At 30.6% G+C, this 57,671-nt stretch carries 59 protein-coding genes and 16 tRNA genes (1 of these 75 running past the window's edge); 22 read left to right on the forward strand and 53 right to left on the reverse strand.

All coding sequences use genetic code 11. The features are described from left to right. Position 1: 1 nt before the first annotated feature. The 7 genes from C7U55_RS09740 to C7U55_RS09770 all read right to left on the reverse strand — a co-directional run bounded on the left by C7U55_RS09740 (position 2) and on the right by C7U55_RS09770 (position 617). Positions 2 to 75, reverse strand: a tRNA-Gly gene (locus C7U55_RS09740). A 6-nt stretch (positions 76 to 81) separates the two neighbouring features. Continuing rightward, a tRNA-Leu gene (locus C7U55_RS09745) sits at positions 82 to 170 on the reverse strand. A gap of 13 nt (positions 171 to 183) precedes the next feature. Next, positions 184 to 259: transfer RNA gene (locus C7U55_RS09750), tRNA-Lys, on the reverse strand. A gap of 10 nt (positions 260 to 269) precedes the next feature. After that, positions 270 to 345: transfer RNA gene (locus C7U55_RS09755), tRNA-Gln, on the reverse strand. Positions 346 to 353: 8 nt separating this feature from the next. Then, positions 354 to 437: transfer RNA gene (locus C7U55_RS09760), tRNA-Tyr, on the reverse strand. Between the two features lie 4 nt (positions 438 to 441). After that, positions 442 to 517, reverse strand: a tRNA-Thr gene (locus C7U55_RS09765). Between the two features lie 24 nt (positions 518 to 541). Further along, positions 542 to 617: transfer RNA gene (locus C7U55_RS09770), tRNA-Val, on the reverse strand. A 121-nt stretch (positions 618 to 738) separates the two neighbouring features. On the opposite strand from C7U55_RS09770, the gene galE reads away from it, so the two are divergent. After that, complete coding sequence (gene galE / locus C7U55_RS09775; RefSeq protein ID WP_106988411.1) at positions 739 to 1,740, forward strand: UDP-glucose 4-epimerase GalE; 1,002 nt, start codon at positions 739 to 741, stop codon at positions 1,738 to 1,740. 75 nt (positions 1,741 to 1,815) lie between these two features. Further along, positions 1,816 to 2,235: a hypothetical protein gene (locus tag C7U55_RS09780; protein ID WP_106988412.1), complete on the forward strand. Its 420-nt coding sequence runs from the start codon at positions 1,816 to 1,818 to the stop codon at positions 2,233 to 2,235. A gap of 30 nt (positions 2,236 to 2,265) precedes the next feature. Here C7U55_RS09780 and alr read toward each other — a convergent pair whose 3' ends face one another. Both alr and C7U55_RS09790 read right to left on the reverse strand, forming a co-directional pair. Further along, complete coding sequence (gene alr / locus C7U55_RS09785; RefSeq protein WP_106988413.1) at positions 2,266 to 3,366, reverse strand: alanine racemase; 1,101 nt, start codon at positions 3,364 to 3,366, stop codon at positions 2,266 to 2,268. 58 nt (positions 3,367 to 3,424) lie between these two features. Continuing rightward, positions 3,425 to 4,399, reverse strand: a complete 975-nt coding sequence (locus C7U55_RS09790) for a LolA family protein (protein ID WP_106988414.1) — start codon at positions 4,397 to 4,399, stop codon at positions 3,425 to 3,427. Positions 4,400 to 4,492: 93 nt separating this feature from the next. Between C7U55_RS09790 and C7U55_RS09795 the strand changes: the two genes are divergently transcribed. Continuing rightward, positions 4,493 to 4,696: a DUF378 domain-containing protein gene (locus C7U55_RS09795; protein WP_106988415.1), complete on the forward strand. Its 204-nt coding sequence runs from the start codon at positions 4,493 to 4,495 to the stop codon at positions 4,694 to 4,696. Positions 4,697 to 4,701: 5 nt separating this feature from the next. On the opposite strand, the gene C7U55_RS09800 is transcribed toward C7U55_RS09795, so the two are convergent. From C7U55_RS09800 to C7U55_RS09815, 4 genes are all read right to left on the reverse strand, one after another. Then, positions 4,702 to 5,322, reverse strand: coding sequence for an HAD family hydrolase (locus C7U55_RS09800; protein ID WP_106988416.1), 621 nt, complete (start codon positions 5,320 to 5,322; stop codon positions 4,702 to 4,704). Next, on the reverse strand, positions 5,323 to 6,021 hold the full coding sequence (deoD, locus tag C7U55_RS09805; RefSeq protein WP_106988417.1) for a purine-nucleoside phosphorylase: 699 nt from the start codon (positions 6,019 to 6,021) through the stop codon (positions 5,323 to 5,325). A gap of 64 nt (positions 6,022 to 6,085) precedes the next feature. Continuing rightward, positions 6,086 to 6,550: a hypothetical protein gene (locus C7U55_RS09810; protein ID WP_106988418.1), complete on the reverse strand. Its 465-nt coding sequence runs from the start codon at positions 6,548 to 6,550 to the stop codon at positions 6,086 to 6,088. Further along, positions 6,547 to 6,990, reverse strand: a complete 444-nt coding sequence (locus tag C7U55_RS09815) for a hypothetical protein (RefSeq protein ID WP_106988419.1) — start codon at positions 6,988 to 6,990, stop codon at positions 6,547 to 6,549. Before C7U55_RS09815 ends, C7U55_RS09810 begins: the two co-directional genes overlap by 4 nt. Positions 6,991 to 7,130: 140 nt before the next feature. On the opposite strand from C7U55_RS09815, the gene C7U55_RS09820 reads away from it, so the two are divergent. From C7U55_RS09820 to asnB, 4 genes are all read left to right on the forward strand, one after another. Beyond that, positions 7,131 to 7,496, forward strand: a complete 366-nt coding sequence (locus C7U55_RS09820) for a hypothetical protein (RefSeq protein ID WP_048925011.1) — start codon at positions 7,131 to 7,133, stop codon at positions 7,494 to 7,496. A 13-nt stretch (positions 7,497 to 7,509) separates the two neighbouring features. Next, on the forward strand, positions 7,510 to 7,938 hold the full coding sequence (locus tag C7U55_RS09825; RefSeq protein WP_227213507.1) for an NfeD family protein: 429 nt from the start codon (positions 7,510 to 7,512) through the stop codon (positions 7,936 to 7,938). Between the two features lie 12 nt (positions 7,939 to 7,950). After that, positions 7,951 to 8,862 (forward strand): SPFH domain-containing protein, encoded by a 912-nt coding sequence (locus C7U55_RS09830; protein WP_106988420.1) that lies wholly within the window; start codon positions 7,951 to 7,953, stop codon positions 8,860 to 8,862. Positions 8,863 to 8,931: 69 nt separating this feature from the next. Beyond that, a complete protein-coding gene (asnB, locus tag C7U55_RS09835; RefSeq protein WP_106988421.1) occupies positions 8,932 to 10,746 on the forward strand; it encodes an asparagine synthase (glutamine-hydrolyzing) in 1,815 nt (604 codons plus the stop codon). On the opposite strand, the gene C7U55_RS09840 is transcribed toward asnB, so the two are convergent. The 12 genes from C7U55_RS09840 to C7U55_RS09895 all read right to left on the reverse strand — a co-directional run bounded on the left by C7U55_RS09840 (position 10,743) and on the right by C7U55_RS09895 (position 21,878). After that, positions 10,743 to 11,117, reverse strand: coding sequence for a hypothetical protein (locus tag C7U55_RS09840; RefSeq protein WP_106988422.1), 375 nt, complete (start codon positions 11,115 to 11,117; stop codon positions 10,743 to 10,745). The two genes, asnB and C7U55_RS09840, sit on opposite strands and share 4 nt — an antisense overlap. A 41-nt stretch (positions 11,118 to 11,158) precedes the next feature. Continuing rightward, the gene (gene aroD, locus C7U55_RS09845; RefSeq protein ID WP_106988423.1) at positions 11,159 to 11,926 is read right to left on the reverse strand and encodes a type I 3-dehydroquinate dehydratase; all 768 of its coding nucleotides are present in this window, start codon (positions 11,924 to 11,926) and stop codon (positions 11,159 to 11,161) included. Positions 11,927 to 12,033: 107 nt separating this feature from the next. Next, positions 12,034 to 12,642, reverse strand: a complete 609-nt coding sequence (locus C7U55_RS09850; protein ID WP_048924885.1) for a V-type ATP synthase subunit D — start codon at positions 12,640 to 12,642, stop codon at positions 12,034 to 12,036. A gap of 2 nt (positions 12,643 to 12,644) precedes the next feature. Then, positions 12,645 to 14,087 (reverse strand): V-type ATP synthase subunit B, encoded by a 1,443-nt coding sequence (locus C7U55_RS09855; protein ID WP_048924886.1) that lies wholly within the window; start codon positions 14,085 to 14,087, stop codon positions 12,645 to 12,647. A 12-nt stretch (positions 14,088 to 14,099) separates the two neighbouring features. Further along, a complete protein-coding gene (locus tag C7U55_RS09860) occupies positions 14,100 to 15,851 on the reverse strand; it encodes a V-type ATP synthase subunit A (RefSeq protein ID WP_022002294.1) in 1,752 nt (583 codons plus the stop codon). 11 nt (positions 15,852 to 15,862) lie between these two features. Further along, positions 15,863 to 16,459: a V-type ATP synthase subunit E gene (locus C7U55_RS09865; RefSeq protein ID WP_106988424.1), complete on the reverse strand. Its 597-nt coding sequence runs from the start codon at positions 16,457 to 16,459 to the stop codon at positions 15,863 to 15,865. Between the two features lie 11 nt (positions 16,460 to 16,470). Then, positions 16,471 to 16,779: a V-type ATP synthase subunit F gene (locus tag C7U55_RS09870; RefSeq protein WP_022002296.1), complete on the reverse strand. Its 309-nt coding sequence runs from the start codon at positions 16,777 to 16,779 to the stop codon at positions 16,471 to 16,473. 18 nt (positions 16,780 to 16,797) lie between these two features. Further along, entirely contained in the window at positions 16,798 to 17,232 is a 435-nt protein-coding gene (locus C7U55_RS09875; protein WP_048924889.1) for an ATP synthase subunit C, read from the reverse strand. A 20-nt stretch (positions 17,233 to 17,252) separates the two neighbouring features. Further along, complete coding sequence (locus tag C7U55_RS09880; protein WP_106988425.1) at positions 17,253 to 19,160, reverse strand: V-type ATP synthase subunit I; 1,908 nt, start codon at positions 19,158 to 19,160, stop codon at positions 17,253 to 17,255. Continuing rightward, a complete protein-coding gene (locus C7U55_RS09885) occupies positions 19,151 to 20,515 on the reverse strand; it encodes a V-type ATP synthase subunit I domain-containing protein (RefSeq protein WP_106988426.1) in 1,365 nt (454 codons plus the stop codon). Before C7U55_RS09885 ends, C7U55_RS09880 begins: the two co-directional genes overlap by 10 nt. Before the next feature lie 11 nt (positions 20,516 to 20,526). Further along, positions 20,527 to 21,558: a V0D/AC39 family V-type ATPase subunit gene (locus C7U55_RS09890; protein WP_048924892.1), complete on the reverse strand. Its 1,032-nt coding sequence runs from the start codon at positions 21,556 to 21,558 to the stop codon at positions 20,527 to 20,529. Between the two features lie 11 nt (positions 21,559 to 21,569). Next, positions 21,570 to 21,878, reverse strand: a complete 309-nt coding sequence (locus C7U55_RS09895) for a hypothetical protein (protein ID WP_022002301.1) — start codon at positions 21,876 to 21,878, stop codon at positions 21,570 to 21,572. Positions 21,879 to 22,297: 419 nt separating this feature from the next. Between C7U55_RS09895 and C7U55_RS09900 the strand changes: the two genes are divergently transcribed. Next, positions 22,298 to 24,040: an aminopeptidase P family protein gene (locus C7U55_RS09900; protein WP_106988427.1), complete on the forward strand. Its 1,743-nt coding sequence runs from the start codon at positions 22,298 to 22,300 to the stop codon at positions 24,038 to 24,040. A 127-nt stretch (positions 24,041 to 24,167) separates the two neighbouring features. Beyond that, the gene (locus C7U55_RS09905) at positions 24,168 to 25,274 is read left to right on the forward strand and encodes a 5-methyltetrahydropteroyltriglutamate--homocysteine S-methyltransferase (RefSeq protein WP_106988428.1); all 1,107 of its coding nucleotides are present in this window, start codon (positions 24,168 to 24,170) and stop codon (positions 25,272 to 25,274) included. 21 nt (positions 25,275 to 25,295) lie between these two features. Here C7U55_RS09905 and C7U55_RS09910 read toward each other — a convergent pair whose 3' ends face one another. Genes C7U55_RS09910 through C7U55_RS09935 form a run of 6 tightly spaced genes read right to left on the reverse strand, consistent with a single transcriptional unit; the run spans position 25,296 to position 31,054 of the window. Continuing rightward, a complete protein-coding gene (locus tag C7U55_RS09910; RefSeq protein ID WP_106988429.1) occupies positions 25,296 to 25,814 on the reverse strand; it encodes an ATP cone domain-containing protein in 519 nt (172 codons plus the stop codon). Positions 25,815 to 25,860: 46 nt separating this feature from the next. After that, positions 25,861 to 27,483 carry a B12-binding domain-containing radical SAM protein gene (locus C7U55_RS09915; protein WP_106988430.1) on the reverse strand — a complete coding sequence of 541 codons (1,623 nt, stop codon included), beginning with the start codon at positions 27,481 to 27,483 and terminating at the stop codon, positions 25,861 to 25,863. Positions 27,484 to 27,520: 37 nt separating this feature from the next. After that, positions 27,521 to 28,780: a M15 family metallopeptidase gene (locus C7U55_RS09920; protein WP_106988431.1), complete on the reverse strand. Its 1,260-nt coding sequence runs from the start codon at positions 28,778 to 28,780 to the stop codon at positions 27,521 to 27,523. 44 nt (positions 28,781 to 28,824) lie between these two features. Then, positions 28,825 to 29,382 carry a Fe-S-containing hydro-lyase gene (locus C7U55_RS09925; protein ID WP_106988432.1) on the reverse strand — a complete coding sequence of 186 codons (558 nt, stop codon included), beginning with the start codon at positions 29,380 to 29,382 and terminating at the stop codon, positions 28,825 to 28,827. Then, positions 29,379 to 30,224, reverse strand: a complete 846-nt coding sequence (locus C7U55_RS09930; protein WP_106988433.1) for a fumarate hydratase — start codon at positions 30,222 to 30,224, stop codon at positions 29,379 to 29,381. Before C7U55_RS09930 ends, C7U55_RS09925 begins: the two co-directional genes overlap by 4 nt. A gap of 11 nt (positions 30,225 to 30,235) precedes the next feature. Continuing rightward, positions 30,236 to 31,054, reverse strand: a complete 819-nt coding sequence (locus C7U55_RS09935; protein WP_106988434.1) for a MurR/RpiR family transcriptional regulator — start codon at positions 31,052 to 31,054, stop codon at positions 30,236 to 30,238. 276 nt (positions 31,055 to 31,330) lie between these two features. Between C7U55_RS09935 and mscL the strand changes: the two genes are divergently transcribed. Beyond that, on the forward strand, positions 31,331 to 31,774 hold the full coding sequence (gene mscL, locus C7U55_RS09940; RefSeq protein WP_164488720.1) for a large conductance mechanosensitive channel protein MscL: 444 nt from the start codon (positions 31,331 to 31,333) through the stop codon (positions 31,772 to 31,774). Positions 31,775 to 32,349: 575 nt separating this feature from the next. On the opposite strand, the gene C7U55_RS09945 is transcribed toward mscL, so the two are convergent. From C7U55_RS09945 to C7U55_RS09970, 6 genes are all read right to left on the reverse strand, one after another. Next, positions 32,350 to 32,433 (reverse strand) — tRNA-Leu (locus C7U55_RS09945). Positions 32,434 to 32,440: 7 nt separating this feature from the next. Continuing rightward, positions 32,441 to 32,516: transfer RNA gene (locus C7U55_RS09950), tRNA-Lys, on the reverse strand. 8 nt (positions 32,517 to 32,524) lie between these two features. Then, positions 32,525 to 32,600, reverse strand: a tRNA-Thr gene (locus C7U55_RS09955). 11 nt (positions 32,601 to 32,611) lie between these two features. Continuing rightward, positions 32,612 to 32,687: transfer RNA gene (locus C7U55_RS09960), tRNA-Val, on the reverse strand. A 4-nt stretch (positions 32,688 to 32,691) separates the two neighbouring features. Further along, positions 32,692 to 32,767: transfer RNA gene (locus C7U55_RS09965), tRNA-Glu, on the reverse strand. 3 nt (positions 32,768 to 32,770) lie between these two features. Continuing rightward, positions 32,771 to 32,846: transfer RNA gene (locus C7U55_RS09970), tRNA-Asn, on the reverse strand. A 173-nt stretch (positions 32,847 to 33,019) separates the two neighbouring features. On the opposite strand from C7U55_RS09970, the gene C7U55_RS09975 reads away from it, so the two are divergent. From C7U55_RS09975 to C7U55_RS09990, 4 genes are all read left to right on the forward strand, one after another. After that, on the forward strand, positions 33,020 to 33,274 hold the full coding sequence (locus C7U55_RS09975; RefSeq protein ID WP_106988436.1) for a hypothetical protein: 255 nt from the start codon (positions 33,020 to 33,022) through the stop codon (positions 33,272 to 33,274). A gap of 10 nt (positions 33,275 to 33,284) precedes the next feature. Then, positions 33,285 to 34,139, forward strand: coding sequence for a DegV family protein (locus C7U55_RS09980; RefSeq protein WP_106988437.1), 855 nt, complete (start codon positions 33,285 to 33,287; stop codon positions 34,137 to 34,139). A 9-nt stretch (positions 34,140 to 34,148) separates the two neighbouring features. Beyond that, positions 34,149 to 35,126, forward strand: a complete 978-nt coding sequence (locus tag C7U55_RS09985) for a dipeptidase (RefSeq protein ID WP_106988438.1) — start codon at positions 34,149 to 34,151, stop codon at positions 35,124 to 35,126. A gap of 99 nt (positions 35,127 to 35,225) precedes the next feature. Next, a complete protein-coding gene (locus C7U55_RS09990; RefSeq protein WP_106988439.1) occupies positions 35,226 to 38,393 on the forward strand; it encodes a DEAD/DEAH box helicase in 3,168 nt (1,055 codons plus the stop codon). Between the two features lie 11 nt (positions 38,394 to 38,404). Here the strand turns inward: C7U55_RS09990 and C7U55_RS09995 are convergent, their stop codons facing one another. The 6 genes from C7U55_RS09995 to C7U55_RS10020 all read right to left on the reverse strand — a co-directional run bounded on the left by C7U55_RS09995 (position 38,405) and on the right by C7U55_RS10020 (position 41,122). Beyond that, the gene (locus tag C7U55_RS09995) at positions 38,405 to 39,412 is read right to left on the reverse strand and encodes a PTS transporter subunit IIC (protein WP_106988440.1); all 1,008 of its coding nucleotides are present in this window, start codon (positions 39,410 to 39,412) and stop codon (positions 38,405 to 38,407) included. 57 nt (positions 39,413 to 39,469) lie between these two features. Next, positions 39,470 to 39,545, reverse strand: a tRNA-Ala gene (locus tag C7U55_RS10000). A 32-nt stretch (positions 39,546 to 39,577) separates the two neighbouring features. Continuing rightward, positions 39,578 to 39,654, reverse strand: a tRNA-Ile gene (locus tag C7U55_RS10005). A gap of 25 nt (positions 39,655 to 39,679) precedes the next feature. Continuing rightward, a tRNA-Ile gene (locus C7U55_RS10010) sits at positions 39,680 to 39,756 on the reverse strand. A gap of 84 nt (positions 39,757 to 39,840) precedes the next feature. Further along, positions 39,841 to 40,527, reverse strand: a complete 687-nt coding sequence (locus C7U55_RS10015) for an N-acetylmuramoyl-L-alanine amidase family protein (protein WP_106988441.1) — start codon at positions 40,525 to 40,527, stop codon at positions 39,841 to 39,843. 37 nt (positions 40,528 to 40,564) lie between these two features. Further along, on the reverse strand, positions 40,565 to 41,122 hold the full coding sequence (locus tag C7U55_RS10020) for an NUDIX hydrolase (protein WP_106988442.1): 558 nt from the start codon (positions 41,120 to 41,122) through the stop codon (positions 40,565 to 40,567). Positions 41,123 to 41,214: 92 nt separating this feature from the next. Between C7U55_RS10020 and map the strand changes: the two genes are divergently transcribed. Next, positions 41,215 to 42,072, forward strand: coding sequence for a type I methionyl aminopeptidase (gene map / locus C7U55_RS10025; protein ID WP_106988443.1), 858 nt, complete (start codon positions 41,215 to 41,217; stop codon positions 42,070 to 42,072). A gap of 348 nt (positions 42,073 to 42,420) precedes the next feature. Next, the gene (locus C7U55_RS10030; RefSeq protein WP_106988444.1) at positions 42,421 to 42,636 is read left to right on the forward strand and encodes a site-specific integrase; all 216 of its coding nucleotides are present in this window, start codon (positions 42,421 to 42,423) and stop codon (positions 42,634 to 42,636) included. Positions 42,637 to 43,364: 728 nt separating this feature from the next. On the opposite strand, the gene tnpA is transcribed toward C7U55_RS10030, so the two are convergent. The 5 genes from tnpA to C7U55_RS10060 form a co-directional block, all read right to left on the reverse strand. Beyond that, on the reverse strand, positions 43,365 to 43,835 hold the full coding sequence (gene tnpA, locus C7U55_RS10040; protein ID WP_106988462.1) for an IS200/IS605 family transposase: 471 nt from the start codon (positions 43,833 to 43,835) through the stop codon (positions 43,365 to 43,367). Positions 43,836 to 44,137: 302 nt separating this feature from the next. Next, positions 44,138 to 45,997, reverse strand: a complete 1,860-nt coding sequence (locus C7U55_RS10045) for a DUF4435 domain-containing protein (protein WP_106988446.1) — start codon at positions 45,995 to 45,997, stop codon at positions 44,138 to 44,140. A 46-nt stretch (positions 45,998 to 46,043) separates the two neighbouring features. Beyond that, the gene (locus tag C7U55_RS10050; protein ID WP_106988447.1) at positions 46,044 to 48,242 is read right to left on the reverse strand and encodes a DEAD/DEAH box helicase; all 2,199 of its coding nucleotides are present in this window, start codon (positions 48,240 to 48,242) and stop codon (positions 46,044 to 46,046) included. Beyond that, positions 48,239 to 49,984, reverse strand: a complete 1,746-nt coding sequence (locus C7U55_RS10055; protein ID WP_106988448.1) for a site-specific DNA-methyltransferase — start codon at positions 49,982 to 49,984, stop codon at positions 48,239 to 48,241. The genes C7U55_RS10050 and C7U55_RS10055 overlap by 4 nt, the downstream gene beginning before the upstream one ends. Before the next feature lie 19 nt (positions 49,985 to 50,003). Further along, positions 50,004 to 50,660: a helix-turn-helix domain-containing protein gene (locus C7U55_RS10060; RefSeq protein WP_106988449.1), complete on the reverse strand. Its 657-nt coding sequence runs from the start codon at positions 50,658 to 50,660 to the stop codon at positions 50,004 to 50,006. Positions 50,661 to 50,979: 319 nt separating this feature from the next. Here C7U55_RS10060 and C7U55_RS10065 point away from each other — a divergent pair, with 319 nt between their 5' ends. The 6 genes from C7U55_RS10065 to C7U55_RS10090 all read left to right on the forward strand — a co-directional run bounded on the left by C7U55_RS10065 (position 50,980) and on the right by C7U55_RS10090 (position 55,101). Beyond that, positions 50,980 to 51,219 carry a hypothetical protein gene (locus C7U55_RS10065; protein ID WP_106988450.1) on the forward strand — a complete coding sequence of 80 codons (240 nt, stop codon included), beginning with the start codon at positions 50,980 to 50,982 and terminating at the stop codon, positions 51,217 to 51,219. Positions 51,220 to 51,221: 2 nt separating this feature from the next. Beyond that, on the forward strand, positions 51,222 to 52,178 hold the full coding sequence (locus C7U55_RS10070; RefSeq protein WP_106988451.1) for an AAA family ATPase: 957 nt from the start codon (positions 51,222 to 51,224) through the stop codon (positions 52,176 to 52,178). A gap of 142 nt (positions 52,179 to 52,320) precedes the next feature. Continuing rightward, positions 52,321 to 53,448: a plasmid recombination protein gene (locus tag C7U55_RS10075; protein WP_239985192.1), complete on the forward strand. Its 1,128-nt coding sequence runs from the start codon at positions 52,321 to 52,323 to the stop codon at positions 53,446 to 53,448. Further along, positions 53,423 to 53,803, forward strand: a complete 381-nt coding sequence (locus C7U55_RS10080; RefSeq protein ID WP_106988452.1) for a TnpV protein — start codon at positions 53,423 to 53,425, stop codon at positions 53,801 to 53,803. The genes C7U55_RS10075 and C7U55_RS10080 overlap by 26 nt, the downstream gene beginning before the upstream one ends. Then, positions 53,775 to 54,623, forward strand: coding sequence for a tyrosine-type recombinase/integrase (locus C7U55_RS10085; protein WP_239985193.1), 849 nt, complete (start codon positions 53,775 to 53,777; stop codon positions 54,621 to 54,623). Before C7U55_RS10080 ends, C7U55_RS10085 begins: the two co-directional genes overlap by 29 nt. Positions 54,624 to 54,864: 241 nt before the next feature. Next, complete coding sequence (locus tag C7U55_RS10090) at positions 54,865 to 55,101, forward strand: hypothetical protein (RefSeq protein WP_106988453.1); 237 nt, start codon at positions 54,865 to 54,867, stop codon at positions 55,099 to 55,101. Positions 55,102 to 55,495: 394 nt separating this feature from the next. On the opposite strand, the gene rpsI is transcribed toward C7U55_RS10090, so the two are convergent. The 5 genes from rpsI to C7U55_RS10115 all read right to left on the reverse strand — a co-directional run. Continuing rightward, entirely contained in the window at positions 55,496 to 55,888 is a 393-nt protein-coding gene (rpsI, locus tag C7U55_RS10095) for a 30S ribosomal protein S9 (RefSeq protein WP_022002675.1), read from the reverse strand. Between the two features lie 11 nt (positions 55,889 to 55,899). Continuing rightward, positions 55,900 to 56,337, reverse strand: a complete 438-nt coding sequence (gene rplM, locus C7U55_RS10100) for a 50S ribosomal protein L13 (protein ID WP_022002676.1) — start codon at positions 56,335 to 56,337, stop codon at positions 55,900 to 55,902. Between the two features lie 140 nt (positions 56,338 to 56,477). Next, complete coding sequence (locus tag C7U55_RS10105) at positions 56,478 to 56,669, reverse strand: PspC domain-containing protein (protein ID WP_106988454.1); 192 nt, start codon at positions 56,667 to 56,669, stop codon at positions 56,478 to 56,480. Between the two features lie 2 nt (positions 56,670 to 56,671). Then, positions 56,672 to 57,430 carry a DUF4097 family beta strand repeat-containing protein gene (locus C7U55_RS10110; RefSeq protein WP_106988455.1) on the reverse strand — a complete coding sequence of 253 codons (759 nt, stop codon included), beginning with the start codon at positions 57,428 to 57,430 and terminating at the stop codon, positions 56,672 to 56,674. A gap of 1 nt (position 57,431) precedes the next feature. Next, positions 57,432 to 57,671, reverse strand: the 3' portion of a protein-coding gene (locus tag C7U55_RS10115; RefSeq protein WP_106988456.1) for a DUF1700 domain-containing protein. It continues 372 nt past the right edge of the window; the window shows 240 of its 612 coding nt (coding positions 373-612); the start codon falls outside the window, past its right edge — the gene reads right to left on this strand; it ends in the stop codon at positions 57,432 to 57,434.

The raw sequence follows: 57,671 nt of genomic DNA on the forward strand, positions 1-57,671 counted from the left end.
ATGGAGCGGGTGATGGGAATCGAACCCACGTAGTCAGCTTGGAAGGCTGAAGTTCTACCATTGAACTACACCCGCATTGAATGGTGCCCAGGGCCGGAGTCGAACCGGCACGGATTTTAAGGTCCGCAGGATTTTAAGTCCTGTGCGTCTACCAATTTCGCCACCTGGGCTTATTCAGTTAAATGGTGACCCGCAGGCGACTCGAACGCCTGACCCTCTGATTAAAAGTCAGATGCTCTACCAACTGAGCTAGCGGGTCATACCTTTTATGGCTGGGGTAGCTGGATTCGAACCAGCGCAATGACAGAGTCAAAGTCTGTTGCCTTACCGCTTGGCTATACCCCATTCTTAGATGGTGGAGAGGAGTGGATTCGAACCACCGAACCAAAAGGAACTGAGTTACAGTCAGCCGCGTTTAGCCACTTCGCTACCTCTCCATCATGGTGCCGGCTAAAGGACTTGAACCCTCAACCTACTGATTACAAGTCAGTTGCTCTACCAATTGAGCTAAGCCGGCATTTCTTTTTGCACTTTATTTAAATGGTGGAGGCTAACGGGCTCGAACCGCTGACCCTCTGCTTGTAAGGCAGATGCTCTCCCAACTGAGCTAAGCCTCCTCGACCAGTGCTCACTTATAATAGCATCTATTTTTACCCTTTTTGTATCTTTTTGTCTTATTGAATCCCCCTCTATATTTGTTATAATAAAGGTGTAAAGAAAAAAGATGGAGGATAAGAAATGAAAGTACTTGTCGCAGGTGGTACTGGTTATATTGGTAGCCACATTTGTGTTGAATTATTACAAGCCAATCATGATGTTGTTGTTATTGATGACTTTTCTAATTCAAAACCTGAAGTTTTAAAATATATTAAAGAAATAACTGGTAAAGATGTTAAGTTCTATGAATTTAATATTTTAGATGAAAAGAAAACTGAAGAAGTTTTTAAAGAAAATGATTTAGATGCCGTTATTCATTGTGCTGCGTTTAAAGCGGTTGGTGAATCTGTAGAAAAACCAATTGAATATTATACAAACAACCTAACAACAACTCTAATCGTTGCCAAGATGATGAAGAAATATCATGTAAACAATATCGTTTTCTCATCAAGTGCAACCGTTTATGGAGATCCAGAAGTTGTCCCATTAACTGAAGATTGTAAATTAGGAGAAACAACAAATCCTTATGGTGCAAGTAAAGCCATGATGGAAAGAATCCTAACAGATGTTCAACATGCTTGCCCTGAAATGTCTGTTACTTTATTACGTTATTTCAATCCTATCGGAGCACATGAATCCGGATTATTAGGAGAAGATCCTAAAGGTATTCCAAATAACCTTATGCCTTATATCATGAAAGTTGCTGCTGGCGAACTTCCATGTCTAGGAGTTTTCGGTGATGATTATGATACACCTGATGGAACAGGTGTCAGAGATTATATCCATGTTGTTGATTTAGCTAAAGGACATGTATTAGCTATTGAAAAATACAACAAACCAGGTTTACATATCTGTAACTTAGGAACTGGTCGTGGATATAGCGTTTTAGAACTTGTTCATGCCTTTGAAAGAGTAAATGGCGTTAAAGTAAAATATGAAATCAAACCTCGTCGTGCTGGTGACATTGCAACATGCTATGCTGATCCAACAAGAGCGAAAGAAGAACTTGGTTGGGTAGCAACAAAAGGTATTGATGATATGTGCAGAGATACTTGGAACTTTGCGAAAACTAGAATGAAATAGCCCTTGGGCTATTTTTTTATTGTTTCCATAGGGGAAATTTGTTATTATAGTAAAGTATAAAAAGGAGGAACTTCTATGGGATTTTTAAAAAAGATTTGGAAGGAAATCAGTGTATTTGGACTTGTTTTTGTCATTTTTATTGCTTTATTTGCCTATAGACAAGCAACACATGTTGAACTTACAACTATTAGTAAAACAAAACTTGTAGAAAAAATAAAAGCTAAAGATAGCTTTGTCGTTGTTGCTGGAAGTGATAGTGATAATACAACTCTTAATTATAAAGATGTATGTTTAAAATATTTGAAAAAAAATCACAGTGATCATATTTATTATGTCAATCTTGCAAGTGAAAAAGATGCAACATCTTATATTCAAAAAACATTTAAAACAGATGATGGAACAGTACCTTCAACATTCGTTATAAAAAATGGTAAAGTAAAAACTCAAAAATCTGGAGCATTATCTTATTACCGAATTGCAGAATTATTTAAATAATAAAAAAACAAACTCGTTGAGTTTGTTTTTTTATAACAGTTCTTTTACTTGTCCATTTTGCACATAAACTCTTGGCACACGTTTAGAAATCAAGCATAACACTTCATAAGATATTGTATCTAAGTCCTTTGCCATACTTTCTAAAGAAATATGTTCTCCAAAGATTTCTACTTGATCGCCAATCTTCACATTTTTATCTACACGTACCATCATTTGATCCATGCACACTCGTCCTACAATTTCATAATATTTACCATTGATGTAAACTTTACGTCCTTGGTTTTTACGAATCAATCCATCTGCATAGCCAATTGGTAAAGTTGCAATATATTCATCTTCTTTAGCGGTATAAGTTAAGCCATAACCCACTTTATCACCGGCAGGTATTTTTTTAATCATTGCTACTTTTGTATAAAGTGACATAACTTGTTTGAATTTTGTTTCTTCTTCACCATTTGGTGAACATCCATACATTGTAATTCCTAATCTACCCATATTTGATTTTTCATCATGATGATACGTCATGGCCGCTGAGTTGCAACAATGAATGTATTTAAACTTACAGTTACCAATCATTTCATAAAAGAGATTTCTTTGTTTTTCAAACGCTTCGTCGTCTCCATCTGCTGTCGCAAAATGCGTAAAAATTCCTTCAACATCAAATTTATTTGGATCAATTAATTCTAGTAATGTTGATAATTCATCTTTAGACATTAAACCAATACGGTGCATACCTGTATCTAATTTAATATGCACTTTTAAAGTTTGTCCTTCATCAATTAAGTTTTCTAAAAGTTTTAAATAATCAACTGAAACCATTGTTAAAGAAATATCATATTTAATTGCTAAATCAATATCTTTTTTACTTGTTGGAATTGCTCCTAAAATCAAAATTCCTTTATCAATTCCCAGTTCCCTTAATTCAATAGCTTCTGGTAACGTTGCTACCGCAAACATTTCTACATAATCTATATCCTTTAAAAAACTAGCCACTTCTTTATAACCATGACCATAAGCATCTGCTTTAATAACAGCCATTAACGGTCTTTTAAATTCATTATGCGCTAATTCTACATTATATTTTAAATGATCTAAATCAACAATTGCATACGTGTCACGTTTTAAATTCATAAACGACACCTCCACACAATAGTATAATCCAACCCTTCCAATAATTCAATTTGAAATATTATTTTGTTGAAGAAGATTGAATACTTGTCATAACTGAAACCATTTCTTCTTTGGTAAGATCTCTTGAATATAAAGAACACAAAACACCTTGATGAATCATTGTTAATTTACCCGGTTGATAATAAGCAAAACCATCGACTAAATCAACAACTTCTTCTTTTTCAATTTGTATCATTTGATCCCCTGCTAAACTTTCTACCATAGTAAAGTTTTTATCCCCGATAAATTTTAAAATATGATTTTTATCTCCTTCAATTGTTGAAACTGTTTCACTTTCTAATTTAGAGCCTAATAAAGCAACTGGATATAAAACATCTAGTTGGCTTGAAACACGATCATTGTTTTTTGATTCTTTTAATGCTTGATTTTGATTAAAATGTTTTTGATCAAATTTTACATTTGTTTTAAATTCATTCACTTTTACAGAAATAACTTCACCCTCATCTTTATCTAAACATAAAACAATTAATGGTTTTAGTTTTTTATCAAAGATGATTTGTTGTTTTACAATACGTGGATCATTTGGATAAGAGACTTTTGCTTCTATTTGATAGCCTTTTTCAATCTTTTTAACTTTATTTTCATCAAGTAATTGTATTAAGTAAGAATAAATATAAGGTTTAGGACTATTTTCAGGCCAATTACTTTGAAACTTAAACATTTGATTTAAGGTTGGTGTTAAAACATAAACACCTTTTTTATTACGAATAATAATTTGTGCTTGATTTAAACTTTTATCATAAAGCTCTACTCGATAATATTTTTGTTTTTCCTTTTTTAAATATTCTACTTTTACTTCATAGCTTTTTAATTCATCATTTTGACTCATTTCCATATCACAAACCAATTGATAGTTATTTACTTTTTTTGCTTCTTCTAATGTTGATTTTAAAGAATTTCCTTTCATACGATAAAATAAAAAACCAGCAACTAGGATAACAATAATACTAATAATGAGATATATTTTTTTCAAATCAATCCCTCCTTTATTAAATTATTCTTTTTTATTTATTTTATGTATAAAATAAAATTTCTTGGATAGAATCTATTTAAGGAGGTTAAGAAAATGAACGTATTACAAAAAACAGCCCTTGTTTTTACAATTATTGGAGCTATTAATTGGGGGTTTATTGGCTTATTTAATTTTAATTTAGTCGATAGTTTATTTGGCCAAAATAGTTTTTTATCAATGCTCATTTATATCGTTGTAGGAATAGCAGGACTCATTAATATTATGCTTTTCTTTACAGACTTAAATATAAAAGAGTAGCTAAGCTACTCTATTTCAAACGATGACATATGTCCATCTTTGGTATCAATTTTAATTCGATTTTTTACCATCTTTAACATAGGAATATCATGTAAAGAATCCGAATAAGCATAAGATAAGTCATAATCTATTTCTAGATTATGATTTTTTATCACTTCTTGGATTCTTTTTACTTTTTCTTCATTCTTACAATTATTTCCAATCATTTGACTTGTATATTTATTTTCTTTGATCAAAGTCTTTGTTCCTAAAATTTCATCAACAGGTAATTTACAAAAACGAAGATATGCTTCTGCCGAAGCACTACATATATAGATTATATACCCTTCTGCTTTTTTCTTTTTTAATTCTTCAATTACATTTAAATAATAACAAGGTTCTAATTCTTCTTGATAAAACTTTTCGATTTCTTGATCATTCATATAATCTAAAGGATAAAGCCAAGCTGATTTTGCTTTATTTAAAGGCTCTATTTTAAGTAAATAAAGAGCATAATGATAAACAACCTTTAATAATCTAAAAACAGAAAGTGGATGCCTTTTTAAATAATATTTTAAAAGTTTTCCACCAGAATCCCCATGAATTAAAGTATCATCAAAATCAAAAAAGGCAAATTTTGTTAACACTTAAGCAATCTCCAAAGCAACTTCCATCATTGCTGTAAATGTTTTTTCTCTTTCTTCTGCTGTTGTTTCTTCACTTGTAACTAATGAATCAGAAACAGTTAATAAAGTTAACGCTTTTTTACCCGCATAAGCTGCATTTGCGAATAAAGCATAAGATTCCATTTCTGTAGCAAGGCATCCCATTTTAATCCATTTATCTGCTTTATTATCTGCATGATAGAACAAGTCAGAAGATAGGACATTTCCTACATGATAAGTTAAATTCTTTTCTTTTGCTTTTTCTACAGCTTTTTCTAATAAACTATAATCAGAAATAGCTGAATATGTTCCTGGTAATTCATATTGATGTGCATAATTTGAATCTGTACAAGCACCTTGTACAATAATGATATCTCTTAAATGAACATCTTCTTTAAATGATCCACAAGAACCAATACGAATAATATTTTCTACATCATAAAAATGAAACAATTCATAACTATAAATCCCAATACTAGGCATTCCCATACCTGAACCCATAATAGAAACTTCTTTTCCTTTATATGTTCCTGTATAGCCAAACATACTTCTTGTCGCATTAAATTGTTTAACATTTTCTAAATACGTTTCTGCTAAATATTTTGCACGTAAAGGATCTCCTGGCATTAAGACAGTTTTTGCGATATCTCCTTTATTTGCTTGATTATGTGGTGTTGACATAAACACTTCCTCCTTTATTTTCTTCTTAAAGTTTAACATATTCTTTTTCAATTGATAATAACTTTTAAGAATTTTGTACTTTTCCATCCTTTAAATAATAATACGTTTCAATTTCAGAAGCCTCATTCAATTCTTTTCCTTGTATAGCTCTAACAAGATGTTCAACATAATCATCTTCGTTTCCTGCTCCTAAAATAGCAAAATAGCCTTCTAAAAAGACCATTGGTCCATAACCATAATCATCCTCATTAAAATCAATAATTTGATCAATATGTTCTTGATAACTTACCTTCATTTCATCAAAAGTCTTTTCATCATCCATATCATAGGCTTTGATTTTCATATGTTTACCAAACTCTTTTTTAATTGCTGGTAGAACATTCTTTTTAAAATGTTGACAATTGGAACAATCTTTTAAATAAAAATAAGTTAAATAATATGTCCCCTTCCATTCATTCTTTTGACTTTGACATCCCACTAAAGGGATTAATAAGATTACAATTAATAAAAGTTTTTTTATTCTATTCATTGTTTCAGCTTACCCTTTCTTAAATAATAATATATTTCATTCTTTGATGCTTTATTCAATTCTTTTCCTTGTATAGCTCTAACAAGATGTTCAACATAATCATCTTCGTTTCCTGCTCCTAAAATAGCAAAATAGCCTTCTAAAAAGACCATTGGTCCATAACCATAATCATCCTCATTAAAATCAATAATTTGATCAATATGTTCTTGATAACTTACTTTCATTTCATCAAAAGTCTTTTCATCATCCATATCATAGGCTTTGATTTTCATATGTTTACCAAACTCTTTTTTAATTGCTGGTAGAACATTCTTTTTAAAATGTTGACAATTCAAACAATCCTCTACATAAAAATAGGTTAAATAATACGTATCTTCATACTTGTTACTGTGACATCCTACCGATAATAAAAGTAAAAATAGAATTAATATTTTTTTCATCTTCTTCTCCTGTTTCAATGATTATACCGCATTTATTTTTCAATGAAAAGAAATGTAATGAAGATAAATAATATTAATAATAATTAATATTGAACAAAAATAATAAATATAATATAATGTAAGTAGAAAGGATGATAGCTATGGCATTTGTATGGTCAACAAATGAAATTTCAAAGAAAACAGTGACTATTTATAGTACAAATCTTACTTTAAACACCGCTGCATGTAAAAATTTTGAAAATGTTCAATATGTTTTATTAGGTGTTGATAAAGAAAATAATTTATTAGGAATTAAACCTGTTGATAAAACAGCAATTGATGAAGGTCTTTATCCTAAAGATCAATTACATCGTATTTCAATAGGTAAAAGTTATGGGCGCGTTTCTAATAAAAACTTTATTGAAAACCTCGCAAGAGATTATCATTTAGATTTAAGTGATAAGCAAGGAATTAAGTATCCTGCAAACTTTGATGTTGTTCATCAGATTTTAACAGTTCATCTATAAGGGAGGTATAGATATGATGTTGTGGATATGGCTAGGTATTACAATTATTGCTGCCGCGATTGAATTAATCACGATCGACTTAGTAAGTATCTGGTTTACTATTGGGGGAATTGGCGCATTAATTGCGTATGCTCTTGGATTAAGTCAAACAATACAAATTGTTGTCTTTGTCATCTTGAGTATTATTTGTATTTTTGCAAGTCGACCTCTTGCGAAAAAGTATTTAAAAACACAAACAGTAAGTACCAACTATGATCGTGTCATTGGTCAACATGGTTTAGTGTTAAAAAGAATTGATGCTGACACAAGAGGCGAAGTCAAAGTGCTTTCTACGCAGTGGTCTGCTTCGAGTTTAGATAATTCCACTTTAGAAGTTGGTGATTATTGTGAAATACTTGCCGTAGAAGGTGCCCATCTTGTGGTTAAAAAAATTAATAAATAAAGGAGAAAGAAAATGAGTATTATTACTTTAGTTTTAATCATTATTGTTACACTTATTGTCGTAAGTGTTATTGCTTTTGCGATTCGTATTGTTCCTCAATCAAAAGCATATGTTGTTGAAAGAATTGGAGCATATAACCGTACATGCGGTGTTGGTCTTCATATTCTTGTTCCATTTTTAGATCGTGTTGCCAACAAAGTTTCTTTAAAAGAACAAGTTGTTGATTTCGCACCTCAACCTGTTATCACAAAAGATAACGTTACAATGCAAATTGATACTGTTGTTTATTATCAAATTACCGATCCACGTTTATTCACATATGGAGTTGATCGTCCAATTAACGCTATTGAAAACTTAACAGCAACTACTCTTCGTAATATTATTGGGGATCTTGAATTAGATGAAACTTTAACATCTCGTGATATTATTAATTCACGTATGAGAAGTATTCTTGATGAAGCAACAGACCCATGGGGAATCAAAGTTCACCGTGTAGAAGTTAAAAACATTATTCCACCTCGCGATATTCAAGAAGCAATGGAAAAACAAATGCGTGCTGAACGTGAAAGACGTGAAGCTATCTTACAAGCTGAAGGTAAAAAGACAGCAGCTATCTTAAATGCTGAAGGGGATAAACAATCAACAATCTTAAGAGCGGAAGCTGAAAAAGAAGCAGCCATCGCTAAAGCTGAAGGTCAAGCAGAAGCATTACGTTTAGTTTACGAAGCACAAGCAAAAGGTATTACTTATATCAACGATGCACATCCAGATCAAGCTTATGTCACTTTACAAGGTTTCAAAGCTTTAGAAAACTTATCTAAGGGTGATGCTACTAAGATCATTATTCCAAGTGAATTACAAGGAATTGCTGGTCTTGCTACAACTTTAAAAGAAGTTGTTACAGAAAAAAAAGATAACAAATAGAAAAACAGTCTTTGGACTGTTTTTTCATATTCTTTTTTTTGTCTCATATAGTGTATAGGGTGAAAAACTATGTGTGGTATTTTATGTTTATACAATAAACAAAGAAATGTTTTAGAGGATTGTGGAAAGTTCAATCAAATGCTTCATTTATTGGAACATCGTGGTCCTGATGATTCAAGAACTTATTTTGATAGTCATGTTTTATTAGGTCATTGTCGCTTATCAATTATTGATTTAAAGGGTGGTAAACAACCTTTTGAATATACGTATCAAGGTAAAATATATCGTATTATTTTTAATGGTGAAATCTATAATATGAACGAATTGAAAAAACATCTTATTGATTTAGGATTTCATTTTTCAAGTCAAAGTGATAGTGAAGTTTTGCTTGTTTGTTTTATTGCTTACCGTGAAAAATGTTTAAATATGTTAGATGGTATTTTTTCTTTTGTTATTTATTATGATGATCAAATCTTTGCTTGTCGTGATCATTTAGGGGTAAAACCTTTGTATTATTATTTAAAAGAAAATGATCTCATTATCGCTAGTGAAATTAAAGCGATTTTAATGTATTTAGGAAAGTGCGTGGTTGATAAAACAGGTATTAAAGAACTATTAGGATTAGGTCCTAGTTTATCTCCAGGAAAAACGCTCTATAAAGATATTTCAAGTTTAAGACCAGCTCATTATTTATTTTATGATGGAAATGACTGTATCATTGACCGTTACTGGGGCTTACAAAAAAAACCTCATCTTAAAAGCTATGAAGAAACAGTACAAGATGTACGTTATTTGGTAAATCAAAGTATTCAAAGACAACTTTTAAGTGATGTGCCCATTTCTTGTATGTTATCAGGCGGTTTAGATTCAAGTATTATTACGGCCTTAAGTAGCCAATATGTCAATAACATATCAACCTATAGTATTGACTACTTAGATCAAGAAAAATACTTTAAACCCTATGATTATCAATTGACCCGTGATAGTGATTATATTGATGAAATGGTCGAACGTTATCATAGTCATCATAATAATGTGGTACTTTCACAAAAGAACCTCATTATCTTTTTAAAACAAAGTATGATTGCTCGTGATGCACCGGGTATGGCAGATATTGATTCAAGTTTTCTTTTGTTTTGTAAAGAAATCAAAAGACATCATAAAGTTGTTTTATCGGGTGAATGTGCTGATGAAATCTTTGGTGGCTATCCATGGTTTTATAAAAAGGAGCTCTATAGTTTAGATACTTTCCCATGGATTAGAGATATTGATCAAAGACTTGATTTATTAAATGAAAATATAAAAAAATTGAACATCAAAGATTATGTTCAAAATCAATATTATCAAACTTTACAGGAAATCGATTATCTTGATCAAAGCTTCTATGATACCAATAAAAGAAAAATGATTTATCTTAACATTGAATGGTTTATGCAAACCCTTCTAACTCGTAGTGATAGTCAATCGATGTATAGCGCTGTTGAGCTACGTGTTCCCTTTGCATCCAAAGACCTTATCGAATATATGTATAATGTTCCTTGGTCTTATATGTATAAAGATCAACAAGAAAAAAGTGTCCTCCGTGATGCTTTCAAAGATTTCCTTCCTAAGGATATTTACAACCGTAAAAAAAATCCTTATCCTAAAACCCATTCTCCTTTTTTCCTTACCTATATTAAGCGCCTTTTATTAGAGACCCTCAATGATAAAAACAATATACTCTATCAACTCTTTGATATAAAAAAACTCAAACATTTCATTGAAAATAGTGAAACCATTGAAGTCCCTTGGTTTGGACAATTAATGATGGGACCACAACTTCTTGCTTACTTCTATCAAATCTATGTTTGGGGTAAAATTTATCATGTAGAATTAGAACTCTAAAGAAGTTCTAATTCTATTTCATTATTTTGTAGATGAATATCTTTTAGATATTCATTTTTTATTCTTATTTGTTTTCCTTGAACTTGAATTTCAGGAATATCCTTTGTCCAATCTTTTAATAATTTTTCATAATTCAGTTTTAAAAAACCATATCGTATTGTTCCTTTTGTATCAAGTACAAGATCATGATCAATATAAAGATCACCTTGTAAAGTAATACGTGTTTCAATTCCTTTATAATCTAAAACAAGTAACACATGAAGATATTCACCAATTTTAATTTGAACATCTTTAAGCCTTCCTTTTTCCATAAAAAAGCGTTTATAAATGATCCATACAAGCTTTTGTAATGCTATCGCATCTATTTTCATAATATCACCACTTTTATTCTATGTATAAAAAATCAAGAAGCCTAGGCTTCTTGAACATTTTTATGAATTAATTGTAAAATTTGATTTAATTCTTGATAATTGATTTGTCCAGGAGCACTTGCTTTTCCTACACAACCAAAAGTAATGGCACTACCAAATTGTTCTCCTACAAGACGTGTTGTAAGTCCTAATGGAGACATTGACATTGTCACAATTGGTTTATTGCTGTATTCGTGTTTAGCTTCTAATGTGAATGTCAAAAGGTTTAAAACATCATGGTAATCTTCTGGCATGACCGCAATTTTCATAATATCTGCTTCTAATGAATCCATGGATTTAAATTTTTGCATTAATGAATCTACTTCTGGGGTACGATTGAAATGATGGGCTGACATTAACATATATTTATTCGCATCATGAATAAGTGTATGAAGTTCAATTGCCATATTTGTTCCTAAAGCTAATTCAACATCATAAATATCGAATGCCTTTGATTCAATCCCTAATTCATAAACATGGAAATAATCCTTTGGATCGATTTCAATCTCTCCACCTTCTGCTGCTGTACGAATTGTTAGAATGATTGGCTTTTTAATTTGTAAAGCAGCAATATTTAAAAATAAATTCTTTAATGCATCAAATTGTAAAATATTTTTATAAAAATCAATTCTTAATTCAATGATATCAACATCTAATTGATCAAACTCTTTTAATTTATCTAAGATTGCTTCATCATTATCTTCAACAATAGGAACACATACTTTAGGTAATCCTTCCCCTATTGTGATATCTTTGACATTAATACTCATAATTACACCTTCTTTGATTATTTAAAATTCAACAGCATAATAATATCATATTTTTTTATCATAATGTTAATTTTTTTATAATTTGCAAAAAAAAGCATTAAAATTAATTAATGCTTTTGATTCTTTATAACTTTTTGTCTTGAGAATTCTTCACGTTCTTTTTCTTCAAGCGATTCACTAATAAATTTAATTGTTTCTTCAAAACGTGGAATTGAAATATTCTTCAAGGCATTGGCACGTTTTTGTGTTTTTCTAATTGTATTAGCTAATCGATAAACTGAGTTTTCTACTTCCGCTAAGACAACTGTTAATTCTTTAACACGATAGAAACATTCATAAGCATAATCCACTTTTGAATTAGAACGGTCCATGTTATAACTACACACCATAGGTTGTTTATGATATGTAATTTTAGGAATTTCCACACCCATAACACTTCGATAAGCAATACTAATTCCATAATCAATAGGAGTTGCAGTAACGATGTCACTAATTAATCCTAAAGAGATATTTGCTTCTTGTAAGGCATCATAAGCATTTTGATAAGCTTCCGTAATTTCATCTCTGACCATTTTAACGTCATCTAATAAAGACATCATTTCTTTAATAAGAACGTTTCTTTTTTTATCTAATAGATCATATCCAAGAACAGCTAATTGTAATTGTTTCTTTGTAGAAATTAAATTTCCTTTTGTTGGAACAACTTTTAAAGCCATAATTAATCACCTGCTTCTTGTAATTCTTTGATGATTGATTTTTCTTTAATATGGAAACGTTTTACAGCACGATCATGATCATAATGTTCATCTAATAATTTGTTATCTAGACGATCAAGTGCTTCTCTTGGTAAAACAGAAACTAAATCCCATCCTAAATCTAATGTTTCTTCAATTGATCTATTGACATCGAAACCTTGATTTAAGAAATGTTGTTCAAATAGTTTACCAAATGATAAATATTGTTTATCTAATGGAGATAATTCATCTTCACCGATAACTGATGTTAATGATTTAACATCTTGGACGTGAGCGTAACATGCAAATAATTGGTTGGCAATGTCTTGATGATCGCCACGTGTATACCCTTCACCGATACCATCTTTCATTAAACGTGAAAGTGATGGTAAAACATCAACTGGTGGATAAATACCTGCTGAGTTTAATTCAGGTGACAAAGTAATTTGTCCTTCAGTGATATATCCAGTTAAGTCAGGAACTGGGTGAGTAATATCATTGTTAGGCATTGTTAAAATAGGGATTTGTGTTACAGAACCTTCTGCCCCTTTAATAATACCAGCTCTTTCATATAAAGAAGCTAAGTCAGAATATAAGTAACCTGGATAACCTTTACGTCCAGGAATTTCTCCTTTACTTGAAGAGAATTCACGTAACGCTTCACAATATGAAGTGATATCTGTATAGATAACTAATACGTGCATATTTTGTTTATAAGCTAAATATTCAGCTGCAGTTAAAGCACAGCGTGGTGTTAATGTACGTTCGATGATTGGATCGTTTGATAAGTTTAAGAACATAACAACTCTTTCCATAACACCCGCTTCTTTAAAGCTACGTGTAAAGTAGTTTGCAACGTCATTTGTAACACCCATTGCGGCAAAGACAATCGCGAAACCTTTTCCTGATTCGTCAGCAACTTTGGCTTGTTTAACGATTTGTACAGCTAAACGGTCATGTGGTAAACCTGAACCAGAGAAGATTGGTAATTTTTGTCCACGAATTAATGTAGCAAGACAGTCAATTGATGAAATACCTGTATTGATATAGTTACGTGGATAAACACGGCTTACTGGATTTAATGGTAAACCATTGATATCCATCATTTCTTCAGCATAGATTTCACCTAACCCATCAATTGGGCGACCAGCACCATTGAATACACGTCCTAAAATTTCTTTAGAAACAGGTAATTCCATTGGTCTACCTAATAATTTAGTTTTTGTATTTTCTAGTGATAAGTCATTTGTTCCTTCAAATACTTGAACAACGATTTTTTCACCTTCAATTTGGACAACACGTCCAGAACGTGTTGTACCATTTTTTAATTGAATTTCAACCATTTCGTCGTAAGAGGCACCTTTTACGTGATCTAAAACGACTAATGATCCATTGATTTCATTTAATCCTACATATTGTAGTGCCATTTTCTTTTCCTCCTACGCTACAGATTTTAATGCATTATCAATATCTTGATAATAAGTATCTAATTTTTCAATATGATCATTTGGAATATCATATTTCATTTTAATTAATTGTTCAAAAATACCAGTTTCACTAATTGCACGAACAACTTTACCTTGAGCAACAGCTTCTTGACATTTTTTATTTAAATATAAGATAACATCCATCATCTTTAATTGTTTAGCAAGTGGTACGTATGTATCATCCTTATGGAAGGCATTTTGTTGTAAATAACCAACACGAACCACTTTCGCAATTTCCATAACTAATTTTTGATCTTCTGGTAATACATCAGGTCCCATTAAGTTAACAATTTCATTTAATCTTGATTCTTCAGCAAGAATGAATGAAAGTTGTTGACGATCACTGACGAAATCAGAACCAACATTTTGGTCATACCATTTTTCAAGATCATAAACATAATCACTATAAGATTGTGTCCAGTTAATTGCGAAATAATGACGAGCATAAGCTAAGGCTTTATCTAAAGCCCAGAAACATCTTACGAAACGTTTTGTATTTTGTGTAACTGGTTCTGAGAAGTCTGCCCCTTGTGGTGATACGGCACCGATGATTGAAACAGAACCTTCTTGTCCATTTAAAGTTTTCATGTATCCAGCACGTTCATAGAATTGTGATAAACGTGATGGTAAGTAAGCTGGGAATCCTTCTTCAGCTGGCATTTCTTCTAGACGACCAGAGATTTCACGTAACGCTTCTGCCCAACGTGAAGTCGAATCGGCCATGATTGCACAGTGATATCCCATATCACGATAATATTCAGCTAAAGTAATTCCTGTATAAATACTTGCTTCACGAGCGGCAACTGGCATGTTTGAAGTATTAGCAATTAAGACAGTTCTATCAGTTAATGGTTTACCACTCTTAGGGTCAATTAACTCACTAAATTCTTCAAGAACTTGAGTCATTTCGTTTCCACGTTCTCCACAACCAACATAAATGATAATATCGGCATCACACCATTTAGCAATTTGGTGTTGTGTCATTGTTTTACCAGTACCGAAACCACCTGGAATAGCAGCAGTTCCACCTTTAGCGATTGGGAATAATGTATCGATAACACGTTGTCCTGTTACTAAAGGAATAGAAATTGGTAAACGTTCTAAAGTAGGACGTGCTTGTTTGATTGGCCATTTTTGACATAATGTACATTCGTGAATTTGACCATGTTCATCTTCAATTTTCATAACGACATCATTGATTTTATATTGACCATTTTCTTTTACTTCTACAACTTTACCACTTAAAAGTGGTGAAAGCATACATCTGTGTTCAATTAAATCTGTTTCAGGACATGTTGCATAGATATCTCCACCTTTTAAAACATCTCCTACTTTTACTTTCATTGTAACGTCCCATAATTTTTCAACATCAAGTGAATCAACATCGCTTCCGGCTTCAATAAAAGCACCAGATTGTTCAGCAATCGCTTGTAAAGGACGTTCAATCCCATCAAAGATATTTCTTAAAATACCAGGACCTAATGTAACACAAATTGGTGATCCTGTTGAAATAACAGGTTCTCCTGGTTTTAAACCAGTTGTTGTTTCATATACTTGGATAGTTGTTAAATCTTTAGAAATAGAAATAACTTCCCCCATTAATTTTGCATGACCAACATAAACCATTTCTAACATTGAAAAGTCTTTGGCATTTTTTACTTTAACAACGGGACCATTAATAGAATAAATTACATTTTCACTCATCTTTAATCCCCCTATTTAATCATTAATCCAGAAGTCTTATAGAACCAATCTTTTTGAGCTTCTAAATTTGAGTCTAATGATTCATCTACAACAACATTTGTTGCTTTATTTTCAATAATGAATCCACCTAATTGAATTTGTTGACCTTCTTCAACTTCAATTGGTAAAGCATATGCTTTCTTTAAATCATCTGCATATTTTAAATCATCTTTTCTTACATATAAAACACAATCTGTCATTTGATATTCATCACTAACAGCTTTTACATGTGTTAGTAAATAATCTTTATAATCTTTACCATTTACAAATTCAACAAGTTTATTTTTTACTTCTGTAAAAATTGTTTGAACATATTCTTCTCTTTTTTCAACTAATTTTTTTAATCTTTCTTCGAGTTGAGCTGAAGCTTCAATACTTGCTTTAGAAGAAATTTCTGCTAATTCTTTATCTAATTGATGTTTGGCATCAATTTCGGCTTCACCTCTTAATTGGTTATAAGCTTCTTGTTCAATTGCTTTGGCTTCATCTAAAATTTCTTTTTCTTCAGCTGATGAAATTTTTTCAATTTCATCTTTGATATAAAGAAAGACTTGATCTTTTTTTTGCATAGCACTTTCTCCTATAACTTAACTCCAATTGCTTCTGAAACATATCTATCAATCGTTTCACCAATTTTAGAATTTCCATGTCTATCAGGAATTTCTACAAGCAATGGTTTTTGTTGTTTTAATTTTATTTCAGAAATAACATCAGGAGCTAATTCAATTAATTTCGTTGTAATTAAAATCACACCTATGGATCTATCTTTCATTTTTGTTTCCAAAACTTCAAGAAAATCACGTCTTTTATGAACAACTTCTCCTTCAATACCAACAAGTCTTAAACCCATTTCAGTATCGACATTGTCACTTATTAAATAAAATTTCATAAAAAATCACTCTCTAAATTAGATTTTGTTGATAATTAAGATAGAGATTAATAAACCATAGATTGCAACCCCTTCACCTAAGGCAACGAAGATTAATGATTTACCAAAGTTCTTTTCATTTTCAGAGAAAGCTCCGATAGCTGCTGGAGCTGCTGCAGCAACGGCAATACCTGCACCTAAAGCAGAGAATCCAGTTGATAAAGATGCTGCTAAGAATCCTAAACCTTGAGCAATTGTTCCAGTGATTGTAGCAACTTCACCTGCTGCAAATACACTTGAATTTGACATAGCAACTAATAAACATAAAACAACGGCACCAGCGAAACCACTGATATGAACACCTAATCTTCTTTTAGCGCTTTGAGCTGATACTTTTCCTGTAAATACTTTAATTAATGGTAATGTTAATAAAACTACTGCAAATAATGGTAATAAAATTTCTAATACTGTCATAATAAATTTCCTCCTTGAATTTAATCTTCCTTAATAGTTTTAAATGGAATTCCATTTCCTTCATAATAACGTGAAAACATTTCGTAGAATTCAAGACGTAATACTTGAATACCAACGATCAATCCTTCAAGACACATTACGAAAACGTTTCCTAAAATCAAGACAATGATTTCACCAAATCCCCCTACCATTTCGGCAAGAGTATAAACAACAAGCATCATACCAGCATGTGATAAAACGAATCCCCCAACACGCAAGAATGACATTGTGTTTGTAATAAATGATAAGACTACTTCAAATAATTCGAAGAATCCTTCAACAAAGAATGCTCCAAAACCATTTGGGAACATTTCACCATGTTCTTCTAATTTTCTAATTAATGGTTCTTTTAAGAACATTAAGATTAGTGGTAAAACAATTAAAATTAAAATATAGAAAATATTTACAAAATGCATACCTGTAAGCATTCCAAGAGCTGCACCAATAACAGCAACATAGAATGTAACCCCACATAAACCATTTTGACTTAAAATCGCTTCACCAATATTTTTCTTTTTAAAGTTCAAAACAATATTGAATGTCATTGAAATAAGAATTAAGACAATACCAAGTCCAATGGCAGCCATTAATAATGTCATTGTATTTTCTGGTGACATTGCATTAAAGAATGAGAAACCTTTGAAATATTCAGATAAGATTTCTTCATTTCCAAAGAATGAACCAAAGAATACACCGAAGATTGCACTGGAAATACCTAAACGAACTCCCACGCCACCTAATTTTAAATTAAATTTTTTTTCAGCAACAAGGCCTACTAAAGAAAGAATAATACCTTGTCCTAAGTCACCAAACATAATACCAAATAATAAAGTATATGAAATAGCAACTAATAATGTTGGATCTACATCATTGTAACGAGGTACACCATACATTTCGACGAACATTCTAAATGGTCTTGCAAACCATGAATTTTTAAGTCTTGTTGGTGGTTCTAGACGTACATCTGATGTAGCAGGTAAAACTTCAAGTTTAACACCATCGATACTTTCAAAAGTGTTTTTGAAGTTATCTAAATCTCTCTTAGGGACAAATCCATGAACATTTAATTTATCACCTAATTTAACAATATATTTTTGCATTGCATAAACTGAATTTAATTTTTTAGCAATACTATAAATACGTGTTAATTCTTCCATATTTTCTGAAATTGTTTTATCAATTCTATTTTGTAAATCTTGGCTGTATTGTTTAGCTGAATCAGATTCATTTTGAATTTCTTTTTCAGCTAATTCACATGAACCATGAACGAATTCAGGAATATGAATTTTTTCAAAATAAAGTGATGTAAAAACATTATCCACTTCAGGAGCATCTGTAGGTGTCGTCATATACATACACCATACATATTTATCATCTCTTTGAAATGCTTTATAAACAAATGGTAATGTTTCATAATACTCTAACTTTCCTTCATTATTGAGAGGAAGTTTACCGAATCTTATTTTTAAATATTGTGTTCCAAATAATTGATCAAAGTCAATATTAGAACCTTCAACATGATTCAAAGTAATGATGGCTTCATCATTTTCTTCAATCATCTTTGTCAATTCTTTTTTAACAGCATCAATACGGTCAATATCTAAAAATAAATCATCTAAAAATTCTTTAGCTCTAAATACATTAAGTTGCGAATCTGTTTCAACTTCATGAACTTCAAAATGATATTTTGTTTTCATTTCTTCAATTCTTGATAACAATTCTTCATAAAGATTGTCATTGTTGTAAGCTGAAAGACCAGCAACACTATCCGTAAACTTGCTTGCTAGCTCGGGATGAAAATCATCTCTTTGATAAAGCTCAAGTAACACATCATTACAATTGTCTTTATCAAAATCAAGGCTAACCAAGTTTAATTTCGCTATTGCCATGACAGTCCCCCTTTACTCTTTATTGATCTTTTTGTCACTTTTTTCACTAAGCTACAAACTAATAATAGCGCAATGTTTATAACAAAGAATAATCCAATTTGCATTGCATAGTTTGTACCTACAACAAAGATTGAATTATAAAGTGACATACTATAGAAGACTGTTCCACTTAATAGTCCTCCTATTGTAACAGCAGCTCCTACACGTTGTAGTAACTTACTGATGTTACCCTTAACAATAAATGATAATAGAATAGCTAAAACACCTACTCCTAAATCACCAAGTAAAACAAGTGCTGAAAGCATCATAACCACACCAGCAATCACTGTTGGATCAAATTTTTCACCAGGTTTAAATGTGAATAAGCATTCAAATGGTTGGAAAAATGCGTTGTTTTCAACATAAACAGGACCTTCAACTCCTTGATCTTGATACGTATCAATAGGAAGTTCATGAATAGTAATTCCAGGAACATTTACAATAGCTTCTAATTCATCTTTATTAAATGAACTAAAGGCATAAACTGCAGCTTTAGTTTTTAAATCAACTACATATTTACCTTTCTTGTATAACTCTTTCAAACGATATGTTTTCCAAAAGTCACCAAGTAATTGTTCTTCATTTTCTTCTTTCACTTTTTCAATACGTTGATCAAGTTCTCGAAGATACGCTTCCATTGTTTTATTTTCTGCTTTTAATTCAGCAATCGCTTCTTCCATTTTACCATGGGCAAATTTTGGAAGTTTTACTTCTTCAAAGTTCATTGAAGAGAAAATGTTATCAATTTCACCAATACTATGTTCAACGCCACCATAAACAATCCAAGCGAATCGATCTGTATGTGATAATTCTTGATAAACAAATGGATAACTATCAAAATATTTGATTTTTTCAATTTGTGATAATGGTAATTTACCAAATCTTAAAGCAACATATTTTAATTCATGAATATCATCGATAGAAATACGATCACGATTTAAACATGAAATCAATTCAATTGCTTCCTGATTTTCATAATAATCTTTTTTAATTCCTCTTTTAATTTCATTAATATCATCTAACTTTTGATGAATTTCTGAAATATAATCTAAAATTTCACGAACATTTAAAAATGCACTTTGAACGGGTCTATCTACTCTTTCAATATGTAAGACATCCATTACATTATAAAGTTCGTCTAATACCTCGTTATATGGATTTCTATCTTCCATAGAAGTTGCATGGTCTAAATTAGAAATCACTTTCTTCGCTTTAACTGGATAAATAGAATCTTGATGATTTTCAAGTTTCATCAAAACTTCCATATAATCATCTCTAGAGAAAACAATGTTATATAAATGTGTATTCTTAATCATTTTTTCCCCTCCTATGCATAGATCAATGTATTTTCAATTTTTGAAACAGGTTGATTATAACGAATACCTTCAACAATATGTTTCAAATTATCTATTTCAATTCTTTGTAAAATACTATAAGTCATATAAACAAGTGGTGCACTGTTTGAAAAACGCATGTATCTTTTTGCGATATTATATTGAATACTATCTGCATAATATTCGATATAGGCAAATTCTTTATCATCCATATAGAAGTTATATTTAGAAGTTGATAATAAAGATAATACTTCTTTAGGACCGCTTGCACTAATTAAACGATTCATCATATCTTTTGGCAATCTTGAATATTGTAAAAAGAGTGAACTTCTAATTGAATCTTCTGATTCATGGAAATATTGTTTATAACGATAGATTTTTGAAATATTCTTTAATTCAATAGAAGTATAGAGAATATTTAATAAATCTTTTTGAACACTTCCTTTGAAGTGTTTTTTAATTGTTTCAACAATGTTTTCATAATAAAGTGATTGTAAGCACATATGAACTTCTTTAACATCAAATGGGACAGAGAAATCAATTTCTTTAAGAACTTTATAATATCTTGTTTTTGAAAGATATTGTAAAAGATCTTTGAATGATTCAATGTTTACTAATCCATCAATATTAAAACTTGTCTTTTTCGCTAAATAAGTAGGAATTGATAAATTAAAACTATATTGTTCCTTTGCTTGTAAAGAAACAAGTTTATCCATAATTAAATTAATTTCTACTCCAATAATTTCAAATAGATAAAAATCTTCATCAGATTTGGGTGAATATTTCATCAACTTCGCACAACGATGATAATATTCTTGATTTAAACAATCTTCTATTTGACCACGATGAACATGTCTAATATTAATATCTTTTAAAGCATCTGCATAACTTGTTTGAGATTTTAAATAAGAAACAACTTCTCCAATTGTTTGTTTTCTTGTTAAATCAAGATAAACATTCTTATTTAAACGCCCACCATACATTGCTTTAGCTTTTGCACATAAGGCATTTGAAGATAAAGACATCTTTACACCTTCTATTTAGTACATCTTGTAAAGATTTCATCTACCCATTTATCTTTATTTTGAGTAAATAAATCTTCCATATTTTTCATTGATTTATGAAATTCATTTTCTTGTAATTGTGCTTCTTCTTTATTCTTATTCAATAGATCTTGTTTATGCTTTTCAACTTGATCTTGTTGACTATCAATATACTCACTATAAATTGTAGATTTTTGCGACATCATACTTGATTGAGCTTCTGCTTTTTTCTTTTTCGCAAGTTCTACTTTTTCTACGCATTGGCGATCGAATTCTATTAACTTTTGAATAATATCATCCATCTTATTTTCCCCCTTCTTCTTGTCGAGGATTATTGTACTCTCATTCTTTTAAAATTCAACAGATATAGCTTTCAAAAGCACTCTTTATGATAAATTTATGACGAATTTATAAGAATTTATCAAAAATCCTCTTTAAAGAATATATGTAAAAACAAAAGCACCTCCCCTATTTTTGTGTTGTTCATGTCACTTCTTAGAGATGTGGCGCTTGCAATACATAGCTTATTCTTTATTTCGCACGTTATTCTACTCCCACTTTTCAATATTTGTCAATAGACAAATTTTCACATTTGCATAAATCCGCCAAAACCTTAGCGTCATGCCACTTTTAGCAAGATTCATTCCTAATTTTTTATTCATCTCTAAGCCTTTTCATTCTTGAAGGTAAATGTTAAAATGAAAGAACTTAGGAGGTCATTATGATAAATCAAAGAATTACAAAATTAAGACAACTTATGAAAGAAAGAGGAATCGATCTTTATATCATTCCAACCAGTGATTTTCATCAAAGTGAATACGTAGGAAGTTACTTTGAAGCTCGTCATTATATGTCTGGATTTAGCGGTTCAGCTGGAACTCTTATCGTAAGACAAGATGAAGCTTATTTATGGACAGACGGTCGTTATTTTATTCAAGCAGAAAAAGAACTTGCCGGTAGTTGTATTCAATTAATGAAAATGCGTACACCGGGTGTTCCTACTATTAAAGAATATATTGAAAAATATCCAGAAGCAACCATTGGTTTTGACGGGCGTGTGATGCCTTATAATCAATGTCTTTTCACAAATACCATTCAAGCCAATGAAGATCTTGTAGATCTTATTTGGCAAGAGCGTCCTGAACTTTCCCATGAAGAAGTTTATTTATATGATACAAAATATTGTGGTGTTTCTAGAAAAGAAAAATTAGAAATCATTAGAGAAGAAATGAAAGATGCGAAATATCATTTAGTGACAACTTTAGATGATATTGCTTGGATCTTTAATATTCGCGGTAATGATGTTTTATGCAACCCTGTTGCTTTAGCTTATGCTTTAATTGAAAAAGAAAAAGCAAACCTTTACTTAAGAAAAGAAGCTGTAAGTCAAGAACTCATTGATGAATTATTAAAAGACCAAATTGAAGTTAAAGATTATTTTGATATTTATGAAGATATTAAAAATATCAATGGTAAAGTTCTTTTAGATACAAAATCAGTAAACTATACATTAGTTAATTCTATTAATACAGATGATGTCATCAATCAAACAAATCCAAGTCAATTACTTAAATCAATTAAAAACGAAACAGAAATCAAAGCGACAAAAGATGCTCATTTACATGATGGTATTGCCGTTACTAAATTTATGTATTGGTTAAAAACAAATATAGGAAAGATAGAAATGGATGAACTATCTATTTCTAATAAACTTTTAGAATATCGCAAACAACAACCAAATTTCAAAGACATTTCCTTTACAACAATCTGTGCTTATCGTGAAAATGCTGCTTTAATGCATTATCATCCAACAGAAAAACAATATTCTAAAGTGAATGCTTCTCATTTATTATTAATTGATAGTGGTGGACAATATCTTACAGGAACAACAGATATCACAAGAACCTTTGTTTTAGGTGAAATGACGCAAGAAGAAAGAAAAGACTTCACAATTGCTTTAAAAGCAATATTCAGATTACAAAATGCTCATTTTATCCAAGATGTTACAACAGGGGCAAACCTAGACATCCTTGCTCGTGGTGTGATTTATGACTATGATTTAGATTATCGTTGTGGCACAGGGCATGGTGTTGGTCATTTCTTAAATGTTCATGAAGGACCTAATGGACTTCGTCCAAAGAGTCTTTATGGTCATGAATCATGCATCGTTCCAGGTATGATTACAACCGATGAACCAGGTGTTTACAAAGAAGGCAGTCATGGTATTCGTCATGAAAATGAACTTTTATGTGTTAAACATACAGAAAATGAATATGGTACTTTCTTAAAATTTGAACCAATCACTTATGTTCCATTTGATATTGAAGGTTTAGATTTAAATTATTTATCAAATCATGAAATTCAAACAATTAATGATTACCAACAATATACTTATGATCGTCTTAAAGATTATTTAACACAAGAAGAAAAAGATTGGTACTTAAATAATTTATTCATTAAATAACAAGAGAAATCTTGTTATTTTTTATTCTTTATATAGTTTAAAACTATATCAAACATAAACTAATATGTATTTTACAATAATTTCATTCCTTTTTATACTTTAGACAAAGTTTCAAGGAGGAATAAAAATGAGCGCACCTTATAAATATGATATTGTAGGAAGTTTTTTAAGAGATAAAGAAATTAAACAAGCAAGAGAAGGTTTTTCCTTAGGAAAAATCAATCAAAGTCAATTAGAAGAAATTGAAAATAAATCAATTGAAAATCTTGTTAATGAAGAAAAAGCTGTTGGTTTAAAAGCTGTTACTGATGGTGAATTTCGAAGAGCTTTTTGGCATTTAGATTTTCTATGGGATTTAAAAGGCGTAGAAAAAGTAGCCGTCGAACATTTTTCAATTGCCTTTAAAGGACATCAACCAAAAAGTCAAACTTTAGAAATTGTAGATAAAATCGATTTCCCCGAAGATCATCCTTTTTTAAAACATTTTAAATTCATGCAAAGAGTATCTGGAGAAACAGAAGTTAAACAATGTATCCCTTCTCCTTCAATGCTTCATTTAATTTGTTGTATTAGAGAAGAAAACTATCAACCTATTGAAAGATATCAAGATAACGATGTTTTATTAAAAGATATCGCCTATGCTTATCAAAAAGCAATCAAAGCTTTTTATAATGCTGGATGCCGTTATCTTCAATTAGATGATACTTCATGGGGAGAGTTTTGTTCAAAAGAAAAAAGAGAAGCTTACAAAGCAAGAGGAATTGATGTAGATGAACTTGCTAAAAAATATGTTGATATGATTAATCTTGCTTTAGAAGCAAAGCCAAATGATATGGTTATTACAATGCACATTTGCCGTGGTAACTTTAGATCAACATGGTTTACTTCAGGAGGATATGAACCTGTTGCTAAAACATTATTTGGTAACTGTAAAGTAGATGGATTCTTCTTAGAATACGATAGTGAACGTGCTGGTGGTTTTGAACCACTTCGTTATATCCAAGATCAAAAAGTTATCTTAGGTCTTGTAACTTCTAAAGAGGCAAAACTTGAAAATAAAGAAGAAATTATTAAACGTATTCATGAAGCTGAAAAATACGTGCCATTAAATCAACTTGCTTTATCTCCTCAATGTGGTTTTGCTTCTACTGAAGAAGGAAACTTACTTACCAAAGAGGAACAATGGAATAAGATCAAACTTGTTAAAGAAATTGCAGAAGAAGTATGGCAATAAAAAAAGAACTTTCGTTCTTTTTTATTTGCATATTTTTTCTAAACTATCTGCTGTTATAGAAAAAGTTGTTGTGACTTTTTCTATAATTGTCTTTTCATCAATATTGAGTTCTTTTAAAAGAGCCACTATCTTTTTAAGATCCTCTTTACGCGCTTTATCCATAGCATCATTCATCAAGTTTTCAAATATTTCAAACAAATTAATATCATCACTTGATTGATTTTCAATACTTTCTAATAAAATAGATTTCATATCACGTGAACGACTTCTTTTATCACGATAAAGAATATATGCTTTCGCCACTCGTACATACCCTTCTTCAATAAGAATTTCTTCTACCGTATCTTGTACAAGTTCTACCGTAGGAAAAGTACTTTCATTATCTTCTAAACGTTTTTCGACATCATGAGCAATGGCATATACCTTTTTTAAATCTACTTTATCATAACATGCCCCAAAAGCTTTATAGAGCGCTCCTGCAATTTTATCTACTTCAAATTCAACAAGTCTTCCATCTCTTTTTCTTACATTTTTAATCATAGTATCACTCCTACTATTAGTATAACGAATATTTTAAGTTATTTCATTAGATATGATATTTTTCAACGGTTACTTGATAATTCTTATAAAGAACAAGAATATATTCTTCTTTTAATTTTTCGACAATTCCATATCTAAAGACATCTTCTTTATTTAAACGATAGGTATTTATTAATAGATGTTTAGTTTCTTTTTCATTTTCTATTCTTGGTTTCCACCATTTTTTAGGTTTTACCTTTGATAATCTTAAATAATCTTCAATAAGTTCATCTTCATATCTTCCTTTTAAATAAAGATTAAGATATTGGAATAATTCATCTAATTGGAAACCAAAGAATTTAAAATCATTTGCTTGATAAAATTCACCAAGATCCAAAAAGAAATAAAACGGTGAAGCACAAGCTCTTAATACCTTATTCATTGTTATTGGCATTCTTCCTGAATTCCAATATTTTTGTAACATATCTTCTGCTAAATGAATCTTTTCAATATCTTCTTTTGATAAATCATGGCTTTCAATAAGTTCATAAGGTGCTTCTTGTTGATACACATAACCATATTTATTAGCTTCGTTTCTTAAACTTGTCCCTCTTAAAAGTTTTAAAAAACCAAGTTGTAATTCTTTTGGATAAAGTCTAAAGACATCATCAAAGGATTTAGAAAAACGTTGAAGGTTTTCTAAAGGAAGTCCTGCAATAAGATCCAAATGAAAATCAATCTTATGATTTTGTTGGAGCTGTTTGATGACGTCACATAAACGTTCAAAATTTTGATAACGTCGTACTACCTTATTAGTTGGTTCATAAGTTGATTGAATGCCAATTTCAAAACGAAGTAAACCATCTGGTGCTTCTTCATTAATAAAGTCAATAATTCTTTGATCCAAAACATCTCCGTTGATTTCAAATTGTAGTTGAACCCCTGGACGAGCATGTTTAAAAACAAAATCAAGGATTTCTAATGCATGTTCTGTTTTAGCGTTAAATGAACGATCAAGTAATTTAATTACTTTTACATCAGTTTCTAAAAGTAAACCTAATTGTTGTTTTAAATAACCCATTGAAAAGAAACGTAATCCTTTTTCTAAAGAAGATAAACAATATTGACATTGATAAGGACAACCTCGACTTGTTTCAAAATACAAGATACGATTCTTCATATCCTTTTTATCTCTTTCTAATAAATAGGGAGAATCCAATGTTTCTAAATAACTTAAATCCACTGGTGGAATAAGACGGTCATCTCTTTTTTCTTTTGTAGATACTCCTTGAAGACAAACCTCTTCTTTGTTTTCTAAACAGGTAAGTAGTTTATCTAAAGCAATTTCTCCTTCACCCGCCATAATATAATCAATTTCAAAGGTATCTAAGAAGTGATCGATGTCATACATGACTTCTGGCCCACCAATAACAATGATTAAATTTGGTTGTTTTTGTTTTAAAAGATGACATAGTTCTTGAATAAGATCTACATTCCAAATATAAACACTTAGACAAAGGACATCTAAGTTTTGTTGAATTAAATCATCAACAATATGATTTAAATCATCTTTAATGGTATATTCTTTAAAATCAATATCATGTCTTTCTTTACAAGCAACATAAAGTAAACGAAGTGATAATGATTTATGGATAAATTTTGAATTGAGTGTTGTAATTAATGTTTTCATATCTATCTATTTAAAAATCTAGAGAAAACTCTAGATTTTAATCTTTCTTATATTTTGGAATCGCATTTTTATAAAGACAATATTCTTCTAATGTCCAGTTTTTGTTCATAATTTCTTTAGCCACATCTTTACCAACATAACGTAAATGCCAAGGTTCATGAGAAATACCAGTAATACCATCTGTTCCTTCAGTAAAACGAATGATGAAACCATATTTTGCACAGTTTTTAACGACCCATTTATATTCAACCGTATCTCCAAAAACAAGTCTTTGTTTATCAACAACACTTTGTGAAGTCATATCAATTCCAAGTCCTGTTTGGTGTTCACTTGCTCCTGGTGTAGCAACGTATTCTTTAGCGTAAACTTCACCGTATTTTTGTTGTGTTTCATCATAGATTTTTGTTTGTTCTTCATAAGAACGATACCCACTGTTTAATAATAAGTGCATATCTTCTTTTTCAGCATCTTTAATCATTTTAATTAAAGCATTAGCAGCTACTTTACGAAGTTGTGGATGATCACATGTTGGAGCCACATACTCACTATCTACATTGACTAAATCTTTTGGTTCATAATCATTTAAATAGAATCCTTTTTTAACAAGTGTTAATAAATCATCTGGATTTGTAATGTCATATTTTTCTTTTGTATCTCCATTACTTGATACAATGAATGGATAATTAACAATATTGACTGCGTAATTGTAATCTTTTACTTCTTTATATTTTTCAATATAATCATTGATTTTCTTTAAATTATATCCTTTTACTTTTCTAAAAGGAGCTGTTTGACTATTTGAAAGTTTGTTATCTACAAGATATTGAAGATCACTTTTTCCAGCACCATCTTCCAACATTTTCCAAATAGTAGAATCTTTATAACCTAATTGATGTAATGTAGGTACTTGGTTTTCAAAAATATAATCAGCCACTTCTACAAGATCATCATAAGCTAATTCTTTATGTAATGCATAAAAACGTTCGTATTCATCATAAAGAGTTACTTTATTTGAATTATCGATCCATTTTAAAATATGTGTCATTTTATCATGAGATAACAATTCTTTTTCTTCATCATTATCAAATGAACGTACAAGTTCACTTGTAGTTGACCAAGAATAACCTTTTACTAAAAATTGAATACGATTAAAATTAAAATAAACAACAATTCCGACAACAAGCAGAATTCCTGCAATTACCGCAAGGGCTGCACGATCAACTCTTAATCTTCTTCTTTTTGAACTATAAGAACTATAATATCCATAGTCCATTTTTTTCTTTCTAAATAATCCCATTTTCTCACCTCTATCAACGATAGCTATTATAGAAAATAACCTATCTATTGACAATCATTTTTTAAATAGTTTTTTCTACCAATTTCATAAAGATCATTTCCTAATTGATCTATCACGACAACAAGTGGCATATTTTTAACTTTGAGCTTACGAATTGCTTCAGGTCCTAAGTCATCAAAGGCAATAATTTCGCACTCTTCAATACAAGATGACATCATCGCTCCAGCACCACCAATTGCGCCAAAATAAACACCACAATGATCAACAATAGCTTTTTTGACAGCTTCATTACGATAGCCTTTACCAATCATCGCATGTAAACCAAGTCCAATCAATCTTGGTGAATAAGCATCCATTCTTCCTGAAGTTGTTGGTCCTCCACTACCAAAAACTTGTCCTGGTTTGGAAGGAGTTGGTCCAACATAGAAGATGGTTTGATTTTGAATATCAAAAGGAAGTTTTTTTCCTTCATCCAATAATTGAATTAATCTTTTATGAGCAGCATCTCTACCTGTATAAATCGTTCCACTTAAATACACTTCATCTCCTGCATGAAGTTGTTTAATTTTATCAACTGTTAACGGTGTTTCTAAATAAATCATAACGAAGCCTCCTTATGACGTGATACATGACAACAAATACTTACAGCAACCGGCATTCCCGCAATATGTGTTGGAAATGTTTCAATATTTAAAGATAAGGCTGTTGTCTTTCCGCCATAACCCGCAGGTCCTATTCCTGTTTCATTGATCATCTTTAAAAGCTCATCTTCTAAAGAAGCATATCTTTGATCTGGATGATGACTACCAATCTCACGAATCATTGCTTTTTTAGCAAGCATGGTTACTTTATCAAAAGAACCCCCAATACCAACACCAATAACCATTGGTGGACAGGCATTTGGTCCTGCATCATTTACAACTTTCATGACAAAGTCTTTGACTCCTTGTAAACCATCACTTGGTTTTAACATCTTAATTTGACTCATATTTTCTGAACCAAATCCTTTAGGTGCTAAAGTAATATGAAAGGTATCACCCTCTACAATATCATAATAGATGATGGCAGGTGTATTATCTTTGGTATTTGTACGTTCAAATAATGGATCTTTGACAACCGATTTTCTTAAATATCCTTCTATATATCCTTGACGTATTCCTTCTTGAATTGCTTCTTTTAAACTACCACCCGTAATATGAACTTCTTGTCCCATTGTCACATAAACAAAAGCCATTCCTGTATCTTGACAAATTGGCATTTGTTTTTCTCTTGCAAGATCAGCATTATCAATAAGAACTTGTAATGTTTTCTTAGCAAGTAAACTATCTTCTTCATCATGTTTTTGATGAAGTTGTTGATAAACATCTTTAGGTAGATTTGTTGCTGCTTCAATACACATTGTTTTTAATGTTTCTGTAATTTCTTGACATGTTATTTCTTTCATATCAGTTCCCTCTATTCAATAATATTGTCTTTAACATCTGGATAATAGATAGAATAATAACGTAAAGCCATTAATTCCATCGTTGTAAGTAGATTATGTTTCCCTGTTCTTTTATATTTAGGATTTCCTATTCCAATAACATAATCTGGTTCAAAACCAAAATCAAAATCTTGATCATTAGTAATAATAACAACTTTCGCATTTGATTTTTTTATGTATGAAATCATCTTTTGATTTCCATTAAAAATATGTCCACTTACAGTTAAAATAATAGCAACACTATTTTCATCTAACTCTTTTGCACATTGAAGTTGATTCGTTTGTTCCATATAAGCCATGGTAAACTTTTCTAACATCAATAAATCTGTCTGAAAATGTAATGCGACCGAATGAGAAAACTGTGTTCCAAAAAAAGCTACATTATCACTATCATGAATCAATTGAATGACTTGATCAATGACCTTCCAATCTAAATAAGAAGAAAGTTGACTTAAAGAAGCACAAATTTGTTGAGTATAATAAGCTGTACTTTCTTCAGGATGATCTTTCATCATATCTAATGGAACATTGATTAAATTATTAAACTTTCTTGATGTCGAACTAAACCAAGCACATTCTTGTTTTAAATGCGCATAGTTTTCATAACCTAATGTTCGACAAAAACGAGAAATCGTTGCTGGTGATACAAAACATTCACTTGCTAGTTTAGAAATTCCCATGTGTGCCACTTCAGAAATATGATGTGCCATATACCAAGCAATATTATAATTTGTATCTGCTTCATTGGCACTATCTAGATATATTAATAAACGATAAAATAAATTTTTCATGCTATTCTCCTCTATTCTACAACATTATACACTAAATCTTTCTTCTTGTTGATAGATATTTTTTGTTTTATAAATCACATATTTTTTGACATTTGTGCCTTTTTTTCTCTAATTTTTATATTTATATTAATAAATGTGGAAAGAGATAGATTTTACTATTCATATTCCCTCTATTTACTTTCTACATATTCTTATCCTCCCAAATAAGAATATTGAAAAGGCATCTTGATGTCTTTTTTGTTTTACATATAACAATACCTAAAGGAGATAGAAAAAATGTTAAAAGAGTTTAAAGAGTTTGCCTTAAAAGGGAACATGATTGACTTAGCTGTAGGGGTTATCATTGGGGGTGCTTTTAATTCACTTGTAACATCACTTGTTGAAAATATCATCATGCCTATTTTAAGTTTAGTTACAGGTAAGATTGATTTTTCTAACTTATTTATCGCTTTGGACGGAAATACATATAAAACACTTGCTCAAGCACAAAAAGCAGGTGCATCTACAATCAATTACGGTTTATTTGTAACTGGTTTATTAAACTTCATCATCATGGCTTTTGTGATTTTTATGATTGTGAAAGCTATGAATAAATTAAGAGAAAAAACAGAAAAACCAGTTGAAGAAAAAACAACTAAAAAAATATGTCCTTATTGTCAAAGCGAAATTTCTATTCAAGCAACTCGTTGCCCACACTGTACAAGTCAATTAGAAAAGTAAAAAAACTCTCTGTAATGTACTCATTACAAAGAGCTTTTTTACTATTATTTGATTTTAATAATCTTGCCATCTATTGCAAAATCAAATTTTGCTTCAGTATCATAATTTTCTTCTTTCCCCCGCAAATGTCGTAGCTTTTCCGTAATAATGCATAATTGTTTTCCCATTTTTTACGGATAAATCAAGCTTAATATCACTGCTTTGATAAGCATTTTTTAAAAGTGAGCTAGTTCCTTCGTGTTGTAGCTGAATTTCTACAATTTGTAATTCTATTTTAGGATCTATTTCAATACCATGTCGTGTGGTATAAATTATTTGTGGGACTTCTATTTTTAAATTGTTTCCTGCTGTACCTTCACTTACTTGAATATTGATTTCAGGATGATTGGCACACCACTTATAATAACCAAACCCACAGATAATTAATATAAAAAAAATAAGAAGATATGAAGGTAAAGCTTTTTGATTTTAAATGTTATATATTGTTTCATAGTTTCATCTACCCATTTATTTGATTATAACATAGATATTCTATATAAAACAAAAAACATCGATTACTCGATGTCTCTTACATTTGGTGCGGGCGACAGGAATCGAACCTGCACGCCGAAGGCGCTAGATCCTAAGTCTAGTGCGTCTGCCAGTTCCGCCACGCCCGCATAGAAATGGTGACCCGCAGGCGACTCGAACGCCTGACCCTCTGATTAAAAGTCAGATGCTCTACCAACTGAGCTAGCGGGTCAATAAATATGGTGCCGGCTAAAGGACTTGAACCCTCAACCTACTGATTACAAGTCAGTTGCTCTACCAATTGAGCTAAGCCGGCATTTAAAAAAATGGTGGAGGTTAACGGGCTCGAACCGCTGACCCTCTGCTTGTAAGGCAGATGCTCTCCCAACTGAGCTAAACCTCCAAAATGGTGACTCGTACGGGATTCGAACCCGTGAATGCATGCGTGAAAGGCATGTGAGTTAACCGTTTCTCCAACGAGCCACATGGCGCTTGAAGTAGGACTCGAACCTACGACCGATCGGTTAACAGCCGATTGCTCTACCAACTGAGCTATTCAAGCAACTTAACAGTGCTCATTTATACTAGCATAAGATTTTAAACTTGACAACCCTTTTTTAGATTTTTTTTACATTTTTTTCATATTTATAAAAAATAAATGTATATTTGATTATTTTATATCTTTCTATAATTAAATGATGTTATAATTATATATATTAAACAAGGAGGATACAAATGGATCAACAAAGAGAAAAAGCCTCAGCAATCGCTCATGAATTTGTCGTTTATCAAGAAAGTGAACAATCCGATATCAAAGCCGAAGAAAAAGCATTCGATGCCCTTTGGCAAAGTATATATGATGTATGTAAACTCATAAATTTTGGAATAATAGATGATATCACTCAAGAAGAATTTGAAGAAGCTTATTCATGGTTAAAAGCAACACAATCTCTTACAGAGGATTATCAAGACTTTGAATTAGAATTTTAAGGAGAAAAAAATGGAAAAATATTTAATTGTGACAGATACAACAAGCGCAATGAATAAAGAAATTGCTGCCGCTCATGGTATTGAACTTATTTCTTTAAGCGTTATCGTAGATGGTCAAGAATACAAAGATCAAGTTGATATTTCAACTGAACAACTTTATGATTATTTAAAAGATGGAAAAACTCCATCTACAAGTCAACCAAATACAGGTTATCTTATTGAAAAGATGGAAGCTTGGCAAAAAGAAAACTATGAAGCCATTATTGTTGTAACATGTTCTGCTGATTTATCAGGAACAAACAACGGTTTCCATTTAGCCAAAGATACAGTTGGTTTAGACAATGTTTATATTTATGATAGCCGCCAAGTCGGTGCTCCTGTCATGGATATGGCTATTCGTGCTAAACAACTTGCTGATGAAGGAAAAGATGTCGATGAAATTTTTAAAGTTTTAGAAGAAAAAACAAAACATTCTTTTTCTTTTTTATACCCTGATAATTTTGATCAATTATCACGCAGTGGGCGTTTATCCCCTATGGCTGCGCGTATGGCTTCTATGTTAAAAATCAAAGCTCTTTTATGTTTAGATGAGCAAGGAAAATCTGTTGATAAATACAGTATGTCTCGTACGGAAGTGAAAGTTTTAAAAGCAATCACTGATAAATTCCATGAACTAGGAGTGAATGCTGAAAAATATAAAATTTATATTTCTCATGCCGATAATATCGTTTTCGCCAAAAAAGCAAAATTATTACTTCAAACAACATTCCATGGAATTGAAGTTGAAATTAACAACTTACCAGCTGTTTTAACATGCCATGGTGGGCTTGCTTGTTGCGCTCTTCATTCTACATATAAAATTTAGGAGGCTTTTATGAAAGTTCTTGATATGCATTGTGACACAATTACCCGTTTATACGAAGAGTATCCAAATGAATCTTTATTAGAAAATACTGGACATATCGATTTAAAGAAAATGCAAAAAGGTGATTATCTTCTTCAAAACTTTGCGATGTTTACCAATCTTGGAAATACATCGAAGCCTTTTTTAAAAGTAAATCAATATATTAATTATTATTATCAAGAAATTGAAAAATATCCTGATTTAATTCAACCTGTCTATTGTTATCAAGATATTCTTGATCATAGAGGCCAAGGAATCATGTCAAGCATGCTAACTTTAGAAGAAGGAGCTGTCATTGAAGATGATTTATCCCTTCTCCAACATTATTACCGTTTAGGCGTTCGGATGATCACTCTTACTTGGAATTACAAAAATGGCATTGGTCATCCTAACTTTAGCCATGCTAAATGTTATGAAGATACGTTAAAAATCAACACAAAAGACGGTTTAACTCCTTTTGGAATTCGTTACATTCAAGAAATGGAACGTTTAGGAATTATCATTGATGTTTCTCATTTAAGCGATGCAGGATTTTATGATGTTTTAAACAATACAACAAAGCCTTTTGTTGCTTCCCATAGTAATGCCCGTCATTTGTGTAAGGCAGCACGTAATATGTCGGATGATATGATTTTAAAGCTTGCTAAGCGTGGTGGGGTTATGGGAATTAATTTCTATGGAAACTTTTTAGTTGATGGCGATGGCCACTGTAAAAGTTGTATAGAGGATATGGTAAAACATATTCTTTATATTAAAGATCTTGCAGGAATTGATTGTATCGGTTTAGGAAGTGATTTTGATGGTATTAATAGTGAATTAGAAATGAAAGATGCTTCTTATTATCAGTTATTGTATGAGGCTTTAGTAAAAGCAGGATTAAGCGAGGAAGAAATTGAAAAAATATTTTATAAAAACGTTTTGCGTGTTTATAAAGAAATATTGAGATAGATTCGTCTATCTCTTTTTATTTTTTTAAGAAATTCTTTCTAAGCACTCGTCTTTTTTTTCAAAATAATGTTATAATACCTTAATGGGGAGGGACTATCTATGTATATAAAAGACGACGAAATAAATAAGTATTTTAATGAGCCAAACTGGAAAATAGCTCATAACTTATTCCAACATAACACAATCTCAAATATGTCCGTTATAAAGGATGGTCAAATTTATCAAATACTTGGAAGTACAAATGTAAATGGTAAAATCAATACTGCCACAATTCAAGTGGATACCGGGGGTAATATTTTAGAATTTAGCTGTGATTGCCATCATTGTAAACCAAATGAACTTGCATGTGGTCACATTGGTGCCATCTTATTAAAATTCTATGGTTTAGAATCAAGTGATTTACCTTATTCCTATAATCAAAAAGGAAATTATTTAGATAAGCTTCAAGCCTTGCAAGCCAAGAAAGAAGCTGAACATCTAAAACAACAAGCTGATTTGACTTTTTCTTTAATTCAAGAATATCGCAGTCAACATCATCAACATCAATTACCTTTAGCACAAAACATACACTTGATTCCACAAGTTAAATCAACTTTCAATCGCTTAAGTCTTTCTTATAAGATTGCCGGTGAAAGAAGTTATACTATTAAAAACATTGATACTTTTTTAGAAAATGTAAAATCAAATAAAATTATTGAATATGGAAATGCTTTAATTACGGATCATAATCCAAAAGCATTTGATCATTCTTCTTGGAAACAAGTTCAATTTATTAAAGAATATTTCTATCTAAAAAACGATGAAAGAAGTTTAAAGATCTCTTCTGATAATATCGATGATTTCTTTTTATCACACTATGATAATCTAGACATTAATATCAATTTTACAACTATTGATTTAAAGAACTTTGTTTTAGAAATGAAAAAAGATGATGATTATACAACCATCAAATATAAAGAACCTGATGGCATGACAATTATCGGTCATCAATATATCTATTATTTCGATCATTACACATTAAACCGTTATTCCAAAGAATGTTCTGAAGCAATGCGTCCATTACTTATTCATTTAGAAAACAATCCACTCACAATTCCAAATCATGAATTGCCTCGTTTTTCTAAATACATCATTGATTCAATATTACCTTATGTTGAATTTACAGGAGATGATATTGATGAATATTTACCAATGGAAGTCTCATTACTTATCTATGTAGACTTAAACAACAATAACGAGTTATCTGTTACTCTTGATTATCGTGATGATCAAGGAAACACTATTTTAGAAAATCCTAAAGATCTTGTTTTACCATTAAAACTAGATAACGTTATACAAACATTAGATAAATACCTAGAATATGATGAGATCACACAAATGTATTATTTATACAACGAAGAAGATATTTATGATTTCATCACACGTGTTTTACCTTCATTAAATAATGATTGTGAAATTTATATTAGCGAAGAAATCAAGCAAATGAACAAGCCAAAAAACATGAAATTAAATATTGGTGTTCGTTTACAAAATGATTTATTACAAATTGATATCGATAGCATTAATGTTGATAAAGAAGAGATCAAAGATATCCTTTATGCTTATCAACACAAAAAGAATTACCATCGTTTAAAAAATGGTGAATTTATTAATTTAGATGATGAAAATATCAAAGATTTAGATCTATTATTCAATGATCTAAATCTTCAATACAAAGATATTGAAGATGGACAAGTAGAAATTGATAAATATCATTCATTATATTTAGAAAATTTCATGTCTCAATCATCATTACAATTTAATCGTGACCAACATTTCCAAAATCTTATTTCGCACATTGAAGAAAAAAATCATGAGGATATCCAAGTACCTGAACATTATAAAAATATCTTAAGAGATTACCAAGTACAAGGATTCCAATGGTTAAAAACCATGTCTGATTATGGTTTTGGTGGAATCTTAGCTGATGACATGGGGCTTGGTAAAACTTTACAAGTCATGACATTAATTGAAGACAGCATCTCTAAAGATCGTGTCAGCCTTGTCGTTGCCCCAGCAACTCTTATTTATAACTGGCAAGATGAAATTAAAAAATTCTCTAATCAATTAAAAACTGTATGTATTACTGGAAACATTGCTCAGAGAAAGAAATTAATTGAAAATCTTCAAGATTACGATGTTGTTATTACTTCTTACGATTATATTCGTCGTGATTTTGAATTATATAAAGATTATCAATTCTATTATTTCATTCTTGATGAAGCACAATACATTAAAAACCAAAGCACTAAAAACGCTCAAGCCGTTAAACTTATTAATGGTAAATATCGTTTTGCCTTAACAGGTACACCAATTGAAAACAGTTTAGCAGAGCTTTGGTCAATATTTGATTTCTTGATGCCTCAATATTTATATAATTATCATCATTTCAAAGAAACTTACGAAATACCAATTATTAAAAACGAAGACCAAGAAAAACAAGCAAAATTAAAACGGTTCGTGGAACCATTTATTTTAAGAAGAACAAAAAAAGATGTTTTAACAGAATTACCTGATAAAATTGAAAATAATGTACTTATTCCATTTACGCCAGATGAAGAAAAAGTATATCTTGCAAACTTATCAACAATCAATACAGAATTACAAAGCGCTATTCAAGTAAATCATATTGATAAGATCCAAATTCTAGCAATGATGACACGCCTTCGTCAATTATGCTGTGATCAACGTATCTTATACAACAACGTTCAAGAACCAAGTTCTAAATTAAAAGCATGTATGGATATTATTGAAACAGCGAAAGAAAATGAACAAAAAATATTATTGTTCTCATCATTTACAAAATCACTTGATTTAATTGAAGCTGAATTGCGTAAAAAAGATATTTCTTATTATGTTCTTACAGGGGCAACAACAAAAATCAAGAGACATCAACTTGTAAATGCTTTTCAAAATGATAAAACAACCGTTTTCTTAATCAGTTTAAAAGCTGGTGGTACAGGACTCAACTTAACAAGTGCATCTACGGTTATTCACTTCGATCCATGGTGGAATATGTCTGCTCAAAATCAAGCAACAGACCGCGCTTATCGTATTGGACAAACAAATAACGTTCAAGTTTATAAATTGATCATGAAAAATTCTATTGAAGAAAAGATTCAAAAACTTCAAGAACAAAAGCAAGATCTATCAAATATGTTTATTGAAAATAATCATGGATCAATCACCCAAATGTCTACAGCAGATATTATTGATTTATTTAAATAAGAAAAAGGAGATTAAAGACGTTCAATCTTTAAATCTCCTTTTCTTATATAATTTAATTTTCTAAACGCTTTATAGAATGAAAAAGTTAAAACCGCTGGAATAATAATATCAATCAAAATAATAGGAACAGTGTATTGATTGCCCATTACTTGCATCGCATCTAAGATTCCAACTAATCCTGCCGTTCCCATCCCTGAACCTATTGCACTACAACGAATGGATAAAAGCATTGTCGAGATCGGTGCTGTGATAATCGTAGTAAGAATTGGTGGCAACCAAATCACCGGTCTTTTAATAATATTTTTAAATTGAAGCATACTTGTTCCAATCCCAATGGCAATAACATCACCAATATCGTTATCATCAAAAGACATCATCGCAAAACCCACCATTTGTGCACAACAACCAGCAAGAGCAGCTCCTGCAGCTAATCCATCAAGTCCTAACATAATACCAATGGCTGCCGAAGAAATCGGTGCGGTAAGCGCCATCCCCATTAATATACCAACAACAATGGACATAAACAACGGTTGCAAAGAGACTCCTTCATTAATCAAACCACCAATCCAAGTAATCAATTGTGTCAAATAAGGTCCTACGAACTGCGTTACAATTCCTGCCACACAAACAGAAGTAAACGGAACTAATAAAATATCGATTGGTGTTTTACCTTGAATAAGACGCGTTACTTCAATTGCAGCTAGTACCGCAACATAAGCAGAAATAGGATTTCCCGCTTGAACATTTCCATTTTGGAAAGTCCCTGCTCCTATTGCTCCTGCAATGACAGCTGATATTAAATTTAAGCCTCTTGCTTCAATTGCATAGCCCATACCAATTCCAATTGCCGGACCCATTAAGTAACTTGCAATATTTCCCCATGTTACAAGTTCACCGATATTCATTACATTTCCTAATTGTTTTAAAATCGTTCCAATAATTAAACTTGAAAAGAAACCATAAGCCATCCCATTAAAGGTATTGACTACATAATTTCCTTTTCCTCTCCCTTTTGCCATTTCTTTTTCTCCTTATTTTTATATACAAAAAAACTGCCGAAGCAGTTTATTGACTATTGGTGGAGCCAAGCGGGATCGAACCGCTGACCCCCTGCGTGCAAGGCAGGTGCTCTCCCAGCTGAGCTATGGCCCCAATTATTAATTTGTATCCACCATTTGTTAAAATGGTGGGCCTGAATGGATTTGAACCATCGACCTCACCCTTATCAGGGGTGCGCTCTAACCAACTGAGCTACAGGCCCACATCTATATAAAACAATTAATTAATGGTGGGCCTGAATGGATTTGAACCATCGACCTCACCCTTATCAGGGGTGCGCTCTAACCAACTGAGCTACAGGCCCATCAATCAACTGCCCATACATAATACCATGTACCATGACAGTCGTCAATACTTTTTTACAATTTTTTCAAAAAATTCAAGAAAATTATTCTAATACTTTTTTTACCTCTTTTTTCTTACTTCTTAAGACCTTTTGATGATAACGAACGAGCCCTTCTTTAATCTTTATACATAGTTTTTCTTGATATGCTTTATTTCTTAGTTGACCACATTCATTCCAATTCGACATAAAACCACATTCAATTAATACACCTAAGGTTTTCGTTGCTCTTAAAACACGAAACCCACAACCACTTACTGGTTTAGAACTATGTGTCACTTCTTTTAAACTTTGGTTAATATCCTTGGCAAGTTCATTTCCTTTAGTACTTCGATAATAATAAAACACTTGTGATCCCCAAGCACTTTTATTGCCTGAGGCATTTTGATGTATACTAATAAGATAATCCGCTTTAAAACGGTCAATCTTCTTGACTCTTAAATACATATCATCCTGTTTTGAATAGTGATGATTTCTTTTGGTCATATCATAATCCCCATCTCTTGTTAAATAGACCTTCGCCCCTTCTTTCTTTAAAACCTCTTTTAACTTTAAAATAATCTCTAAATTGATATCATCCTCTTTATAACCATAATCCATTGTTCCATTATCAAAACCTCCATGCCCCGCATCTAAAACAATCTTCACTCCCTTAAGTTCTTGTTTAACACCATAAACATTTGAAAAAACCATAAAACTTAAACATATAATAACAAGGATTACTTTTTTCATAACGTCACCACCTCATTATATGCAAAAAAAGAGAATGTCATTCCTGACATTCTCTCAAATATTCCCCAATCATATCCAACTCTTCCAAATAAATACAATGATTGATTTTATTATTTTTTACCGCCTGATAACATTTTTCAAACTCCATCCAAATAACTTCACTAACTTCATGATCCTCAAAAATAAAATCTTTTTCTTCTAAATCTTTCCATAAAACAAATATTTTACTTATTTGATTATCTTTAAAAAGTTTTCCATGAAATACTTCTTCAAAATGAAATCGACGATTGCCACAATCAATCAATTCATTTTCATCAATTTCTACCCCAAGTTCTTCCTTTAATTCTCTTTTAGCGGATTTAAAATAACCGTCACCCGCCGGGATATGTCCTGCACTAGAAATATCATAACATCCAGGAAATGAATCCTTTGCATCACTTCTTTTTTGTAAAAGAATTTCTATTTGATTATTTTTCTTTCTTAATAACCAAACATGGGCCGTACGATGTAATAAACCTTCTTGATGAATAATTTCTCGATCTTCCACTTTTCCTGTAGGGTTACCAAATTCATCACATATATCTAAAATTTCCAACTTAAACACCTCATCTTCTTAATCTATTTTATCATCTTTCTTTACTTTACAAAATGAGATGTTTACAATAGATACGAAAAGAGGTAAAACGAATGAATAAATGTTGGTGTGGGAGTGATTTAGACTATTCAGTCTGTCACCAAGAATTTGATAAAAAAATAAACTATTATAAAAAACGAGGTGTGAGGACACCCCCTCGTTCAATGATAAAAAATCAAAAACAAATTGAAGGAATTAAAGCAGCCGCTGTCGTTAATAACGGTTTACTTGATCATATTGAACAAAATATCAAAATAGGGATGTCAACAGAAGATATCGACGTTATGACAAGAAAATACTTAAAAGAACACAATGCTCATTCTGCAGATTTAAATTATGAAGGATATCCAAAAAGCATTTGTACATCAATCAATAATGTTGTTTGTCATGGAATTCCTTCCCCAAATGTTATTTTAAAAAATGGGGATATTATTAATGTTGATGCCACAAGTGAATTAAATGGTTATTACGCTGATGCTTCTCGTATGTTTATGATAGGAAATGTTTCCAAAGAAGCTGAAAGACTTGTTAAAGTTACAAAAGAAGCTATGTATGAAGGGATGAAAGCTATCAAACCATGGAAAAGTCATATCGGTGATATCGGTGCCGCTATTCAAAGATATGCTCATATAAACGGTTATAGTGTTGTTGAAGAATTCTGCGGTCATGGTATTGGAATGACAATGCATGAAGACCCTTATGTTTTCCATTTTAAACCACATGAAGATACTGTTTTGATTGTTCCAGGAATGGTCTTTACAATTGAACCTATGCTTAATCAAGGTAAAAGAAATGTTCATTTAAATTTCAATGATGATTGGACTGTTTATACAGATGATGGTCTTTTATCAGCCCAATGGGAACACACTTTCTTAGTTACTGAAGATGGTGTTGAAATTATATCTAAATAAGTCAGAAAATCTCTGGCTTATTTTTATGCACTTTTAGGCATCGATTCAAGATGTCTTTTTAAATAATCGGATCTATTTTCATAAACCAGCCTTTGCACAAACAACGTGTAACACATTGATAATCCTTTTGATCAGCAGAAAACCTTATTGTTTCTTCACCATTTCCATCACACCAATGTACATTTACACGCATTTAAATCAAAAACAGAAAATGGTCCTATCAGTGATTATATCTATCCCCTTATTTAAAACTGGTATCATTCCTCAAATTGCGAATATTTATCGCACACCGAAGAAAATAAACAATTCAAATATAGAAATTACTATGATAGCTATTTTCTCCCATTAATGGTACATCTTGGATTTGATCAAACACCTCATTGTTGTAGACATACATGTATTTCATTATTAGCTGAAGCTAAAGTATCTCCTACATATCAAAAAATGATCGTTGGACATAAAGGAGCAATGAGCTTGACCGAAAAGGTTTATACACATATTGATATTAATTTGTTGATTGATGCAGTTAATAGTATTTACTATCCTAAAAATATAAAAGAATAATAATATGTTTCATTGTAAAACGTCATCTCAATTCAAAGCTTATCAATGGATTAAAAATAATTTTGAAATTGACTCTTTAAACTTAGAAATTGTTGATGACCGAACAATTAAAATAATTGATAAAAATTTAGAAACTGCAAAAATTCAATATAAAAACAATAAAATTATCATAGAATACAAAGATAAGAAAAAACAAATTATAAACCTACCTAATAACCTTTATCGGTAAGTAAAAGCGAAGGATTTCAAGTCCTTCGTTTTATTTCAAATTATACTATCTTCAATATATTCTTTATCGACAATATTTGATATAATTACTTTGTTATCGTCCTCCCCTGAAAGGAGGTGATGTTAATGCTTTCTAACTTAGTTGTATCTGTCGTGGCAGGTGTTTTAGTTTATTACATATGCAAATGGTTGGACAAAAGATTTAAACGATAATCAGCCTAGTGCTAAGTACACTCTAAAATACTAGAAAAGGTAAGGAGTACCATTCCTTACCTTTTCGTTTTGATGCAATGCTTTCTAACTTGCAATCAAATTATAGCATTACATATTTTAATATGCAAGTTCATTTCAAAACACAATAACCATTGCACTCATTTCCATTTTACAAAAAAAAGTAATCCACCAGAAAATCTGGTGGTTTTGCTTTCATCGCCCATAGAGCTCAGCATCTCGCTTAAGCCCCCTAGGCCTCTGCTGGCCTGACACTTGCTTACTGTCGCTTATCTACCCTTAAAAGGGTCGTTAAATTCCATTCGCATTTGTTCAGACATTCTATCTTCTTGTATTTGATTCGTTATATACTCATTGATCTTTTTTGTATTCTTTCCTACTGTATCTACATAGTATCCTCTACACCAAAATGATCTGCTTCTATACTGATATTTCATATTACCCCATTTTTGATATATTATGACGCTACTCTTTCCTTTTAGAAATCCCATGAAGCTTGATATACTCATCTTCGGTGGTATCTCTACTAACATGTGCACATGATCTGGACACGCTTCTGCATTCAAAAGCTTTACTCCTTTCCATTCACACAACTGTCTTAGTATTTTTCCTATCTCTTGTCTTTTTTCTCCATAAAACACTTGTCTTCTATACTTTGGTGCGAAAACAATGTGGTACTTACAATTCCATGTCGTATGTGATAAAGTATGTATGGAATTGTTATCATTTATTTGATTCATTTCCTTTTCTCCTTGTATTAAATTTTTTTGCAGTTTGTCAGGCCGCAATTTTATTATAATACAAGGAATTTCTTTATTCATCGCTAAAGCTTCACGGAACCCCTAGACTATCTAGGGGTTTTAGAGTATACAAAAAACCCAAATCGAAATATCGATTTGAGCTTTTTGAATTTCTCTGAATAAACGTATAAATTAACGTTTTGAGAACTCCGACTTGTGATAAAATCAACGTTTTTTAGCTATTTTGCTGCATACTTGTTGCATTGCCAAAAAAATTATAATCAATTAAAGAAATCTCTTACCTAAATTTCCATATTGTTAAAATATAGTTTTCTTAATAATTCTGATAGATTAGTATCAATTCCTATCCTCTCGACTGCACGATCTTCATAATTTTTCATGATAATATTAGATGCACATCCTCTTACTATTTGTTTTTTTAAATTACACATTTTAAGTAAACCTAAATAATCTTTATCCTTTAATATTTTCTCTAATTTAACTTTTTCATGATTATATATATTGTTTACATTTATTTTAGATGAACTATTTTTCACTTCTAAATCTATTTCTTCAATAGTTCTATATTTTTGTATTAAACTTGTAGAGATAATTCTATCAACTTGAATCTTTGTTGATTGAAGAATTATGCGTTCTTCGTTTTGTCTTGCTTCATCAAAAAATGTGTTTTTAAAATCATCAATTATGGCGTTAATTTCTTCTTCTTTTTTAAATGGTTTAAGAACCGAATTAATTATATTTTCATCTAAAAGTAACATTTCAATTTCATTAAATGCAAGTGTAAACACTTTATACTTTTTATATTTTTCAATTTCAGAATCTTCTATAAAATCTGAATCTATAATTCCAATTGCTCTATTCTCGTGAATTTCTGATATTTGGTTATATCCTTTAGTATAATTTATCACATTTTGATGTCCACCAACAGGTTTAATATTGTATTCTAAGAATATTTTTGAAAATATCTGATAATCTAAACTATTATAATCTCCCTCACAAAATAAAATTGGTTTTCTGCTTCCAATTAACTCGGTTAATAAAGAGATAGGAAAATCATTTTCCTTTTCTAGCAGTTTTAAATCAAATTCATTTGGATATTTGAAATTTTTGCACCATATATATCTACAATTTGTCCTAGAATTAACAAAATCCATAGTATGTGATGTAAAAATAAACTGACAATCTTGTCTTTTTAAAATAAGCGAATCCCATAGTTTATTATAAATAGACGGATTTAAAAAGGTTTCTGGTTCATCAACTACTATATAACTATTTTCAGGGGCAGTTAATACATTTCCAATGTAAAAAATAATACATTTTTCTCCATCACTCAATCCATTTAGACCATATCTATTTCCTTTTTTATGAGCATATACTTCCCTTTCGTTTGGGTCGATTTCAAAAGTAATATTTGGTATCAATTGATTCCATATTTCTTCTAATTGTTCCCAAATAGGAGTTTTATCTCGATAATCTTCTTCATTTCGCATTTTTCTTGTCGCAATTTCAGAATATTCTTTTATCAATGATGTTATCAAAAATGTAAAAGTATATGAGAAATATTGATTTATTTTATGTTCCTCACTTATATTTCTAGCTATATCAATATAATTTTCATGCATGCTTTGTTGATAAGATTCTATTGTGCTTTTATCTCTTCTGAAAGCATTTTTATTAAATATCAAATACTTTTGAGCAGGTAGTACACACAAATTAGGTAATGTCGTTTTTTTTAGTTCACTCACAAAAGATGACTTCCCTGCACCATTCGCTCCAACAATTACAACAGTATTTTTAACTGATGATAAAATAGTTAGTATCTCAACTTTATCTATTTCCAAAATAATCGAAGACAACTGTTTATCTGTATCATACAGATTACTTAAATTATTTGGTAATGAGATACTAAAAATTTTGGACAATAAATTGTTTATTAACTCCTTAAAATTTATTGTTATTTCACTGTTATCAAAATTGCCAAGTTCATTATTAAATTTCTTTTCAATTACATTAATTTTATTACTTATATTTTGTTTTAAATGATTAATTTTCTCATTTTCTATATCTTCAGAATCTTTGATTAACAAGACTTTATTTTTTATTTCAGTTAATTTATTTTCTACTTTTTTGTATATATCCATTTTCTAACTCTATCTCGCTTTCATTAAATTGATACATTATATAATTTCAAAATTTTAACAATTTCCATGCATCACTGCTCATATTATCAATATATTCTGTGTTGTTTACATATAATTTCTCATTCTTGTCTCTTACAAATCCCCATTTAGCATTATGTTTTTTAGCATATTGTTTAAACGCATCAAACTTGTTTCTAACTTGAATATCGATGTTTTTATTTGTACCATTCTTTCCTTCTCCGCCTTTAGTTTCGATAATCCATACATCACCACTTTTCAATCCAACAATATAATCAGCATAAAATAAATGTTGTTCCTGATTGCCATCAAGATATGTAATTGAGAAATACTGTTGTCCTGCATCTCCATTTTTATAATACCAAGATACTTCTTCACAAGATTCACAAAAACGTTCAAATAATCTTTCAGATTTTGATTTAATCTCTTCTACTAAACAATCATCAGTATAATCACGATACACATTCTTTTTAAGAACTTTAGAATCTTTTTGTTCAATATATTTAAAAATCTCTTCGTGTGGAAATTTAAATATTTCTTCCTTTGCTTCGACAAACATTCGTTGTTCTGTATATGATCCAATCATTCCTTCTCTAAAATCTTCACGAATCTTATGTACATTATTTAAAATAAATGCATAAAATTCAGAAGTATTTAATTTTAAAAATTTATTCTTAAATCTTCTATTATCTCTAAATAGTAATTCTAGAATAACTCTAGTTTTTTCATACGATAATCCGATTAAATATTTAAATGAGTCAATAGATTGTCTTAAATCGATTGCATGTTCATGAGTATTTACTGCAAAACTGACTCCATATCTAGTAGCATCTTCCCTAACCATATCAATCGTTCTAACAACTTTGCCTTGCATAATTGTCTTTTCAATACGATCAGATAAATTGTAGCCACCTGCCATTAATTTAACTTTATTTATTGTCACATCATTAGTTAATTTATATTTTTCTTTATAAAACTTAGCTAAACGATCTCGTTTTTCTCTTTCACCTGAGCTATTGTAGTCTAAGTTTCGTAATTCCTTTACAAGATTGAAATCGTAAAATTCTGGTTTTAAAAATATTCTTCTAACAAAATACGCTCTGTCAATATTTTGCATTACACTTTCTCGATATTTTTCATCAAAAGTATATAAATACGCATTATCAAGTAATTCGTTGTCATAATGTTTCGCTTCAGGCATTCTTCTTAATCTTCCTAGAGTTTGTATCTCAAATTGCTCACTCATATTTTCTCTTAATTTGACTAATACTTTCGCACGTGGACAATCCCATCCCGTACTAATAGCTTGTTTAATCAAAAGAAACTGCACAGAATTATTTATATCTGTTATGTTATCAATGTTTTTATGATATTCATTACCACTCATCCAAATAGCAAGACGTCCGTTATCATATGTTATATCCATTGTTGTCAATTTTTCTTCAATAGATTTAATTAAACCTGGATTTTCATTTGGAAATTGCACAATAACTAAAGGATTAATATTTTTTCCTAATTTTTCATATCCTTCTTTTATTGCTTTTCTTTTTGCTATTGCTAAATTTAATAATAAACCATTTTCATCTTGAATTTGTGCATCACTAACTCCTTCGTTGATGTATAATGCTTTTGTAATAAGCCCAGATGCAATAACATCAACTTCATCAATTTCGTACATATCAAAAGCTTTATTTTTATGAGCTGTCGCAGATACACGAATAGTATAAATCGGAGCAAATGCATCGATGATATCTCTTGCTTTCGAAGTATTATTTTGGTGTTCTTCATCGATTATTAGAATAAAGTCTATATTATTTCTATGAGCATCAGCAATTCTTTCATAAATATTTTTTCTTTCAGCTTCCTTAATTGCGCGATTACCCTTTTTAGTAACTCTTTCCCAGTTAATAAAACAAACATCTTTATCATCAAAATCACCATTTAAAATATCATCAACTGTTTTTGATGTATATTGGGGTAAGTGCTTATCTAATTTCTTTTTACTTTGTTCTTCTAATTCTCCAGAACCTGGAGTTAACCAAATGAAACATATTTTTCTATTTTTTTGTTTAATGTACTTATCAATAAAATCCAACAAAATAATAGTTTTTCCTGATCCTGTTGGAGCTTTTACTATTAAAGTTTTCTTGTTTACACTATTACAATAGTTAACGATATATGATGAACAATCTTCTTGAAATTCAAACAATTTTCTTATACCTATCATATTTCATCAACCTCCCTTAATTCTTCAGCAAAGTAATATTCTGGAATGTCAATTATTTCTACTCCATAATTTTCTAATATCTTTTCTTGTTCACTAGTTAAAAAGACTTCGTTACTAACAAACAACTTTCTACATTCCGATAAACCTTCTTCGATGATTCTATCCATTTCTTCATCATTAAATGCAATTTTAATTGAATGATTATCAATCTCACAATGATGTTCTAACTTAATTAATTCTGTTATAGAATCTAATAATCTACTATTTACAGTTCCATCATTAGTTTTAGGAATAAAAGAAGTTTTGTAGTATTTACAATTAAATTCATAAGATACTTCTGTCTTTCTTCCATTGATATTTAGTCCTTGATTAAGATTTATCAATCGTTTATAAGTTTTCTTTTCGCAGATTTGATTTTGATTATTTGTACATAGAATGAATTTTCTAGTTCCCCCATCATTTAAATTTGCTTCTAATACAGCTTGTGCTGTTGTTCCACTACCTGCAAAAAAATCTAAAACAGTAATATTTTTATGTTCAAAATAGTCAATAAACAGTTTGATTAGTTTTACTGGTTTCTTTCCACTACCAAAGTCCACTCCTCCTTCATGTCTTATGTTCCCAAAGTCAGCCGCCATATCATAATAATTAGGAAGAGGCGTTGTCTTTTGTGAATTTTCTTTTAATTTGTCCAAAGGAACTCCCTGATAATACTTTCCTTTAGTTGCATTTGCTTTTTGTGGACCTGTAAAATATCTATAATTATACTGATCATCACCTATATCATAAACTTTATATAAAACACCTAATCCATCAATTTCTTTTCTTCCCTGTAAATAATCTCTAAAAAATCTCCCTGAAGAGTTTCCATTAAGAATAGTTCCACTTGCCCAAATTTCTTTCAATCCGGTTTTTGAACCAATAGGAAGTTTTTCTATTTGATAATCTCCTTTTTGAAAGATTTCTACTCGTTTATTCCCAATTTGCATTTCTTTTCCACGGTTCAGTTCAATTATTCTAAAATTAAATTTATCATAGTTATATTCTTCTGGTTTAAGCCAAGGCACACTTTGTGAAGTTTTACCATAGACTAAAACTTGTTCTATTTGTTTATGATATCTCATATCAGATTTAAGAATTTTATCTGCGTACCTAACTTGAATATAATACGTATTTTGATAATTACTTTCACCAAATAATTCGTCACAAAGCAATTTCAATTGTGCTGCTTCATGATCGTCAATGCTTATAAATATAAAACCATTTTCTTTCAACAAGTTTTTCGCTATTCTTAATCTCTTGTCCATAAATGACAACCACATACTGTGAATAAATGTATCTTCTTTAGATAAAAATTTATCATCATACATAAAGTCATTTTGTAGTGTATTATATGGTGGATCTATATAAATAATATCAATTTTTCCTTTATGAGTTTTCTCTAATAATTTTAAACTATGTAAATTATCACCCTCTAACAAAAAATTAAAAGGTAATGTTTCGTCTGAAATTATTTCTTTATCCTTATCTTCTATAAAAATGGGAATATTAGATTTCATTTGTTCGTCTACTTCTTCTGAATGTTCTTCCCATACTAAACCATATTTCTTTTTAGTTAGTTCTGTTTCAACTTCATTTAAAGTAGCTATTATATCTTCATCATCAATTTGTTGTTTCAACAACTCTAGTTTAGATAAAAGCTTTTCTCTTTTAACTTTTGACAAATTTATTGTCTCAGCCATGTTAATCATCCTTTCTTTACTAGTGTAATAATTGAAGAGCAGCTATAACACCTGTATTTTTATCATATAAAACCACTTCAACATTAAATCCTTTGTGACTCATTTGCACCTCTGATATACAATAAAAAGCTTTTTTTTCTTCTTGATTTTCAGCATTAAAAATCAACTTAACTCCTCTATATGGATCTATTACTTGCATTAATTTTGAAACTAAATCACCAACATATCCTAATGCATCCATTCTATTTTTTACTTCAGTAATTCTATATAGTTCTTTTTTATATGAACTAACAATCACAATATTTTTTGGTTGTCTCTTCTTTATAATTTTTCCTTCAAATTCTATACTATAGCCATTCCAAATCGGATATACATAAGGATGGTCAACTATATTCCATCCTTCTAAGTACATATATGTTAAATAATGACGTACAAACAATTCATTTTCATCAAAGTTTTCTGAATTTTCATCAAATAATATTTGTGTCATTACGTCTATTTCAGTTTTATTTAAAAAGGATGCTAAATTATGTAGAACCTTTTTACTAGGATGCTTTGTTGAACCATTCTCTATTAATTTTATTGCAGTCCTACTAATATCTAATAACTCGGCCATTTCTGTTTGATTAATCTTTTTTTCTTCTCTAATCCTTTTTAAATATATAGCAAAAGACATTGTAAAAACTCCTTTCAAATGGTAATCATAATCTAATTATACAATACTAAGATAACAATATAAAGTAAAATATCTATTTATAGTTGCAAAAACTTTCCAACAGTGTTATATTGTTGTTGTGGCAAGTAAATGCAATTTAATATAATTCATATAATTACCACAGAAAGGAGGAAAATAAAAAGGGCTCATTAGATAGAGTTTGGTCGCTACATCTAATGAACCTATGTAATATATGAAAGAACGTTTTTATAATGTCCTTTCTTGAACATTATAACAAATTTTCTTTCACATTGTAATACTCTCAAAGGAGGAATGTGAAATGAAAGAAGAAGAAAAAAGAGTATTTATTGAGTTGCCAGCATTTACTGGTCGTAATGTTCCAATCGCTGAATTATCTAAGGCTATTGGGAAAGATGCACAATTTATTCGTATTGGATTACAAAAGGGTATTTTAAAATTTGGTTATGCAATGAAAAGAGATAATTCTAGTGAATTCAACTATTATTGTCCTGATAAGAAAGTTTGGGAAGAAACGGGATACTTTAGGAGTGCTATTTAAACATGGCTAATTTAGAGATTGTTCGACTATCCGAAATTCAAAGCAAACAAGTTGATTGGTTATGGTATCCTTATATACCATTTGGTAAAGTAACCATCATACAAGGTGATCCTGGTTGTGGTAAGACTATGCTAGTTCTTTATTTAGCAAGTCTTTTATCTGCGGGATTACCTCTCCCAAATGATGATTCTAACCTAAAATGTGAGCCTTGTAACATCATCTATCAAACTTCTGAAGATGGATATGACGATACGATTAAACCACGATTAGAAAGTTTTCCTCATACCGACTTTAATCACATCGTATTTATCAATGAATCGAAGTGTAATTTAACGATGCTAGATGAACGTATTGAACAAGCTATCATCAAAGAAAACGCAAGACTATTTGTTTTAGATCCTATTCAAGCCTATATCGGCCATAATATCGATATGAATAAAGCTAATGAAATAAGACCATTATTAAAAAATCTTGGTGATATTGCTCAAAGGCATAATGTAGCAATTGTTCTTATCGGACACATGAATAAAGGAAAAGGTACAAAATCCTCTTATCGTGGATTAGGCAGTATTGATATTACAGCTGCAGCTCGTAGCGTACTGATTTGTGGAGAGCTTAAAAATGCTGATGGTATTCGTGCTGTTGTTCAAGATAAATCAAGTTTAGCTCAGCGTGGTAATCCCTTTGCTTTTAAACTCAGTGATAATGGATTTGAATGGATAGGTAACTATGATATTAGTACTGATGAATTATTAGATGGTATGAAACGTAAAAGTGATAAAGATAGAGCTAAGAACTATATCCTAGAAACTTTAGCTAATGGGTTTTTAGACGCCAACACAATCTATAAAAATGCCTATGAACAAGATATTTCCAAACGAACACTTGACCAAGCAAAATCCGAACTCAATGTAAAATCTTTCAAAAAAGGTAGAACATGGTATTGGAAACTAGATTAAGATTGCAAGGTTGCAGGGTCTCTAGAGATTAGCAATCTTGCAACCTTCCTTTTAAAAACAAACGCCTTTGTTACTTTCGCGAAAGTAACGCAAATGCACTTTTGTCAGAAACAAAAGATGCTTGCGCTCTGCGAGGCTTTTAATGCAATCACAAACAATAAGCATAATGCTTGGAAAAGGAAGTATCAGCCATAATTCACGTAAATTTATAGCTGATAATGTTGATCCAGCTAGAACACCAAATAATATTGAATTTGCTAACCAAGACATCAAACAAGCCTATCATCAGTTGTTTGATGATGCTTTAACAAAATATAATGCCAAACAAACAAGAAAAGATAGAGTCATTCCAGACTACTACGAAAAGATTCGTACTGGTAAACAAGAAAAAACATTTTATGAAATCATTGTTCAAGTCGGTAATAAAGATACAATGAACGCTAAATCACCTAATGGTGAATTAGCCAAAACAATACTCACCGAGTATATGTATGATTTCATAGATAGAAATAAAAACTTATACGTATTCTCTGCTCATCTTCATATGGACGAAGAAACACCTCATTTGCATATAGACTTCATTCCTTATACCACTGGCAGTAAACGTGGTTTAGAAACACGTGTTTCTCTCAAGAAAGCTATGGAGCAGCTAGGCTTTGTTGGTAAAGGTAGACAAGAAACAGAGTTTAACTTGTGGGTTGAATCTGAAAAAGAGCAATTAGAACAGGCTATGATTTCTCACGATATTCAGTGGAATCAACTTGGTACCCATAATGAACATCTTAGTGTTTATGATTACAAAAAACAAGAACGTATCAAAGAAGTCAAAGCACTTGAAGATAAAGTAGAAACGTTAGAAAAACGTTTAAAAGATGTTGAAGAATATACTGCAGATATTGATTCTTTAACTCATGATTTAACAGATGATTTATGGGTTATTCCTGAACCCAAAAGATTTATGACTGCTACAAATTACAAAAAGGAATATGTTGTTCCATTTATCCAAAAATTGAAGAAAGTTGTTAATCATATCATAAAAGATTATCTCAGATTAAAACATGAAGTAAAAAGTTTACGTTCTAAGATTCTTCCATTGAAAATGAAGATTAATGAGCAATATGAAACAATTGATAGACTTATTGCAGAAAATAAAGATGATTCATTAAAACTCAAGAAACTACAAAAGGTACTTGGCTATAAAACTTTTAATGAATTATTAAATACACCAAAGGAGAAAAACAAAAATGTTAGAGAAAAAGATTATAGATAATGGTATAACTTACCAACTAGTTGGAGAAATCTATTATCCAGTTATTTTAGGTGTGCAACTTCCTTTAGGATTTTATGGAAGTAAAAGAGCAAATTATCTTATAGAACATAATAAAATACACTTTACAAACGAGTATTCACATAATCGTTTTCATACTGAAATGTTTTGTTTTAACTGTTATTGTGAACAGTTGTTTCAAAAGCTGTTCTTTGAGTGTTTAGATAATTATCCTAAGCTTACAAATAAGCAAATTAAAGAAGTCCAAAAACAATTAAAGGAGTATATCTTAAACAAATATGTACTACAACCTAGGGAGGTTATTTATAATGGCAAAGAACTTGAAATTACCAAATAGCTACGGTAGTGTTTCTAAAATGAGCAGTGCTTCACGTAGAAGAAAACCTTATATGGTGCGTATTACAACTGGTTATGTCATTGATGAACAAAATAGTAAGGCCAAACAAACGTATGCGATTATTGGTTATGCTAAAACCAGAAATGAAGGATTGCAGATGCTAGCCAAATATCATGAACACCCATTTGATGTTGAAAATGGAAGTATGACATTTAGAGAGGTTTATGAAAACTGGTCTGCAGATAAATATGAAAATGCGTCTCGTTCAACAATCAACGGTTATCGTGCAGCATTTAATGCTTGTATTCCTATTTATGAAAGAAAATTTAGAGATTTAAAAACAAATGATCTACAGAATATTATTGATAATTGTGATAAAAACTATCCTACACTTAGAAAAATCAAGATACTATTCAATCAGTTATTTGCTTATGCTATGAAACTAGATATATGTGGAAAAGATTATTCTAAATATGTTGATATTACAAAACATAGTGATAAAAATCCAGATAAATATGATAGAAAACCATTCACTAAAGAACAGCTTAATATCTTATGGGATTTCAAAGATGATAAGTATTATCAGATTATATTAATTTTGATTTATACAGGTTTACGAATTGAAGAATTGCTATCTCTAAAAAAAGAGAATGTTTATTTAGATGAGCACTATCTCGAAGTAATAAAATCAAAAACAGAAAATGGAATAAGAAAAGTACCAATCAGTGATTATATCTATCCTTTCGTTAAAGATTGGTACAATAGCTCAAAGTGTGATTATTTATTACACACCGAAGAACAAAAGCCATTCAAATATTGAAACTATTATGATAGCTACTTTATTCCATTGATGGAACGTTTAGGTTTTGATCAAACACCTCATTGTTGTAGGCATACATGTATATCATTACTTGCCGAAGCAAATGTATCACCTACTTATTCAAAGATGATCGTAGGACACAAAGGTGCAATGACAATGACCGAGAAAGTTTATACTCATATTGATATGCAATATTTAATTAATGCAGTTAATTCTATTTATTATCCAGAAAGCATTAAACATGAATAACCAATTGAAATGTGATACTGTTGCTCAATATAAAGCATACCAATGGATTAAAAGGAACTTTGATATAAACTATCTAACGATTAGCATTCATGATTCTTATAGCTTACTCGTAAAAGATATGCATAATAAAAATGCCATCATCAGTTACAATAAAAACAAAGTAACGATTCACTATGATGATGGTAGTAAAGAAACATTTAAACTAAAATCTCATGAACCATGTCTATGATGTGGTTCTTTTTTATCCATTTCGTATATCGCCAAGAAGAATAAAACAGAAAGTCTAAAAGACAATGTCAAGGACGAACGAAGTGAGCATGTTTATCCTTGAAATTGTCTTGCTTTCTGTTGAATAAATAAGGCGATATACAGATGGATAAATATAAACCATTTCGGTTGAGCCTCGAAGTCCCAAGAATGGGACGAGAATTGGGTTGATATATGATAGTTTGCTGCATATATGAGAATTTGAGGTGAGAATATTGTTGCATACGTGTTGCATATTTGTTGCATACCGTTTTTAATTTACAAATATACAAAAAAACTCAAATCGAGTTTTAGCCGATAAATAAAGGCTTTTGCTGATTTGAGTTTTTTTGAATTGTTCTGGGCATTCCCAAAAATTAACGTTTAGAGAATTGTGGAGCACGACGTGCTTTTTTAAGACCATATTTTTTACGTTCTTTAACACGTGAGTCACGAGTTAAGAATCCTGCAGCTTTTAATGTTGGTCTGTAATCGTCACCAGCTTGTAATAAAGCTCTAGCAACACCATGACGGATTGCACCAGCTTGTCCTGAGTACCCTCCACCATAAACATTAACAGTTACATCAAATTTGTCTTTAGTGTTTGTTAATTCTAATGGTTGATTAACAATCATGTTTAATACGTCTGATGCTAAATATTCTCTAGCTTCTTTTCCATTAATAACGAAGTTTCCTGTACCTGGTGTTAAGATAACACGTGCTACAGAAGATTTTCTTCTACCTGTTCCTCTATATTGTACGTTTGCCATTATCTTTCACCTTACCCTTTCACTTTCATTTCTACTGGATTTTGTGCTGCATGAGGATGTTTATCACCAGCATAAACAAATAATTTCATACCTTGTTTTCTACCTAAAGTGTTATGTGGTAACATACCTTTAACTGCTGCTTCAACAAATCCTGTTGGATTTTGTTCTAAGAATTGTTTAGCTGTCTTAACTTTAAGACCACCTAACCATCCTGAGTGACGGTAATATTTAGTGTTTTCTAATTTTTTACCTGTCATAACTACTTTGTCAGCATTGATAATGATTACATAATCACCAGTATCAACATGTGGTGTGTAAGTAGGTTTATTTTTCCCTCTTAACACTGTAGCAACTTCTGAAGCTAAACGACCTAATGTTTGTCCAGCTGCGTCAACTACATACCATTTTCTTTCGATTGTGGCAGCATTTGCCATTGTTGTTTGTCTCATCTTTTCTTTTCTCCTTTGTTTATCCTTACCGGGGACTTTAAAGGTTTTTGCCTATGAAACCTTTTTAATTATATGAAATCACAATATCAATGTCAACAAAATAATGCGACAAAATCATATTATTTTTAATATTTCTCAAATTAGTAAGTAGGATCTTCTGGAATAATAATTGCGGCAAGAATATAAACCAATAAGCCTGTTCCAGCATATAAACAAAGTAATACACACGCAATTCTTACAAGTGAAGGATCAACAGCAAAATATTCAGCTAATCCACCACAAATGCCTGCCAACATTTTATCTTTTCTTGAACGATATAATCTTTTTTTCATTTCTATTCCCCCTCAAAATGAATTGAAACATTTCCTAAATCTGTGTCAATTGTAATATTTTTATTACCAACGACTTCATCTGTTTTACTTACATGAATCGAACTCATGTTTCCATCTTTATCAACATGATATTGGTTTCTTGCACCTGCCATCGTTACTTCAACATTACCCATATCATTTTCTATATCAAATGAATCTGTATTTAAATAATTTAATCTAAGATCTCCCGTATCATTGTCAACACTTGTTTTTCCGTCCACTTGAAGACGTTTAATTGTTGCTTTACTTGAATCACTTTCTAAATCAAGTTGTGTACATTGTAAAGCTTCCATTGTAATATTTGTAGCATCAAAATCTAAACCTACCTCATTAAACCTAATATTTCTCGGTAAATAAAGTGTAACATTTCCTGCCTGTTTTTTATTATTCACTCCATCAAAAGAAATATTTGCTTTTACACCATCATATTTAAATTCATAGTCCCTATCCACATTATCTGCTTCAACTTTAATGACTTCACCATCATAATATTTAATTGTCCCATTTACTGCAGATAACTCCAAAGATAAATCACAAGAATCATCTACTCTCATTTCCATAGAAACATTTCTTGCTTTCCCAAAAGATCTTATTGTTACATATTTACTGAGCTTTTGTGTTTCATCTGGTAATTCACTAATTCCATTCATAAAAAAACCAACAATACATAAAACAGTTCCTATAACCAATGAAGCAAAAGCTATACTTTTATAAATTTTCATATTAACCAACCACCTTATTATAAATATTTTTTCCTAAATCAATCATTGCTCTAAAAGCTTGTGGTAAATATTTAAACAAACTTACTGTCATCAATGATGTTAAATAACTAAGCGAAACAAGTAGTAGACCAATACCTAAACAAATCAAACCACCTGCAATTAAGCCATCTATAAATAAACGAAGCGCCACTACCGCTAAAGCAACAACAGCACAAAGTAAACCAAATGTTCCAAAAACACC

The sequence above is a fragment of the Faecalibacillus faecis genome, from assembly GCF_003024675.1.
Taxonomy (GTDB): domain Bacteria; phylum Bacillota_I; class Bacilli_A; order Erysipelotrichales; family Coprobacillaceae; genus Faecalibacillus; species Faecalibacillus faecis.

Excerpts from the sequence above, each read along its gene's own strand:
- galE (WP_106988411.1), top strand. The coding sequence starts at position 739 with ATGAAAGTACTTGTCGCAGGTGGTACTGGTTATATTGGTAGCCACATT.
- C7U55_RS09780 (WP_106988412.1), top strand. The coding sequence starts at position 1,816 with ATGGGATTTTTAAAAAAGATTTGGAAGGAAATCAGTGTATTTGGACTT.
- alr (WP_106988413.1), bottom strand. The coding sequence starts at position 3,366 with ATGAATTTAAAACGTGACACGTATGCAATTGTTGATTTAGATCATTTA.
- C7U55_RS09795 (WP_106988415.1), top strand. The coding sequence starts at position 4,493 with ATGAACGTATTACAAAAAACAGCCCTTGTTTTTACAATTATTGGAGCT.
- deoD (WP_106988417.1), bottom strand. The coding sequence starts at position 6,021 with ATGTCAACACCACATAATCAAGCAAATAAAGGAGATATCGCAAAAACT.
- C7U55_RS09810 (WP_106988418.1), bottom strand. The coding sequence starts at position 6,550 with ATGAATAGAATAAAAAAACTTTTATTAATTGTAATCTTATTAATCCCT.
- C7U55_RS09815 (WP_106988419.1), bottom strand. The coding sequence starts at position 6,990 with ATGAAAAAAATATTAATTCTATTTTTACTTTTATTATCGGTAGGATGT.
- C7U55_RS09820 (WP_048925011.1), top strand. The coding sequence starts at position 7,131 with ATGGCATTTGTATGGTCAACAAATGAAATTTCAAAGAAAACAGTGACT.
- C7U55_RS09825 (WP_227213507.1), top strand. The coding sequence starts at position 7,510 with ATGATGTTGTGGATATGGCTAGGTATTACAATTATTGCTGCCGCGATT.
- C7U55_RS09830 (WP_106988420.1), top strand. The coding sequence starts at position 7,951 with ATGAGTATTATTACTTTAGTTTTAATCATTATTGTTACACTTATTGTC.
- asnB (WP_106988421.1), top strand. The coding sequence starts at position 8,932 with ATGTGTGGTATTTTATGTTTATACAATAAACAAAGAAATGTTTTAGAG.
- C7U55_RS09840 (WP_106988422.1), bottom strand. The coding sequence starts at position 11,117 with ATGAAAATAGATGCGATAGCATTACAAAAGCTTGTATGGATCATTTAT.
- aroD (WP_106988423.1), bottom strand. The coding sequence starts at position 11,926 with ATGAGTATTAATGTCAAAGATATCACAATAGGGGAAGGATTACCTAAA.
- C7U55_RS09850 (WP_048924885.1), bottom strand. The coding sequence starts at position 12,642 with ATGGCTTTAAAAGTTGTTCCAACAAAAGGAAATTTAATTTCTACAAAG.
- C7U55_RS09855 (WP_048924886.1), bottom strand. The coding sequence starts at position 14,087 with ATGGCACTACAATATGTAGGATTAAATGAAATCAATGGATCATTAGTC.
- C7U55_RS09860 (WP_022002294.1), bottom strand. The coding sequence starts at position 15,851 with ATGAGTGAAAATGTAATTTATTCTATTAATGGTCCCGTTGTTAAAGTA.
- C7U55_RS09865 (WP_106988424.1), bottom strand. The coding sequence starts at position 16,459 with ATGCAAAAAAAAGATCAAGTCTTTCTTTATATCAAAGATGAAATTGAA.
- C7U55_RS09870 (WP_022002296.1), bottom strand. The coding sequence starts at position 16,779 with ATGAAATTTTATTTAATAAGTGACAATGTCGATACTGAAATGGGTTTA.
- C7U55_RS09875 (WP_048924889.1), bottom strand. The coding sequence starts at position 17,232 with ATGACAGTATTAGAAATTTTATTACCATTATTTGCAGTAGTTTTATTA.
- C7U55_RS09880 (WP_106988425.1), bottom strand. The coding sequence starts at position 19,160 with ATGGCAATAGCGAAATTAAACTTGGTTAGCCTTGATTTTGATAAAGAC.
- C7U55_RS09885 (WP_106988426.1), bottom strand. The coding sequence starts at position 20,515 with ATGATTAAGAATACACATTTATATAACATTGTTTTCTCTAGAGATGAT.
- C7U55_RS09890 (WP_048924892.1), bottom strand. The coding sequence starts at position 21,558 with ATGTCTTTATCTTCAAATGCCTTATGTGCAAAAGCTAAAGCAATGTAT.
- C7U55_RS09895 (WP_022002301.1), bottom strand. The coding sequence starts at position 21,878 with ATGGATGATATTATTCAAAAGTTAATAGAATTCGATCGCCAATGCGTA.
- C7U55_RS09900 (WP_106988427.1), top strand. The coding sequence starts at position 22,298 with ATGATAAATCAAAGAATTACAAAATTAAGACAACTTATGAAAGAAAGA.
- C7U55_RS09905 (WP_106988428.1), top strand. The coding sequence starts at position 24,168 with ATGAGCGCACCTTATAAATATGATATTGTAGGAAGTTTTTTAAGAGAT.
- C7U55_RS09910 (WP_106988429.1), bottom strand. The coding sequence starts at position 25,814 with ATGATTAAAAATGTAAGAAAAAGAGATGGAAGACTTGTTGAATTTGAA.
- C7U55_RS09915 (WP_106988430.1), bottom strand. The coding sequence starts at position 27,483 with ATGAAAACATTAATTACAACACTCAATTCAAAATTTATCCATAAATCA.
- C7U55_RS09920 (WP_106988431.1), bottom strand. The coding sequence starts at position 28,780 with ATGGGATTATTTAGAAAGAAAAAAATGGACTATGGATATTATAGTTCT.
- C7U55_RS09925 (WP_106988432.1), bottom strand. The coding sequence starts at position 29,382 with ATGATTTATTTAGAAACACCGTTAACAGTTGATAAAATTAAACAACTT.
- C7U55_RS09930 (WP_106988433.1), bottom strand. The coding sequence starts at position 30,224 with ATGAAAGAAATAACATGTCAAGAAATTACAGAAACATTAAAAACAATG.
- C7U55_RS09935 (WP_106988434.1), bottom strand. The coding sequence starts at position 31,054 with ATGAAAAATTTATTTTATCGTTTATTAATATATCTAGATAGTGCCAAT.
- mscL (WP_164488720.1), top strand. The coding sequence starts at position 31,331 with ATGTTAAAAGAGTTTAAAGAGTTTGCCTTAAAAGGGAACATGATTGAC.
- C7U55_RS09975 (WP_106988436.1), top strand. The coding sequence starts at position 33,020 with ATGGATCAACAAAGAGAAAAAGCCTCAGCAATCGCTCATGAATTTGTC.
- C7U55_RS09980 (WP_106988437.1), top strand. The coding sequence starts at position 33,285 with ATGGAAAAATATTTAATTGTGACAGATACAACAAGCGCAATGAATAAA.
- C7U55_RS09985 (WP_106988438.1), top strand. The coding sequence starts at position 34,149 with ATGAAAGTTCTTGATATGCATTGTGACACAATTACCCGTTTATACGAA.
- C7U55_RS09990 (WP_106988439.1), top strand. The coding sequence starts at position 35,226 with ATGTATATAAAAGACGACGAAATAAATAAGTATTTTAATGAGCCAAAC.
- C7U55_RS09995 (WP_106988440.1), bottom strand. The coding sequence starts at position 39,412 with ATGGCAAAAGGGAGAGGAAAAGGAAATTATGTAGTCAATACCTTTAAT.
- C7U55_RS10015 (WP_106988441.1), bottom strand. The coding sequence starts at position 40,527 with ATGAAAAAAGTAATCCTTGTTATTATATGTTTAAGTTTTATGGTTTTT.
- map (WP_106988443.1), top strand. The coding sequence starts at position 41,215 with ATGAATAAATGTTGGTGTGGGAGTGATTTAGACTATTCAGTCTGTCAC.
- C7U55_RS10030 (WP_106988444.1), top strand. The coding sequence starts at position 42,421 with ATGGTACATCTTGGATTTGATCAAACACCTCATTGTTGTAGACATACA.
- tnpA (WP_106988462.1), bottom strand. The coding sequence starts at position 43,835 with ATGAATCAAATAAATGATAACAATTCCATACATACTTTATCACATACG.
- C7U55_RS10045 (WP_106988446.1), bottom strand. The coding sequence starts at position 45,997 with ATGGATATATACAAAAAAGTAGAAAATAAATTAACTGAAATAAAAAAT.
- C7U55_RS10050 (WP_106988447.1), bottom strand. The coding sequence starts at position 48,242 with ATGATAGGTATAAGAAAATTGTTTGAATTTCAAGAAGATTGTTCATCA.
- C7U55_RS10055 (WP_106988448.1), bottom strand. The coding sequence starts at position 49,984 with ATGGCTGAGACAATAAATTTGTCAAAAGTTAAAAGAGAAAAGCTTTTA.
- C7U55_RS10060 (WP_106988449.1), bottom strand. The coding sequence starts at position 50,660 with ATGTCTTTTGCTATATATTTAAAAAGGATTAGAGAAGAAAAAAAGATT.
- C7U55_RS10065 (WP_106988450.1), top strand. The coding sequence starts at position 50,980 with ATGAAAGAAGAAGAAAAAAGAGTATTTATTGAGTTGCCAGCATTTACT.
- C7U55_RS10070 (WP_106988451.1), top strand. The coding sequence starts at position 51,222 with ATGGCTAATTTAGAGATTGTTCGACTATCCGAAATTCAAAGCAAACAA.
- C7U55_RS10075 (WP_239985192.1), top strand. The coding sequence starts at position 52,321 with ATGCAATCACAAACAATAAGCATAATGCTTGGAAAAGGAAGTATCAGC.
- C7U55_RS10080 (WP_106988452.1), top strand. The coding sequence starts at position 53,423 with ATGTTAGAGAAAAAGATTATAGATAATGGTATAACTTACCAACTAGTT.
- C7U55_RS10085 (WP_239985193.1), top strand. The coding sequence starts at position 53,775 with ATGGCAAAGAACTTGAAATTACCAAATAGCTACGGTAGTGTTTCTAAA.
- C7U55_RS10090 (WP_106988453.1), top strand. The coding sequence starts at position 54,865 with ATGAATAACCAATTGAAATGTGATACTGTTGCTCAATATAAAGCATAC.
- rpsI (WP_022002675.1), bottom strand. The coding sequence starts at position 55,888 with ATGGCAAACGTACAATATAGAGGAACAGGTAGAAGAAAATCTTCTGTA.
- rplM (WP_022002676.1), bottom strand. The coding sequence starts at position 56,337 with ATGAGACAAACAACAATGGCAAATGCTGCCACAATCGAAAGAAAATGG.
- C7U55_RS10105 (WP_106988454.1), bottom strand. The coding sequence starts at position 56,669 with ATGAAAAAAAGATTATATCGTTCAAGAAAAGATAAAATGTTGGCAGGC.
- C7U55_RS10110 (WP_106988455.1), bottom strand. The coding sequence starts at position 57,430 with ATGAAAATTTATAAAAGTATAGCTTTTGCTTCATTGGTTATAGGAACT.